We start from the raw sequence: 40,817 nt of genomic DNA, 5'->3' as shown, positions 1-40,817 counted from the left end.
GAACGAGTGAAACGTTATATTCTTCCAGAAAAAAGAAAACGGCCCAAAAGTAGGACCGTTCGAATTTCAAAAACTCGGTACACCATTAAGTCAAAACATGCTTAACTGAATGGTGTTAGCTAAATAGCGGCATTTTCGTTTTTAAGCTTTACTTAAAGGTAGCTAACAACGTGAGTATTTGCTGTAACTTAATAACGGTTGTTTTAAGTTTTTCTTCATCAAAACCATCGTTAGATAAGCTTTCAACATCAGCGGCTACATCAAGAACATAAGGCTTAAAACGTTTAGCTTCAAAGCTAAAACCGGCATCTTGTGCAAATAAGGCTTTAAATTTGCCATGGCCTTGTTGTTGTAATTCGTCTAATTTTTTATCGGCGTCAAGTGCCTGACGATAAACAATTTTTAAGTTAGTGTTGAGTTGTTCAATTATAGAATCCATGGTTTTCCTAAAGCTTTGTGCTGCATGGCCGACATAATACGTGGATTACATTTAAAAGTCAGGTTGATTAAGGCTTATAATTATGAATATATCAGGTGGAAATTTACCAGCTATGTCTGGTTCAGGCCAAGGCAGCGAGCTTTACACTGCTGCTTTGTCTAAAAAACAGCAATTAGCTGATGGCGCTGCAGCGCTTGCACTTATTGAAGGTGCAGCGCAATCGTCAAGTGCGCAAACGCCGGCTAAATCGGCGACTGCATCACTGGGTAATAACGTAAATATATATGTTTAAATGAGCTTAAGGTCGATAGGTGTTTTACTTTTTTGACCACCGATCTCTCTTACTAATTTAGGCACTAAAAATCCGGGCAGGGCTTTTAATAGCTCTGCCATTATTTTTATTGCTTGCTCCTCGTTAATATCAAAGTGGCTCGCCCCTTCAACTTTATCTAGCAAATACAAATAATACGGCAATACGTCTGCGTCAAATAACGCTTCGCTTAAGTTTATTTGCGCATCGAGCGTATCGTTCACATCTTTTAAAATTACAGCTTGGTTTAGAAGCGTTACGTTTGCTTGTTTAAGCTTTTGCATGGCAACTTTAAAGTCAGCGTCTATTTCGTTGGCATGGTTAATGTGATTAATAAAAATAATTTTTAATGGCGATTTTGCTAATCGTTCACATAACTCATCGGTAACTCGCGCCGGTATAACTACTGGCAAACGGCTATGAATTCGCATTCGTTTTATTTGTGGTAATTGTTCAAGCTCATCCAAAAACCAGCTTATTGCATCGTCTTTGGCCATCAGTGGATCGCCACCACTTAAAATCACTTCGTTTATATTACTATCTGATTTTATATAGCTCAGAGTTTCAAGCAGACTTTTTTTATTGAGTTGGTTTTCTTGATACGGAAAATGCCTTCTAAAGCAATAACGACAATTTACCGCACAGCCGGTTTTAAACATCACTAAAACACGCGATTTATACTTGTGTAACAGGCCTGGTTGGTCGTTATCTTGCTCGAGTAGGGGATCTTTATTAAAACCTGATTTAGTTAAAAATTCTTGATGGCGTGGCATAACTTGTAGCAGTAACGGATCGTTTGCGTCACCTTTACGAATTTTTTTTATAAAAGGGATAGGCACCCGTACCGGAAATAAACTGCGGGCTTTTAGGTCGTTTTCATGGACTTGGCTCGATAAACCGACCATTTTAAGCAAGGTTTTTGGGCAGGTAACTACATTTGCTAATTCTTTTTGCCAGTTTTTATGCAAATTTGCTTCATTTCTTTGTATCATTGGCATGTAGATTACTCGAAAAAATATAAATAGAGGAAACGATGGCGAATTATAGCACCAACGAGTTCAAGGGCGGCCTAAAAATTATGATGGACGGCGAGCCTTGCAGTATCTTAGAAAATGAAATGGTAAAACCTGGTAAAGGTCAGGCGTTTAACCGTGTTCGTATCCGTAAACTTATCTCTGGTAAGGTGCTTGAAAAAACCTTTAAATCGGGTGAATCAGTTGAAGGTGCTGATGTAATGGATACAGATTTAGCGTATCTATACACAGACGGCGAATTTTGGCATTTCATGAACAACGAAACATTTGAGCAAATTGCTGCTGACGAAAAAGCACTAGGCGATGCAGTTAAATGGTTAGTTGAAAATGACTTATGCACAATTACATTATGGAACGGCAGCCCTATTGCTGTTACACCACCTAACTTTGTTGAGCTTGAGATCACTGAAACAGATCCTGGCCTTAAAGGTGATACAGCCGGTACTGGTGGTAAACCAGCAACGCTTAGCACAGGTGCTGTGGTACGAGTTCCATTATTCGTACAAATTGGCGAAGTAATTAAAGTAGACACTCGTAATGGTGAATACGTAAGCCGCGTTAAGTAAGTTTTAACGTTGTTTAATAAAATCCTGGCTTTAATGCTGGGATTTTTTTTGGAGAAAATATGTCAGCAGATCTTTGGGCCCCAAGCGCAAGCATTGAAACACTAAAACAACGCGCAGCGATATTACGTAGCATCCGTGAATTTTTTTATGCACGTGATGTTTTAGAGGTAGAAACTCCAAGCTTAAGTGCTGCCAGTGTAACCGATGTGCACTTAGCCAGTTTTAATACCACATTTGTAGGCCCTGGCCATGCTGGTGGCCTTCCTCTGTTTTTACAAACATCTCCAGAGTTTGCTATGAAACGCTTGTTAGCAGCAGGCTCAGGCGCTATTTTTCAGCTTTGTAAAGCATTTAGAAATGAAGAAGCGGGTAGACATCACAATCCCGAATTTACAATACTGGAATGGTATCGCCCAGGCTTTGACGAATTTGCACTTATGGATGAAATGGATGAGCTAATGCAGCTTGTTTTAGATGTTGAACCTGCAACTAGATTTACCTATCAAAAAGCGTTTGAACAAGCACTCGGGCTTGACCCGCTAACAGCGAACATAGAGCAGTTAAAGCAACTTGCGTGTGAGCATGGGTTTGCTGATATAGCCCAAAATGAAACGCATAAAGATACCTTACTGCAATTATTATTTTGTATGAAAGTGGAGCCAACAATAGGACAAGATAAGCCATGCTTTGTGTATCACTTTCCAGCTTCTCAAGCGGCACTAGCGCAAATTTGTGAACACGATGAGCGAGTAGCAGGGCGTTTTGAGCTTTATTATAAAAATATGGAATTAGCGAATGGCTTTAACGAACTTACAAATGCCAGTGAGCAAGCTAAACGTTTTAATGAAGATAACACATACCGCGCCAACAACGGTTTAAAACAAGTACCAATGGATACGCGCTTAATTAAAGCGCTGGAGCATGGATTACCACAATGCGCAGGGGTTGCTTTGGGAATTGATAGGCTGGTAATGCTCGCAACAAACAAAGAGAAAATTAAAGACGTGATCGCGTTTGATGTGCAAAGGGCGTAATGCGTACCCTGTAGGCGTAGGTGGCAAACTTGTAGGTGCGAATTTATTTCGCGCTCGTGTAATTTAACTTTATAAAAAAGCGAGGCATAAAACCTCACCTACAATAAACATCAACCCCAACAACATACACTAAACCTGTAGGTGCGAATTTATTTCGCGCTCATGTAATTTAACTTTATAAATAAGCGAGGTATAAAACCTCACCTACAAATAAAAACACCGCGTTTAAATTAAACGCGGTGTTTTTTTATTGCTTGCTGTAGCTTTCATTTGAAAGCCAACGGCTGTGTTTTACAGATTAAGCGTAAACGTAACACCTGCTACACGAGGCTCGCCTAGCTGTGTGTATGTATGCGTTGCGTAACCATCTTGTGGATCGTTACCAAATTCAAAACCACGTGTTGGGACTGTTTCGTCAAACACGTTACGAGCCCATGCACGCACTGCCCACATGTCTGCTTCGTAGCCAAAACTTAAATTAACTAAGTTGCTGCTTGGCGCTTGTGAGTTATGGCTGTCTGAGAAGTAGTAATCGTCTTTCCCTTCAACACCCACCATACCGTAAAGCTCACTTGTAAAGTTATAGCGAGCAGTGAATGCATATTGATATTTAGGTGATTGTGCTTGTTCGCGGCCGTCTTGGTTTAAGCCTGACTGCGTTACAAAGTCGTCTATTTCTGTATTTAGGTAGCCAGCACTACCCGTTAAAAATAAATTATCAGTTAGTTGATAACTACCTTCAACTTCAAGTCCGTAGTTACTACCAGAGCTTGCGTTATCAACATAACCGGTAAATTGCTGACCTTCTACTTGCCATGCTTTTAACTGAATATCATCGCGGTGCATGTAAAATGCAGCTAAGCGAAGCGTAAATTTATCATCAAGTGATGAACCTTTAACACCAAACTCACCACTCCATAAATATTCTGGGTCGAAGCTCGTATGCTGCTGGAAAAAATCAGCGCTTAGGTTCAAGCCTTCATCTTTTGCTTTAGCCAGTGCTTCTGAGTTAATACCGCCGGCTTTATAACCACGAGTGATACTTGCATAGATCATTGTGCGATCAATGACTTGATACTCTAGCGCAACTTTACCGCCAACCATTACGTCGTCAGTATCTTGTATAAAGCCATTACTATCGGTGTAGTCACCTTGATATTGCTCTACACGTAAACCTGTAATGAGTGTTGTTTTAGGGCCAACAGGAGTCGCTAATTGTCCGTATACTGCAACATTACTTGTTTCGTAAGTTGAAGAAAATGGGCTTGCTAACCATGTGTATTGGCGTTCTAAATCAACATCACGGTTTTGATAATAAATACCTGCAACCCAGTTACCTGTTTTAGAATTAAACTGTAAATCTACAGATTGATCATCGCGATCGCGGCTATAGATATCGGTTGAGCTGTATCCATCTGGATGTAAGCCCGCAGCACATAGCTGTGGCTCGCTTGAGTCATTACAACCCCAGTCTTCATCAAAACTATAAAGCAGCTCGGTATCAATAGCCGATAGATTTAGGTTTACATCAAATAAATCAAAACCCGTATAAGTATTATTAATACCTATTGCGTAGCTTTCTTGAGTATCTTGGCCTGGTTCATCGGCTACACTATTGCGGCTGTTATCAAGCGTAAACGCATCGTAGCCGTTGTTTATATCAATATAGTGAAGATTTAACTCAGTATTTAAATGCTTTGTAAGCTGACTGTTTATTTTAAAGCGGGCTACTTGTTCGTCTTGATTTTGTGTTTCGTCATTTAAATACAGATTATCTACGTAACCATCTGACTTTCTGCGAAAGTAGCTAACGCGTGCGCTAGTGTCATCTGTTAAGCCTGTGCTTGCTGCAATGCCTGCTTCGCGGGTGTTGTATGTGCCAGCACCTACTTGTAATTTTAAACTTGGATCGCTCGTGGCTTTAGCTGAACCCATTTGGATCATACCGGCCATACCGTCTGCGCCAAAGCGTGTACCTTGTGGCCCACGGTAAATTTCTACTTGGTCTATATCAAATAATAATGAACTGCCACCAAGGCCAGAATAGTTAATACCATCAATTACTAAGCCTACAGATGGATTAATAGGATCTACAAATTGTGAGCGAAGCCCCACGCCACGAATTTGAATATAACGACCACGCGACGCACCAGATGCAAAGTTTACATTGGCGGTGCTGCCTAACATTTCGTCTAAGTAACTTGCCCCACGTTGATTAATTTCATCTTCGCTGAATAAGCTCGCACTCGCGCTTAAAGTCTGAATACTTTCGCGCTGAAAATCGCCGGTTACAACAATTCTTTCCAGATCGCTGTCATCAGCATGAGCTACAAGTGGTGCACCAATCAGCGGTAAAAGTGCGGCAGTAATTAAAGACAAACGTAAGTTCATTGGGTTACTTAACTCCATTTTAGGGACTCGTATGGTAGCAATTATTTAAACACATGTGCTATAAACGCGGCAATTATACGTTAAATAATCAGGATTACTAATATGGTATTTAAAGTTGACTTCAAAGTACGTGATTACGAGTGTGACTTACAAGGTATCGTAAACAACAGTGTTTATTTTAATTACTTAGAGCATGCACGCCATGAGTTTTTGTACGCACACGGTATTGATTTTGCTCAGTTAGCGAAAGATAAAATTAATCTTGTAGTGATGCGTAGCGAAATGGACTATAAACATTCACTATTACCAGGTGATGAATTTTATGTGGCTGTAGAGCCGCAGCGTATTAGTCGTTTAAAGTTTGCTTTTAAGCAAACGGTTATACGCAAAAGCGATGAAAAAGTGATGCTAAACGCACTGGTTATAGGTACCTCTGTTAATGAAAAAGGACGACCGTTTTTACCAGAGCAAATAGATAACCTATTCAAAACTACAACTTAGTGCTTAACAGAACAACTTTTAAACTATCATAGAACAAAAATTTACATTTAAAACATGCATTTTTAACGGATAAAGGGCATAAATATTGTTACAATTACATTAATTAGACAATTAGTTAGTAGTAGCATGAAATTAGCAGCAATACCGATGCTTGTAATCGGTTTATGTGTAGGTTGCGCATCAACAGGGACAGTTACCACTGAGCAGCTAAAATACACCCAATGGCAATTATCACGAGTTGATGGTTTAGCAATTCCTCCTTCTTTTAAGGCATCAATGAGCTTTATTGAAGCACTGCAAGTAAATGGTTTTGCTGGCTGTAACAAATTTTTTGGGGAAGGTTCGCTTGAAGATAGCAGCCTAACCGTAAGTAAATTAGGTATGACGCGTAAGTCGTGCGGCGAAGAACTCGATGAGTTTGAGCAGCAGTTATTACAAGCCTTAAAGCAAGGTGCCGAGCTTAAAATGCAAGACCAGCAATTAGTCATGCAAGGCGAGCAAACATTTGTGTTTATCCCTAAATAATTTTAAGTTTTTGAAAAACAGCCCCTTGCGGGCAGTTTTTAACTGACGTACACTCAGCGCAGATTTGTTGGGTAACACCTTCAAATTAACGAACAGAATTTATATATCAATACTTGTCGGAGTGCCAAAGCTAAGTAATTAGTTTGTGGCTGAGATCGCGAAAGCGGGATCCGTGAACCTGATCAGGTTAATACCTGCGTAGGGAACAAGCTGCCTAAATAAGGACGCTTGTGCGTCTTTTTTTATGCGCACAATAAAGTGATTTTGATTATTTTAGGCTGCAAAGTAGCATGTACGCTACTTTACGATCTTTCTCTATTCCTCGGAATATCTGACAAGACAACCCTTAAGCAATGAGGCAAGTCATGTCAAATACTACAAATAAAGCGTCGCGCCGCGAAACTCGTGCAGCCGCGTCTGAATATATTTATAACTTAACGGGTCAACCGTTCCCAAACTCTCACAAAGTATACGTTGAAGGTACTCAACCTGGTGTGCGCGTGGGTATGCGCGAAATAACGTTAAGTGATACGTTTATTGGTGGTACAGATGAAAACCCTGTGTATGAGTCAAACGACCCGCTACGTGTTTACGATACGTCGGGCCCGTATACCGATCCTAATTTTGAACTAGACGTGCGCAAAGGCTTACCAAAATTTCGTGAGCAATGGATTGAAAGCCGTGGCGACACCGAAGTTTTAGAATCTGTTACTTCGCAGTTTTCGCAGCAACGCATGGCAGATGAAGGGCTGGATCATATTCGCTTTGATCACCTTCCAAAAATTCGCCGTGGTAAAACAGGCAAAAACGTAACGCAAATGCACTACGCACGCCAAGGCATTATCACTCCTGAAATGGAATATGTAGCTGTTCGCGAAAATATGGGACGTGCAGAAATTCGTAAAGAACTACTTGCAGCACAACATAAAGGCGAGTCGTTTGGTGCGAGTATTCCTGAATTTATCACGCCAGAATTTGTACGGGATGAAATAGCCCGTGGCCGCGCTATTTTACCAAATAATATAAACCACCCAGAAACCGAACCTATGATTGTAGGTCGTAACTTTTTAGTAAAAGTTAACGCTAACATTGGTAACTCATCGGTAAGCTCATCTATTGAAGAAGAAGTAGAAAAAATGGTGTGGTCTACCCGCTGGGGTGCAGACACCGTAATGGACTTATCAACTGGCCGTTACATTCACGAAACCCGTGAATGGGTTGTACGTAACTCGCCGGTACCTATTGGCACCGTTCCTATTTATCAAGCACTTGAAAAAGTAAACGGTGTAGCTGAGGATTTAACGTGGGAAATTTTCCGCGATACGCTTATAGAGCAAGCCGAGCAGGGCGTTGATTACTTTACTATTCACGCCGGTGTATTACTTCGTTATGTACCAATGACGGCTAAACGTGTAACCGGTATTGTGTCGCGCGGTGGCTCAATTATGGCTAAGTGGTGTTTAGCGCACCATAAAGAAAACTTTTTATACACGCACTTTGAAGATATTTGTGAAATTTTAAAACAATACGATGTGTGTTTTTCACTCGGTGATGGACTGCGCCCTGGCTCTATTGCTGATGCCAATGATGAAGCGCAGTTTAGTGAGCTACGCACGTTAGGTGAACTGACTAAAATTGCGTGGAAACACGACGTACAAGTATTTATTGAAGGCCCGGGGCATGTGCCAATGCACATGATTAAAGCCAACATGGATGAGCAATTAAAGCACTGCGATGAAGCGCCATTTTATACTTTAGGCCCGTTAACAACCGATATTGCACCAGGGTACGACCATATAACCTCGGGTATTGGTGCGGCTCAAATAGCATGGTACGGCTGTGCAATGCTGTGTTATGTAACACCTAAAGAGCATTTAGGTCTGCCAAATAAAGAAGATGTTAAAGAAGGCTTAATTACTTACAAAATTGCAGCGCATGCCGCCGATTTAGCAAAAGGTCACCCTGGTGCGCAAGAGCGCGATAACGCGCTATCAAAAGCACGCTTTGAGTTTAGGTGGCACGACCAATTTAATATTGGTTTAGATCCAGACCGAGCTCGCGAATATCATGACGAAACCCTGCCGCAAGAATCAGGCAAAGTGGCTCACTTTTGCTCTATGTGTGGCCCTAAATTTTGCTCTATGAAAATTAGCCAAGAAGTACGTGATTATGCCAAAGATTTAGAAACACGTGGTATTGATCCTAATAACGCTGGGGACGCTATCGAGATCAAAATGATTGATGTAGAAGCCGAAATGAAAGCTAAATCTGCCCAGTTTAAGCAAACAGGCTCAGAGATTTACCATAAAGCGGTATAAAGTTGCTTTAAGTTATTAGTCGGGATTAGAGGCAATTGTAGGTGAGGTTTTATACCTCGCTTCTTTAAAAATTGAAGAAGTACGAAGTAAATTCGCACCTACTAATTAACTGCTTTGGAGGTTTTATGTTTTATAACATTGCGGTGGTCGGGTTTGGTTTAGCGGGCAGGTTAGCTGCGCTTGAGCTGAGTAAGCAGCATCATGTCACTATTTTTGAAGCAGACGACGAGCATACACAAAATAGTGCGGGCAAAGTGGCTGCAGCTATGCTTGCCCCACTTGCAGAGTCGGTATTGTGTGAGGCTGATTTAGCTTTAATGGGGCTTGATTCAATGAAGCGCTGGCCACAAATAGTAAGCGAACTTGAAGGTGATGTGTTTTTTCAGCAGCAAGGCTCATTGGTCGTTGCGCATCAGCAAGATAAAGGCGATTTACAAAGCTTTGCACAGCGTATAAAACCGCTAGCTGATCACACTGCTGAGCATGTGAATGCTCAGCAAATTACAATGCTTGAACCCGAACTTGCAGGGCGCTTTAATCAAGGCTTATTTTTACCCTGCGAAGGGCAAATAGATAACCAAGCATTTTATAAAGCCAGCTTTGCACAGCTTAATAAACGCAAAGTAAAATTTGTGTTTAACCAGCGCGTAACCATTAGCGACAACAAAATAAACAATCGACCCTTCGATTACATTATTGATTGTCGTGGGCTTGGCGCTAAAACAGCTCAAAGAGATAAACCGCTTAGGGGCGTGCGCGGCGAAGTAGCAAGGTTATACGCACCAGAGGTAAATTTAATCAGGCCCGTGCGCTTAATGCACCCGCGTTACCCAATTTATATAGCGCCTAAACCTAATCATGAATATGTAATTGGTGCGACCGAAATAGAATCGCAAGACAGCGGCGCCGCAACCGTACGCTCAACCCTTGAGTTACTTTCAGCAGCTTATACCGTACACAGCGGATTTGCCGAAGCACGGCTCCTTAATATTCAAACCGGATTACGCCCCGCATTTAGTGACAACCGCCCAGAAGTAACAAAAGTAGGTAACGTGATTAGCATTAACGGCTTATATCGACATGGTTATATGTTGGCGCCGGCATTAGTGGCGCAAGCAGTTTCGCAAATACAGTAAGAATAGAGTGAGAATAAAATGAACATTACAATTAATGGCGAGCTACTTAATGTTGATAGCAAAGCGCTCGTTGAGGTACTTCAAAGTTTTGGTGCAGCCGCGCCTTTTGCTGTGGCTATTAATAGCGAATTTATTCCACAAAGTCAGCACGGTAACTATGTACTTAATGAAGGCGACAGTGTTGAGTTGCTGTCACCCATTCAAGGCGGATAAAGCTCATGCAAACTAAAGACTGTTTAACTATTTATGGAGAGCAAATAAAGAGTCGTTTATTAATAGGCTCTGCACTTTATCCGTCGCCCGATATTATGACCCAATCACTAACCGCATCAGGCGCTGAAATTGTAACGGTGTCGCTTAGGCGCCAACAAAGTGCAGCAGCAGGCGATGATTTTTGGCAGTTAATAAAAAATACAGGCTTAAAAATACTGCCTAATACCGCAGGGTGCCACAGTGTCAAAGAGGCGATTACACTCGCAAAAATGTGCCGAGAGGTATTTGCCACCGATTGGATTAAGCTAGAGCTAATTGGCGATGATTACAATTTACAGCCTGACCCTTTTGCGCTACTTGAAGCCACAAAAATATTGATTGATGATGGTTTTAAAGTATTACCTTATTGCACCGATGACTTAGTACTTTGCCGGCGTTTAAATGAGCTAGGGTGTGAGGTGCTTATGCCGTGGGGCGCGCCAATAGGCACCGGTAAAGGCTTGTTAAATAGTTATAATTTAAAAACTATTCGAGAGCGCTTACCCAATACTACATTGATAGTAGATGCAGGTTTAGGTTTGCCATCGCATGCCTGCCAAGCACTCGAAATGGGGTATGATGCGGTATTATTAAATTCAGCCATTGCAGGGGCGGGTTGCCCAATTACTATGAGCCGCGCATTTAAAGCCGCAGTAGAAGCAGGGCGCTTTGCATACAAGGCAAAAGCGATGCCTGAAAAAGAAGTTGCAGCCCCATCAACCCCAACAATGGGTATGCCTTTTTGGCATCAGCAGTAAGGAAAGAATATGAATAACGTAGTATGGACAATTGCCGGATCTGACTCTGGCGGCGGTGCAGGTATTCAAGCAGATATAAAAGCAATGCAAAGTTTTGGTGTGCATGGGTGTACGGCTATTACGGCGCTTACTGCGCAAAATAGTTTAGGTGTAGAAGCAATTAATGCAGTCTCTACCGATATTATTGAATCACAGTTACTTGCACTTGAAAAAGACATGAAAGCCAAAGTGATAAAAATTGGCATGCTTGCCAATGTGCAGCAAATTCAGTTGATCAGCGAACATATAAGTCACTATAAAGCTAAGTGGCCTGTGCCTCCCGTTATTGTATATGACCCTGTTGCGATTGCCTCAAGCGGTGATTTACTAACAGAGGAAGACACAGTAAGCGCAATAAAAGAATGTTTACTGCCGCTGGTGGATGTAATAACTCCAAACACACACGAAACACAGTTATTAACGGGTGTGTATTTAATTGGTCCGGCTGCAATTAAAGAAGCGGCAAATAAGTTACTAAGTTGGGGCGCTAAAGCGGTTGTTATTAAAGGCGGACATTGGGATTATCCAAGTGGCTACTGCATTGATTATTGTATTGATAGTAATACGCAAAATGGCGAAGAATATTGGTTAGGCAATCAAAAAATACAAACACCGCATAACCACGGCACCGGATGTAGCATGGCGTCGGTAATTGCTGCGTGTTTAGCTAAAGACTACCCATTAAAAGATGCCTTTATTTTAGCTAAAGCGTATATAAACCAAGGGCTAAAACAGTCGGTACGCTATGGAGAAGGTATTGGTCCGGTTGCTCATACCTCGTTCCCTACTAATTTAGATGACTACCCACAAGTAATTGAGCCAGGTAGCTGGCTGGGCGATGAATTAGATTTTGATGTACCGTTTGATTTTAATATGGCGGCTGATTTTGCGCCTTGTGAAAGTAAATCGCTGGGTTTGTATGCGGTTGTAAATAGTACCGATTGGTTAGAAAAGTGCTTACAACAAGGCATTAAAACAGCGCAGTTACGCGTTAAAAATAAAACACAAGACGAGCTTGATGGGCTCATTAAGCAAGCTGTTGAGCTGGGCAAGCAATATAGCGCACAGGTATTTATAAACGACTACTGGCAGTTAGCTATTAAGCATGGTGCGTATGGCGTGCATTTAGGACAAGAGGATTTAGAGATTGCTAATTTAGTGGCAATTAAAGAGGCAGGCTTAAGGCTTGGGCTTTCTACTCATGGTTTTTATGAAATGCTGCGTGCGCATAATTATCGCCCTAGTTACATGGCATTTGGTGCTATTTACCCAACCACAACAAAAGATATGACAGGGCAAATACAAGGCCTTGAAAAGCTGATTAAATTTGTACCGCTTATGCAAAGCTATCCAACGGTAGCAATAGGCGGTATTGATTTAAGCCGTGCAAAGCAGGTAGCGAAAACCGGCGTAGGCAGTGTTGCCGTCGTGCGTGCGATTACCGAGGCTGATAATTATGTAGAGGCTATAAGCGCTCTGCAAGTAGCCATAAGCAGTGCAAATTAATACTAACAAGGGTAATACTAATAAGGCCGGTAAACGTGAATGAGCTAAGCGATAAAGAAACCCTGCGTTACAGTCGCCATTTATTGCTTGAAGAAGTTGGGCTTGAAGGGCAGTTAACGCTTAAATCTTCAACGGTTGCAGTAGTGGGGGCTGGTGGTTTAGGTAGCCCAGTACTTTTATATTTAGCCGCTGCGGGCGTTGGAATGCTTATTTTAATTGACGATGATGAAGTTGAGCTTTCAAACTTACAGCGCCAAGTGCTTTATAAGATAAATCACTTGGGGCAAAGCAAGGTTGCCGCCGCAGTTAAAGTATTAGCGAGCCTTAATAATCAAATAGACATAGTAACGCATTGCCAAAAGTTAGATGAGAATAATGCAGTTAACATGCTAAAAGGGGCTGACATCGTACTTGATTGCTCTGATAACTTTAGTACTCGCTATAGTGTTAATCGTTATTGTATTGCTAATAAAACACCGTTAATTTCAGGTGCAGCTTTGGCAACTAAAGGGCAGTTAATGGGCTTTGACTTTAGGCAAAGTGATAGCCCATGTTATGGCTGTGTTTTTCCACAGGGCGAAGCTACACCGGTTATTAATTGCAGTAACGCAGGGGTTATTAGCCCGCTACTTGGTGTAATTGGCTCCATGCAGGCGCAACTTACGCTTAACTTATTATTAGGTCACTTAAGTGGCAGTGTATTTATAACGTTTGATGCGCTTACTTTAAAACAACAACACTTCAAAGTGATTAAAGATTTAGAGTGTAAAGAGTGTGGCGTGAAGTAAGCGTTTTAGTTGATGGTTTATAACCGTTCGAAGTTAAGTAATTAGAAGCTTCGCTTCTCGCGGGAGCAAGCTCTCCGCCTACAGTAAATCTAAACTCTCACACCAAACTTGTAGATGCACAGCTTGCTGGCGTGACGAGCAAAGCTCGTAATTACTATATTTTATGTTTTCTCATTTACTCCACTTTTGCCTCTCTTTGTGCAATAAGATCTTAAGTGATTTATTCACAAAGAGGTTTAGAGGGCGCTGCGCTTTAGATAAACCGATGAGTAAGTAAGCTATTAGTTATAAATTAAAAACTGCATTTTTCGTGTAAGCGCCTACAAAAATTAAAAAACCGCGTTTAAATAAACGCGGTTTTTTGATTTCTAATTAACGATTGATTTTAGTCGTTAATTTTTGCAAACGCAGTACCTAAGCGAGTTACCACTTCTGGTAGTTGATCATCCAGTATTTCAGCTTTATTAGCACCCCATGCAAGTACCACAGTAGAGCCTAATTTAAAGCGACCCATTTCTTCACCCTTTTTAAGTGTGATGGCGTTATCGCCTGTGGTTGGGTATTTCCAACTGAATACATCGCTACCTGCTGGTGGTGTTACTGTACCAGCCCAAATAGTTTCGATACTTGCCACTATTGTTGCACCAACAAGTACCATAGCAAGCGGACCAATTTCAGTTTCAAAAATTGCAACTACGCGTTCGTTACGTGCAAATAAGTTAGGCACGTTTTGCGCTGTAAGTGGATTTACTGAAAATAAATCACCTGGCACGTAAATCATTTTACTTAAGGTGCCATCAATTGGCATATGAATACGGTGGTAATCTTTTGGCGCTAAATAAATAGTGGCAAACTTACCGCCTAAAAATGGTGTTGTATCATCTTGTGAGCCGCCTAGTAGCGCTTGCAAGCTGTAATCGTGTCCTTTAGCTTGTATTAGCTGTCCATCAACAATATCGCCTAGCTGGCTGATTGCGCCATCCACTGGATGAATAATAATGTCACTATCTTCTACCATTGGACGCACGCCGTCTTTTAAAGGACGGGTAAAAAATTCATTAAAGCTTTTGTAATGAGCAGGATCTGAATATTGTGCTTCGCTCATGTCTATTTTGTATTGTTTAATAAATAGTTTAATTAACGTGGTTGTTAAAGCGCCCGCTTTAGCAGCAGCTAATTTACCTACTACGCGCGAAATAAAATGTTTTGGCATTGCATACTGCATTGCGATTTTAAATTTGTCTAAACTCACAGTTTTTTCCTAAATTATACGCGAGGTGCGCGAGAACCGGCACGACCATCAGCCATTGTTTCTAAAATTCGGTGGTAGCTGTCAAAGCGCAATTGCGAAATTTTGCCATCAGCTACAGCTTCTTTAACTATACAACCCGGATCGTTTAGATGTTTACAGTCTCTAAAGCGACATCCGCCTATAAATTCTCTAAACTCTTTAAAACACCACGTTACACGATCAACATCTAAATGCCATAAACCAAATTCACGAATTCCTGGCGAGTCGATTAAGTTACCGCCGCTTGGTAAATGGTGAAGGCGTGAAACAGTTGTTGTGTGTTGGCCAAGGCCACTGTTTTCAGATACTTCTTTAGTTAATATTTCAGCATTTGGCAAAACAGTGTTAACGAGGGTTGATTTACCCACACCACTTTGGCCAACAAAAATATTATTTTTATCAACAAGTACTTCTTTTAACTCATCGATTCCATCACCCGATATATTACTAACAAGAAGTACTTTGTAGTCGAGTTTACGGTAGATATCGAGAACCTTTTGTATTTCACTAAGGCCCGCTTCATCAATTAAATCGGTTTTATTAAGCACTAAAATTGGCTCAATGCCCATATCTTCACAGGCAATTAAATAACGGTCGATAATGCTAGGGGTAAACTCAGGCAATACAGCCGATACCATCAGTATTTGGTCAATGTTGGCTGCAATAACTTTTACACCGTCGTAAAAGTCTGGGCGAGTAAGCTGCGAGCGGCGCTCTTGCGTAGCTTCAATTACACCCGCTAAATCACCTTCGCTTACTTTTGCACGGCGAAACAATACTTCATCGCCACACACTAAATTTGATACGGTGCGGCGTATATTACAGCGCAGTACATCGCCATTTTCAGTTTCGACATCGGCGTGTTGGCCAAAACGACTGATCACAATTGCGCTTTCGACCTGACCTAAGTTATCGGTTTGCCATTCTTGCGCCCCTTTTTTAGCAGGTCTTGAGTCTGCGCTATTAATGCGCTTTTGGTGATTGGCCTTGATCTGACGCGATTGGCCTTTACTTAATTTTTTTTGTTTTGCCACTGGAGGCCTATAACCTTAGTTAAATGTCGCTTTTCCTAAAAAAAGCTTTAGCTCGACGGTTGATACTAATATGATATATCGAAATGCGTTGGATCTAAAGGAAAGCACCGCTTAGGTAATTATGACTATTAATAAATCAAATTTAATTTGGCTCGATCTTGAAATGACCGGACTCGAACCAGAGACCGATAAAATACTCGAAATTGCGACGGTTGTCACTGACGCAGACTTGAATATATTAGCCGAAGGGCCAACTATAGCCATTCATCAAAGTAATGAGCTCCTTGATGGCATGGACGAGTGGTGTACCACTCAGCATGGCAAGTCGGGTTTAACAGCGCGCTGTAAAGCAAGTACCTTTGATGAAACTTATGCTGTAGAACAAACTATAGAGTTTTTAAAGCAGTGGGTTCCAGCTGGCGCTTCGCCAATGTGTGGTAATTCAATTGGGCAAGACCGCCGCTTTATGAATAAGTACATGCGCGAGCTTGAAGACTTCTTTCATTACCGAAATTTAGACGTGAGTACGATTAAAGAATTAGCACGTCGCTGGAAACCTGAAGTTCTTGCAAAAGTGAACAAAAAAGGCTCACACCTTGCTTTGGATGACATTAAAGATTCTATTATGGAATTAAAAGTCTATAGAGAAAATTTCTTTAATTTGTAAAAAACACTTGCAAACACTCCGTATTATTGTAGAATCCTGCCCCGCTCAAGACGATAACCCACGCGGNGTAAAAAACACTTGCAAACACTCCGTATTATTGTAGAATCCTGCCCCGCTCAAGACGATAACCCACGCGGGGTTAGTGTGTTTGAGTGATTGAATTACCATCAATTAATGCGGTACTAGCTCAGTTGGTAGAGCGCGACCTTGCCAAGGTCGAGGTCACGAGTTCGAGCCTCGTGTACCGCTCCAATTTCTAACCAAAAGAAATTGTAGTGAATAAAAGCTAGCTCAGTTGCTAGGATGTTGAACGCAATTTATTGCACATCAATAAAATAACTGAAAAATGCGGTACTAGCTCAGTTGGTAGAGCGCGACCTTGCCAAGGTCGAGGTCACGAGTTCGAGCCTCGTGTACCGCTCCAATTTCTGACCAAAAGAAATTGTAGTGATTAAAAGAAGTAAAAATGCGGTACTAGCTCAGTTGGTAGAGCGCGACCTTGCCAAGGTCGAGGTCACGAGTTCGAGCCTCGTGTACCGCTCCAATTTCTGACCAAAAGAAATTGTAGTGATTAAAAGAAGTAAAAATGCGGTACTAGCTCAGTTGGTAGAGCGCGACCTTGCCAAGGTCGAGGTCACGAGTTCGAGCCTCGTGTACCGCTCCAATCTTTTTATATCCTTTCAAAATTTTCTGTATTAAAAATCATAAACAAAATTATAATCTCAAATCTCTCTTATCTACTTTATTCTATGTGTAATATTCAGCATTGAAGTTTTAGATGTTAAAAGCTATCGCTTCGCGGACGTAAGATTTTTCGCCTACAAGAAAGGTTTTGTACTTTGAAGTTATGGATAAATAGCTGGAGTGAAGTAGGGGTTAATACTTTTAAGCATTAGAAACGTTTTCTAAAACAGCTCGCCCTGAATGGTTGCTATAATTCTTCTTGAGCCACCAGAGTCACGATGCTCACCCAAGTAAATACCTTGCCATGTACCTAGCGCTAAATAGCCATTTGAGATAGGAATACTTAACTCGCAGCCTAATGTGCTGGTTTTAATATGTGCCGGCATATCGTCGTCACCTTCATAATCGTGACGATAATAAGGCTGACGTTCAGGAACAAATTTATTGAAATGGCTTTCCATGTCCATACGAACAGTGGGATCTGCATTCTCGTTTATAGTAAGGCTCGCTGAAGTATGCTGAATAAAAAGATGCAGTAAACCCACCTTATAATTGGTAACTTCATGGAGCTGAGACAGTATTTCGTCGTCAATTAAATGAAAACCCCGAGTGCGGGGTTTTAATGTAATTTGTTTTTGCTGCCAACTCATAATTTATCGAAACTAACTTCAATATTTGCATTACCTGCATCACAGCTAAATGGCATGATGATTTTTTTACCTTGGCTTTTATGAGTAATTGTATGACCTTTACCTGATACAACAATAGGTGTAGCCATATCAAAATCAAACCCTTTTTCGCCTAGTAAGTTTTTAGCGCCGCCAGTGACCATGTTGGTAATTTCACCCACCATGTCAGTTACTTCTTCGTCTATAGTGTCGGGACGTTCGCCAAGCATACGTTCCATAATGGTTAACGCTAACTCTTCATCAAACGTAATTGAAAACGATCCACGAGTTTGCGGGCCAACCATACCAATCAGACCGGATACATCACCACAGGCTATTTCATCAGTTTTAATGCGTGGTTTACCTGGTTTTAATTGAGTTTGAGCCATAGTGCTTAAAACATTAATTAAAGACGATAAAAACGGATTGATGAACTCTACATTCATAGTGGGTACTCTTAAATTGGTGCTAAGAAATGGCTATATAGTGTGAGTATAGCCACTAAGGATAACTTCGGGGAATTATGATGCTCTGCAAGACTCACATTTACCATGTGCTTCTATTGTTTGCCCAGAAACAACAAAACCACCTTCAGCTGCTAAGTTATTTAGCTCATGAGAGATAACGGTCGAATGTAACTCTTTTACAAAACCACAGGTATCGCAAATTAATAATTGTACTGGGTGTATATGATCAAAGTGATGGCACAGCATAAATGCATTTGTGCTTTCAATTTTATGAATAAAACCTAGTTCAGCTAAAAAGTCTAATGCACGATAAATAGTTGCAGGTTTAGCACCTGTTTCAGTTACTTTTAATTGCTCAAGCAAATCGTATGCACCAACACCACCTTGTGCACTGGCTAGCAGGCGAAATACTTTCTCGCGGATTGGCGTAAAACGCGCACCACGGTTGTCACAAACTTGTTTTGCTTTACTTACGAGTGATTCTATATTCATCATTACTCTTATCCTTATGCTGCCGTGATATACTAACATACTGTGTTGTAGTTGCAGCGTTTTTATTAAACGCTTTTTACCTAGGAAACCCGGTAATGCATGAACTGTTAGCTATATTTATTTTCTTTTTTGCAGTTATTGATCCCATTGGCACTGTACCTGTATTTATTGCAGTTACGCGTGGTGAGGATGAAAAGTTTAAGCGCAAAGTTATATTTAAAGCGGTAGGTGTATCTGCATTAGTGCTCTTGTTTTTTGTTCTCGCAGGGGAGCAATTACTTAACGCAATTGAAATACCACTTTCTGCTTTTCAAATAGCTGGCGGTATCATATTACTTATTTTTGCGCTTTCAATGATATTTGGTGAAAGCAAGCCAGAGGCCGAAATTAACAGTGTACGCGACAGCATGGAGACTGCCATTTTTCCTCTGGCTATTCCGTCTATTGCGAGCCCGGGTGCCATGTTAGGTGCTGTGTTAATGACTCGTAATGAGGAATATACATGGGTGGAGCAATTATTAACGTCTTCTATGATGCTCGCTGTATTAGCAGTTGTGCTGGTTTTATTACTCCTTGCAACGCATGTACATAAATTAATTGGTGACAGTGGCGCAAGTATAATAAGTAGAATAATGGGGCTTATTTTAAGCTCTGTTGCAGTAACTAATATTTTAAATGGCATAGCCCATTATTTTGGCTTGCAGGTGTTCTCTTAACATTGATGCCCGTTAGGCTTTTGTGTAAAATGCAGCGCCTTTTAAGCTGTGCTTAATAACTTTAATACCCTGAGGTTTGCTTTGAATAAATGTACTTTGGATAGACGCTTTTCTGTGGCCCCAATGCTTGATTGGACCGATCGCCATTGTCGTACTTTTCATCGCAAAATGACTAAACATACTGTGCTTTATACTGAAATGATAACCACAGGGGCTATTTTATTTGGTCGAGGCGACTACTTACATTTTAATAAACACGAAGGCCCCGTTGCGCTACAACTTGGTGGCTCTGATCCTAAAGCGCTTGCGCAATGTGCAAAGCTCGCAGGTGAGCGTGGCTATGACGAAATAAATTTAAATGTAGGTTGCCCGTCAGACCGAGTTCAAAATGGCCGATTTGGCGCATGCTTAATGGCTGAACCTCAGTTAGTTGCTGACTGTGTTGCAGCAATGAAAAGCGAAGTAAGCATTCCGGTTACCGTTAAAACGCGCATTGGTATTGATGAGCAAGATTCGTATGAGTTTTTATGTGCACTTATTGAGGCGTCTCATAAGGTAGGGTGTGATGACTTTATTATTCATGCTCGTAAAGCATGGCTCAATGGCTTAAGCCCAAAAGAAAACCGTGAAGTTCCACCGCTTGATTACCCTCGTGTTTACCAACTTAAAAAAGACTATCCGCAACTCGATTTAAGCTTAAATGGCGGTGTTAAAACAATTGAGCAGAGCCTAGAACATTTACAGCATATCGATGGTGTAATGATTGGCCGTGAAGCTTACAGTAATCCATTTATGCTTAATGACGTTGATGAAAAAATTTATGGTGATGCTGCAAACACACAATCTCGCCATGATGTAGTACGCTCAATGTACAGCTACATTGAAGAAGAAATGCGCTTAGGTGCTAATTTTTGGCATATAGCTCGACACATGCTCGGTATTTTTCAGGGGCAACCTGGCGCACGTGGTTTTAGACGTCACCTTTCTGAAAGTGGCCATGGTAAGCAGGCCGATTTAACGGTAATGGATAAAGCATTGAGCTTTGTACCAGAATAAAGCTTAGGTTTAAAATGATCTAAATATGAGCCACTTTCGAGTGGCTTTTTTGATCCTAAAAATTAGTCAAAAGCATAATTTATTGGCCAATTACACTCTATTATGTTCAGCTGGAAGTCACTAAGTTCTTAAGTGTTTTTAATTCATCTCATTGATATAAAATAGTTTATTTTAGTTTTTATGGACTTGGCACAACTCTTGGAATCCTCTTGTTGTAATCAATTAAAAATTAACAGGAGAATACCATGGGAATATTTAACCGCGTAAATGATGTTATTCAATCAAACATTGTCGCCATGCTTGATAAAGCAGAAGACCCTGAAAAGCTTTTAAACCTAATGCTTACCGACATGCAAGATGCATTAAATAAGTGTCGTACTACAGCTGCCGCTTTATTGTGTGAAGAAAAAATAATTAATCGTCAAATTGATACTAAAAAAATAGAATTAGCAGCTTGGCAAACTAAAGCAGAGCATGCGATTAAAAAAGGCAATGATGACCTTGCTAAGTCTGCCTTACTTGAAAAGCAACGTGTTAGCGAAAGCATTGTAAATAGGCAAACGCAATTAGAAACTTTGCAAGAGTCTATCGCAAAAATTAAAGCTGATTGCGAGCGCTTACAGCAAAAAATGACTATGGCTAAAACTAAGCAAGCTCAATTGATGCAGCGTCATAATGTTGTTATTGCTAGAGGGCGAATCAGTACACAATTACAAAGCGATAAAGTAGCTCATGCACTATCTCGATTTGATCAGGTAGAGCAGCGTGTAGAAAGTATTGAAGCGCAAATAGAAGCATATGAGTTAACTGACTCTGCAAATACGACGGCTTCACAAATTGAAACTTTAGTTAAAAATGAAAAAATAGATGCTGAGTTAGCCCAGTTAAAAACAAGTTTAAAAACTGATTTAAAACAGACTGCTTAAGGGGAATATTATGAATAGCTTTAATCGTCAACGAGGTTGGTATAAAGATACTCTGAATAAAAAAATATCGGGTGTTTGTAGTGGTTTAGCTCATCGATTGGATTTTCCTGTATGGGCAACACGTGTAGTTACTATTTTATTATTTTTGAGTTTTCCGTTTGCTATTGCACTTGGTTATTTTATAGCGCATTGCTGTCTTGAAGACAAAGTATATTAAGGAGTATCACCATGAAAGCCTTAGCTGTCTGCGTAATTATCTATTTATTACTGTTTACTGATTTAATAACGTTTGTGCAGATTGATTCTTGGCAGTTGCCGTTATGGATTGCTGATATTAGCTGGGCAGGGCTCGAGCTTGTAGGTGCTTTGGCCGCAATTGTTGCTGTGGTTGCGGTAGTGGCTTTAATTACTATGGGATTAGTTGGAGCGGGTGTTGTGGCATTAGCAGGGACTGTTTTAGCGCTTTTATTCGGATCTATAATGATTGCATGGCCGTTACTATTTGTTGCAGTGTTGTGTTGGCTTGTTGCCGATAACAAAAAAGTAGCCTCTTAATCCTTAATTTGACTGACTATTATAGGTTAACTATGTTAAATTTAGCCTGTAATTTAAAGTTTTTATAAGGATAAGAATGATGACGAAACTATGTTTTTCGATGGCTTCTGCATTAATATTTAGTTTTTTTTCGTCATCGTTGGCGGCGCACTCAGGGCACGATCATGGTTCTGATGTGGCTGTGCTCGAAGTAACTAACGCGCAAATTAGAGAGTTTTTACCTGGCAGTACTTCAACTGTAGGTTATTTAACGCTAATAAATCACAGTGGAGCCGCAGCAACTTTAACTAAGGCAACTATTGATGGCTTAGGCCGTGTTGAAATACACGAGCATTCACATGTAGACGGCATGATGAAAATGCAACAAGTTGAATCAGTTGAAATTAAAGCGCACGAAAGTGTCAGTTTTCAACCTGGCGGTTATCATTTAATGGTATTTGAACCACAAGAGCCATTAAAAGTAGGGCAAGAACGCAAACTCACGCTATATTTTAGTGACGGTAATCGCTTGTTCACTAATGCTCAAGTCGTATCGCTTGAAGCGCAAGCTACGCAGTCAAAACCATCTACTCAACACGCTCATCACTAGGAGTACACATGTCGCAACACAAAGGAAAAATAGCAGGAATAGTTGTTTTACTGCTTATTATATTTTACGCAATTGCTGTTTATTGGAGCACAGAGCCTGCACGTTTCGATGTTGTTGCAAACGCGAAAGAGCAAGCGCAGCTTCATAATGAAAAAATAGTAACGGGTTATGTAACTACATCAACGCTTATTACAGTTGCTAGCACTTTGCTTGATAAACCAGGTGGCTACTTATCAAATGATGTGATACCGCCAAGTATTATTATGGATGATATGCCAGCGTGGGAATATGGCGCACTTGAAATGGTGCGTGATTTATCGCTTTCTATGCGTAAAGATTTTAGTCGTTCGCAATCACAATCAACTGAGCATGAAGCACTTAAAAAGGCACAGCCACAGTTTAATATAAGCTCTGAAGCATGGGCGTGGCCAAGCGCTGAAGGTGAGTACCAAAAAGGTATTGATTATTTAATGGTATATCGTGGACAAATTGCTAATGAACATGAACGCGATAGCCAGTTTTACGCACGAGCAGATAACTTACGTAGTTGGCTTAAAGAAGCTGAAAAACGTTTGGGTAGCTTAAGCCAGCGTTTAAGTGCCAGTGTAGGCCAAGAAAAAGTGAATACCGATTTAGCGGGTAACTCATCTAATAAACAAGCAACTCTTGCGCCGTTACAGCAGCAAGTAAGAACACCGTGGTTAGAAATTGACGATGTGTTTTACGAATCGCGCGGCGCTACTTGGGCGTTACTGCATTTTTTACAAGCGATAGAGTATGACTTTAATGATGTGCTTGAAAAGAAAAATGCACGTGTAAGTGTTCAGCAAATTATACGTGAGCTTGAGGCAACCCAAGAAACAGTGTGGAGCCCACTTATTTTAAACGGGAATGGTTTTGGCTATGTGGCTAACCATTCTTTAGTTATGGCAAATTATATTTCTAGAGCCAATGCGGCTTTAATCGAACTTAGCGAGCTATTAGCTCAAGGATAAAAAATGAAAAAGTATTGTTTAGCAGCAGCCCTTTCAATGGCATGTTTAGCACCCGCAGCGCAAGCTGACACTCTACTAGGTTTATACGTAGGTGTTGATGGGTGGAAGTCAGATAACGATGGTCAATTTTCTTATAAAGATAAATCATCTCAAGATTTTGATTTTGAGGATGAGACTTTTGTAAGTTACTACGCGGCACTTGAGCACCCAGTGCCACTAGTTCCAAACATTAAACTAAAGTATACAGAGCTTGAGCTAAATGGTTCTGCACAGCTTACAGATACATTTAGCTTTAATGGCTCTGATTATGTTGTGGGTTCTACTGTAAATACAGTTAGTGATTTAACGCATATTGATTACATCTTTTACTACGAGATTTTCGATAACGATTTAATCTCGATTGACTTAGGTTTAAACGTTAAACAATTTGATGGTGATATTGTTGTAAGTGGCACTACCCAAAATGGTGGCACTGACTTTACCGAAACCAAAGACTTCTCTGGTTTTGTTCCTCTTGCATATGGCCGTGCTGAAGCAGGCTTACCGTTTACTGGTTTAAGTGTATTTTTTGAAGGTAGCTTTTTGGCTATTGACGATAGCAAAGTACAAGATTATCAAGTCGGCGTAGCGTATGAACTTATTGATAATTTAGCGGTAGATGTTGCAATTAAAGCAGGTTACCGCTCTATGATATTAGAACTTGATGATGTAGATGATATTACTACTGATATTGATGCATCTGGCCCATTTGCGGGTATTCAGGTTCATTTTTAATTAGTTACCTCTAATTGAACAAAGCGTGGCATATTATTTTATAGCGTGCCACGCTAAATCAAACTCTCCTTCCAACGCATTATTAATCAGTTGCTTATAGACCTTATTTACTGGGAAGTTAATAAGTTTAGATAGCTCATCACCTGTTTGAGTAAATTTGTAATAGCTTAATACCAAATCGCTACTCTTTGCTTTTAACGTTACTTTTTGCGATAAAAATGAAAGCGTAAGTTCTTGCCCTGCTTTAAGCACTGCAGATTCAATCTCTTTTCTATACAGTAAATTAAGATCCATGAGCGTTAAAATATCAGGAAAGCTAATGCCTGTTTTTCCTAAATTTAGAGATACTTTATTGCCTTTTCGTAGTAAATCGAACAAAGATGGTTTTTTATAAAAGCCGAGTAAAATGAAGTGACTATCGTCTTTTTCGTTGTAACCTGAAAGCGAAACACACTTTTGTAAAGAGTCCGCTTCTCGCTGTGTCATGTGCTTTAACGTTTGCAGGCTTTTAATTGAAAACGTCCCCGGGTTAAGCGTTTCTCCCGTTAAAATTTTAGCCCATAAAGTTTGCATTGACTCATTTGAAGTATCTTCACACAGCGCTATAAAATGCTCTACCCAATCTACATCAGGTTGTTTACTACTTGCTACATCAGGGCAAAACCCCATAGCCATTGCTAAAATTGACTCTATATTTTGTTGCTGTTTTATTAGTAGCAAATCTTGGCGCTTTTGGGCGCGAGCTAAAACAGAGTTTTCACTGTTGATATGATAAAGCGGTTTAATTTGGCCTTTAATATCGTAACTTTGCTCGTTAGTAGGTAGCACGCCGTTACTTCCTACTTTAGTTATAGGATAGCCAAGTAAGGATTCAATGATGTTGGCAAGGTTAATTCTCGCTTGTGCTGTTTTGACTGTCATGACTTTGCATTATCCTTTGTGGATCACTAAGTTGTGCAACGGTTTGAAGGTTATTTAATCCCAGCGAAACTGTATTACGCAGCACATACTCGCTCAAAATTGCGGTGTAGCCAGATATCAAAGGAGCGGTTGTTTGCCCTTCAATATTACATATTAAAGTAACAATACCGTTTTGCTCACTAAAATTAAATGTTCCTCTGATAATATGTTCAGCATTTAAAAGTATGTTAAAGCTGACCTTATTTTGACTTATCGACGTTATGATCATTTCACCATAACCCCATTTCCCTTTCCAAGACTGATGAGCCCCTAAGCCAGAACTAGGTTCGCCTAGAGTAAAGCGTATGCTGGAGTCTACCTTTTCCCACGGAGACCATTTTTGCCATTGACTAAAGTCGGTGACAAGCGGCTTTACTACTTCTATATTTGCATTGATTTCAATTGTTTTATTCACACTATAACTTTGAGGGAGTATCAGTCCTATCAGTACGAGTACTAATAGTAATAACAGTACGCCTTTAATTAATATTTTTAATAGCTTAATAAGCACACCTTTATTCGTTTTTTGAGCTGAAATACAACAACTTTTATTAATGGACTATAGTATGAATTAGATTATAAACCAAAAATAATTTATTAATTGTTACTTAGTTGCATGAATACCGTTAGAGCTATATTTTTAATGAAGCTATAAAATAAATACACTTGTTGAAAGTTTTGATTCTACATTTCTTGGTTTTGTAAAATGAACCAATAAGATGTTGAAGCATAGAATCAGTAAAATTGCTTAAAGACTTGGGGAAGTGGAGAGTGTTTTATGTATGCATACTTATTTTAAAAATCGAACTTATAAATAAACGCTAAAAAAGATTAACTTATTATTATTTAAGATAATGAACGATTTAGAATTTAAGGCGCAATATGCTTTGACTACTTTGTATATATAAACAATTTAGTAGGGTATAATTCGCGCCTTTTGTTATTCTACGGCCACAATTATGAGCACTCTCAAAGCTAAGCGCGCCTTATTTTCATACCCTAAGTACTGGGCTGAATGTTATGGCACCGCGCCATTTTTACCAACTACACGTGAAGAAATGGATGCACTTGGCTGGGATAGCTGCGACATAATAATAATTAGTGGCGACGCGTACGTCGATCATCCTAGTTTTGGTATGGCTGTAATTGGCCGTGTACTTGAAGCGCAGGGTTTTAGAGTGGGTATTATTGCCCAGCCTGCATGGGATTCTAAAGACGCATTTATGGAACTCGGCAGGCCAAATTTATTTTTTGGTGTAACAGCCGGTAACATGGATTCGATGATCAATCGCTATACAGCTGAAAAGCGTATGCGCCACGATGATGCTTACACGCCAGATAACGTAGGCGGTAAACGCCCAGATCGCGCCGTAATGATCTACTCACAAAAATGCCGTGAAGCCTACAAAGGAATACCGATTGTTATTGGTGGTATTGAAGCTAGCCTTCGTCGTATTGCTCATTATGATTACTGGCAAGAAAAAGTACGTCGTAGTATTTTGTTTGATGCAAAAGCTGACATTTTAATTTACGGTAACGCAGAGCGCCCGTTAGTTGAAGTTGCACACCGCATTGCCGCAGGCGAAACAATGGATACTATTCAAGATATTCGCGGCACAGCTGTTATTCGAAAAGAGCCTTTACCGGGTTGGCGTGGTAGCGACTCTACCGCTATTGATAAAATTGGTAAAATTGATCCTATTCCAAATCCATACGGCGCTGATGATGTTGGCTGTAGTAAATCAGAGTTTAAACAAGCGGGTATTGATTTAAAAGCGGAAGCTGCAAAACCAATTATGGTTCAGCCTGCGCGTCCTAAGCCGTGGGAAAAAACCTATGTTAAGTTACCTGCTTATGAACAAGTAAGTGTTAACAAACCTTTATACGCCCATGCTTCACGTATTCTACATCAAGAAACAAACCCTGGTTGTGCAAGAGCGCTGTTTCAGCGACACGGCGATCGTTCTATTTGGGTAAACCCGCCAGCATACCCACTAGAAACACATGAGATGGATGCTGTGTTTGGTTTACCGTATCAGCGTATTCCTCACCCAAGTTACGGCGACTCTAAAATACCTGCTTATGACATGATAAAAACGTCGGTTAATATTATGCGCGGTTGTTTTGGTGGTTGTTCGTTTTGCTCAATTACGGAGCATGAAGGGCGTATTATTCAAAGCCGTTCGCAAGAATCAATTATTGAAGAAATTGAACAGATTAGAGATAAAGTACCGGGCTTTACTGGTGTTATTTCTGATTTAGGTGGTCCAACGGCTAACATGTATAAACTGCGTTGTACGAGCAAAAAGGCAGAGAGTACCTGTAGGCGTTTATCATGTGTGTATCCTGAAATTTGTAAGCACATGGATACAGACCATACACCAACAATAGACTTGTATAAAAAAGCACGTGAAGTTAAAGGTATTAAAAAGGTATTGATTGCTTCTGGTGTTCGTTACGACTTAGCTGTACGCGACCCGCGTTACGTTAAAGAATTAGTAACCCATCATGTGGGCGGCTACTTAAAAATAGCGCCAGAGCATACAGAGGACGGTCCATTATCAAAAATGATGAAACCAGGTATGGGCGCGTACGATCAATTTAAAGAATTATTTGATAAGTACTCTAAAGAAGCCGGTAAAAAGCAGTATTTGATCCCTTACTTTATCTCGGCTCATCCAGGGACAAAAGATGAAGACATGGTAAACATGGCTTTATGGCTTAAATCAAACGACTTTAAGCTGGATCAGGTGCAAAATTTTTACCCATCACCGATGGCTAATGCGACGACTATTTACCACACAGAAATGAACTCTTTACGTAATATTAAAAATAATACGGAAGTTGTTCCAGTACCTAAAGGTGCGCGCCAACGTAGATTACATAAAGCTATTTTACGCTACCACGATGCAGCTGGTTGGCCAATGATACGTGAAGCTCTACGTAAAATGGGTAAAGCTAATTTAATTGGTAAAGGGCCTAACTGTTTAGTGCCTGAGGAAGGGCGTGATGAAAAAGCAGGTAAAGGTGGCAGTAAAGGCGGACGTCCTGCACTAACGCGACATACTGGTTTTAGCCAATTTAAAAAGGCAAACACTAAACCAAAAGTAGGCGGTAATCGTCAAAGTACACGTTAGTGATTCAATCTAATAATAACTAGTAGATTAGTTTAATTACGCTAAGGTTTTTTAAACCCTTTTAATGCGTAAATTAAGTAAACCTTGCTCTTTATTATCTATATTATTGTAGGTGATAAAGAGCGAGCTTTTAGAAACCCCTCTTGAGATAGCACGTATTTAGTGCCTATATACTTACAGTTAGTTTTTTCTTAAAACGTTGATGATAACCACAAACGCAACTTAAGTGACCATAGCGGCTGAATGCCTGTTAGCCCTTGCGTCATTTTATTATTTTTTAAGATTATATAGGATGGCGTGACTTGTCCTTGCCAATCGGTAAATATCTCACCGTGTTGATCGTTGACAGTGGTGAAACTGTAGCCATGCTCATTTAAATAATTATGTAGTTCTTGAGCTGAATCTGACTTTATTGCGATGGTGACTACGGGATAATTATTTTCTGCGGAGAGTTCGTTTATGGCAGGGGAGGTAATACTACAAATAGGACACCAAGTTCCCCAAAAATAGACAAGTGTTGGTTTATCATGGCTCATTGCTGCTAAATCAATGTTTTGCCCTTTATAATCTGTTAATTGCAATTGCGGATTAGCTGGCATTACAGGTTGTCGCCACCAATTAACAGCAGTGTAAATAACGAAAAATATAGAGCCATATATCAACACACTTTTTAATATTGATAGGCCTTTTTGTTTTGGCGTTTTTTTAGGTGTGTCTTTTTTATTTTTGGTATCCGTTTTCATAGTTGCAGCTTTACCCTAAGTGTTTTTTACTTTAGTTATTTGCAAAAGTTTCTAATTTACACCAGCAACCAGGTAGCAGTACCTAAAAAGGCGAATATACCTACAATGTCTGTCACTGTAGTCAGTACTACACTACCTGCAAGCGCAGGATCTATATTCATTCTTTTAAGAATTATTGGAATACTTGCACCAGCAACTCCCGCTACAACTAAATTCATAAACATAGCGAAGGCGAGTACACCACCAAGCATAAAGTCCCATTGCCATAGGGCAATAACACCTGCAATTAACAGCGACCATAAAACGCCGTTTAGTGCGCCAATGGCAAGCTCTTTCATCATCAAGAAACGTTGGTTTGTTTGATTTATATGACCTACTGCAATACCACGGATAACAAGCGTTAACGATTGGCTACCAGCAACACCACCCATAGAAGGGACAATACCGTTAAGTACAGCCAAAATAGGGAGCACATCTAAAGTACCTTCAAAAAAGCTAGCTACAAAAGCAGCTGCAAGTGCAGTCAGCAAGTTAACACCTAACCAAACTGAGCGTTTTTTAGAGCTTTTTAGTACGGGAGCAAAAGTATCTTCTTCATCATCAAGACCGGCTAAGCCTAATAAACTATGCTCAGCATCTTCTCGAATTACGTCAACGATGTCATCGATAGTGACACGACCAAGGAGCTGATCGTTATCATCAACGACGGGGGCCGATATCCAATTATGACGCTCAAATAATTGAGCTACTTCACTTTCATCCATTGAGATTGGGATAGACTCACAATCTTCATCCATTAAATCGCGAACAATCTTTTCTGGTGGATTAGTTAATAATGTACTGAGTGATAAAGCGCCTATAAAGCAGTTATGCTTATCAACAACATATAAGTCATCGGTACCTTCTGGTAACTCGCCACGTAGCCTAATATATCGAAGTACAACATCAAGCGTAACGTCAGGGCGAATGGTCACCGTATCGGTGTTCATGAGCGCGCCAGCAGAACGCTCTTGATACGAAAGTGCTTGTGTTGCACGTTCACGGTCTTGAATGTCCATCGCGCTAACAACGTCTTTGTAAACGGTGTCAGGCAGGCTACGTAATACTTCACCTAAGTCATCATGGCCCATATCTTCGGTTGCGGCTGCAATGTGCTTAGGTTCCATTTGGGCAATAATGCCTAAACGTACATCTTCTGATAGTTCTTCAAGAACATCACCTTGTACATCGGGATCAACCAACTGCCAAAGTAGTCGGCGAATTTTATGCGGTGATGACTCTAATAGTAGTGCGGTATCACAAGGAGCTGTTTTTGCGAGCATGCGCCTAACTTGAACAAATTGACCACTATTAAGTGACTTAGTCACCTGCTTTAGTTGTTGTAGTGGGTAATCTTGTTCAAAAGCTTCAGGCATTGGCGTCCTTTATAAATTTTTATATTACTTTATGAGGGGAGGTGAGTTAACTGGCGTCACTAACCATATTTATTTTATATATCTGTTTTAGTTGAGGCATTAGTAATGCGAGTGTTGTTTTTATAAAACAGATTACTCTTGTTCATTAAAGCGTTGTGCTATCAATTCTCCAACAGCATGTAAAGCTTGCTCAGAATCAGGGCCTTTACATACAACTTTAACTTCTTTGCCTTGGCTACTTTCAAGTAACATGAGTGCAAGTACGCTATCGCCTGCGGCTTCTTTGTCATCTTGAAATAATGTAATTGTAGCATCAAACTGCACTGCCAATTGGGCAAGTACGGTGGCTGCTCTGGCGTGTAATCCTAATTTGTTTTTTATTAAAAAAGTGTCTTCACAATGCATAAGTTACTCTACCTAAGCTGAACAGGTGATTATTCAGCTATATTATTTTTCTTGTTCGCGATGGCGAATTTTTACATTGGGGTGTGTCATTGCAAAACTTTCACCAATAGTTTGCGCTAAATATACAGAGCGATGTTGACCGCCCGTACACCCAATGGCAATGGTCAAATAACTGCGGTTATTTCTCTCTAAGTGCGGCAACCACGTTTGTACAAATGTTTGAATTTGCCATGTGAACTTTTGCACAATACTATGACTAGCCAAATAATCTTTAACAGGTTGATCTAACCCATTTAAAGGCTTTAATTCAGGCTCCCAATGAGGGTTTGGTAAAAAGCGTGCATCAAATACATAGTCTGCTTCTTTTGGGATACCGTGTTTAAAACCAAACGATTCAAACGTGACAATAAGTTGCTTATCTTTTTTACCTAAAATCTTTTCACGAATAGATTCAGCGAGTTGATGAACGCTTAAGTCAGTCGTGTCTATCATAAAGTCGGCGCGGGTGATTAATACATCAAGTAATTCTTTTTCTTTTTTGATGGCTAAATCCAGAGGCAGTGAATCTATTGATAATGGGTGTAATCTGCGTGTTTCAGAAAAGCGTTTGATCAATGTTTGATCGTCGCTGTCTAAATAAAATAATGTAGGTTTTGCAAAATCAGGTAGGTATTCAAGAATATCGTTAAATTCTTCCTGCTCTTTAGGAATGTTTCGAACATCAATGCTGACAGCAATTCTATCGTAGCTATCAGATACACTGCGCACTAATGAAGGCAGTAGGTTTACTGGAATATTATCTACGCAATAATAACCTAAATCTTCTACAACGCGTAAAGCAACCGATTTCCCAGAACCAGAACGGCCACTTATGATAATTAACTCCATTTATCACCCTTTAATAAAACTACGATTGATCAACAATAACTTGGTAAAGTTCAGCATCTGATTTTGCACTACGTAACTGCTTACAAAAATCTTTGTTATTGAGTCTATCAGCAATGGTAGCTAGAGTCTTTAAGTGCTGCTGGTTATCTCCATCTGGTACGATGAGTGCGACGAAAATATCAACAGGGCGGTTATCTATAGCATCAAAATTTATTGGCGTTTCGCTAACGAGCACTAAAGCCAAAGGCTCTTCTGCACCGCTCATTCTTCCGTGAGGAATCGCAATGCCACGCCCTATACCTGTACTACCCAATTTCTCTCTACTCATTAAAGCAGTTAGAATGTCTTGTTGCGGTAGGTATGGAAGTTTAGCGTGAGCAAGTTCGCTAATGAACTCTAAAATCCTTTTTTTGCTATTAAAAAGGACCGCAGCTTTGCTGCAGTCCTGGCATATAAGTGAGCTTAATTTCATCATATTAGTGTCGAGCAAGCTTCTCTTTGTGTTTAATTACTTGGCGATCTAGCTTGTCGATCAACGAGTCAATGGCGGCATACATATCTTGATGTTCTGTAGAGGCAAAGAGTTCGGCGCCACTTACGTGTATTGTCGCTTCTGCTTTTTGATTTAGTTTTTCTACATCAAGAATGACATGAACATTATTAATATGATCAGAGTGTCTTTCTAGCTTCGCAAATTTAGTATTAATATAGTCTCTTAATGAATCGGTTAATTCTACGTGACGACCAGTTAAGTTTAGTTGCATAAGCATTACCCTCTTTGTTTAGCGTCTTAAATCAAGCTTTTACGTTGATTTGACGGTGGAATAGCCAGAGACTCGCGGTATTTTGCGATTGTACGTCTCGCTACTTTAATTCCTTGCTCAGCCAATATATCCGCTATTTTGCTATCACTCAATGGTTTTGCTGAGTTTTCTGCTGCGATTAATTTTCGGATAAGCGCACGTATTGCTGTAGATGAGCATTCACCTCCATTTTCGGTGCTTACATGGCTTGAGAAAAAGTATTTAAGCTCAAATATACCACGGGGTGTGTGCATATATTTTTGAGTTGTTACGCGCGAAATTGTTGATTCGTGCATTTCTACCATTTCAGCAACATCATTTAAGACCATTGGTTTCATGGCTTCAGGGCCGTGTTCAAAAAAGCCTTGTTGCTGCTTAACAATGCAATTAGTTACTTTTAATAGTGTGTCGTTTCTACTTTCTAAGCTTTTAATAAACCATTTAGCTTCTTGTAAATGTGAGCGAATAAACTGGCTGTCACCACTGGATTTTACAGTGCGAGACATTGCAGCGTATTGGCTATTAACACGAATTTTAGGCATGCTATCTGGGTTTAACTCAACAACCCAGCGGCCTTTAATTTTTTTAACTGACACATCAGGAATAACATACTCAGACTCTTCTCTTACAATAGTATCTGCAGGCTTAGGGCTAAGAGTATGTATTAATGTCATTACTTCTTTAAGCTCTTCTTCTTTGAGCTTAGTCTTCTTCATTAATGTACGATAGTCACGAGCTGCTAATAAATCAATATGCTCGGTTAAAATCATTTTCGTTTCATTAATGTAAGGTGTTTCTTTATCAAACTGGTTAAGTTGAATACATAAACACTCTTGTAAACTACGTGCAGCAATACCGACAGGATCAAACAGTTGGATGCGCTTTAATACTGCTTCAATTTCATCAAGTTCAACTTCGTTATCTTCTTCGTTTTCTTGATTAAAGCTTTCTAAAATTTCTTCGCAGCTTAGTGTTAAAATGCCTGAATCATCGACGGCTTCTACAATAGCAATAGCAATGGCTTCATCGGTAGGGCTAAATGGCGTTAGTTGTAATTGCCACATTAAATACTCATGAAGCGTTTCAGTAGAGGCGCCTTGGTATATTGATTCGTCTTCAGGCATTGGACCTGATGATGCTGCAGGGGCGGCACTCATGTACTCATCCCAACTAACATCCATAGCCATGTCGTCACTTAGCGTGTCTTTTGCAAGTGCTTCACCACTATCTTGTTCGTATTCGCTTGGAGCATCATCGGCAGATGCGCTAACAGTTATGTCATCTGTATCTGCTTTTTGCTCGTTTTTACCTGCAGCGTCTTCGGAATAGTCTGGTTCTTCAACCTCTAATAGCGGGTTGCTGTCGAGAGCTTCTTGTATTTCTTGCTGGAGATCCAATGTACTGAGTTGCAACAAACGAATAGCTTGTTGCAGCTGTGGAGTCATTGTAAGTTGCTGGCCCATGCGCAGCTGTAGTGATTGCCTCATGTATCTCTAACAATCCTTTTATGTTGTTATAATTAATACTAGCAGATGCTTAAAGACATGGCGTAAATGTTACAGCCTAAATTGCTCGCCTAAGTAAACATCGCGTACTGTTTTATCATTTAATACGTGTTCTGGAGTACCTGATGCAATCAGCTCCCCATGAGAAACAATGTAGGCTTTTTCACAAACATCAAGGGTTTCTCTTACGTTATGATCGGTAATCAATACACCAATCCCACGATTTTTGAGATGTTCTATTATTTTCTTTATATCTAATACCGAAATCGGGTCAACACCTGCAAATGGTTCATCCAATAATATAAATTTAGGATCGGCTGCCAGCGCACGTGCTATTTCCACGCGGCGACGTTCGCCACCCGATAATGCCATACCTTGGCTATCACGAATGTGTTGTATGCTAAATTCATCTAATAATTTATCGAGCGTGTCTTCTCGGGCTTGCTTATTTAACTCTTTGCGTGTTTCTAAAATTGCCATTAAGTTTTGATAAACAGTCAGTTTTCTAAAAATTGAAGACTCTTGTGGTAAGTAGCCAATGCCTAATCTAGCACGACTATGCATAGGTAAAAGAGTAATATCGTTATCATCGATAGAAATTTTACCTTTGTCGCTAGGTACAAGTCCCACAATCATATAAAACGTGGTGGTTTTACCTGCGCCGTTAGGGCCAAGTAAGCCAACAATACTGCCAGCTTTTACTTCAAGACCGACGTTTTTGACAACTTCACGGCCTTTATAGCTCTTTGCTAATAGTTCTGCTTTTAATGTACTCATGGTTGACCTTTATCGTCTTTTTTACTTTTTTTAGTTTCGATAGGCACTAAAATCGTGTGAACGCGGTCAGTTGAGTTTTCATCTTTTTCGGCACTGATTAACTGTTGTTCTATATCGTAGGTAATACTTTTAGCATTAATTTTTTGTCCTGCTTGCGATACTTGTGCATTACCAACAAGCGTTAAAAAACGTTTAGATACATCGTAACGAACTTCGTCTGCACTGGCGCTCATAGTTGTGCCATCTGATTGCTTCTCTTCAAAGCGAGCAGGGCTACCCGTGGCAATTAATAGTTGCTGGTTATCACCAAGTTCATCGCGCTTATGTACTTCGAGGCGGTCTGCTGTAATTCGGCGATTACCGTGAATAATCTCAACGTTTTTCTCAAAAATACCCACGTTAGCTTTTAATTGGCCTTCTTGCTTATCGGCGCTTATTGAAATTTGATTTGCAGCAGGTTGCGAGTTTTGTTCTGCAGCATTACTATTAAACGCTATTATAAGTGTAGGAATAATAAGTGATTTTAATATTTTATTGGTCATAGTATATGGTTCGCGTATGGTTAATTAGTTTTATCACTTCGGTTTTTAAGTCGGCTTCTAGGCCTTTACCGGTGATTTTTAAATTGGGTCCGGTGATGATAACGGGTTGCTCCGAACGCATTGTTAATAGCTTTATATCTACCTGAATATTATCAGCATTGATTTTGTCTATCATGGCGTTATCGGTTAAGTTTTTGGCAACCACATTACCTTCTAAAATTAATTGTTTGTCTTCGTATAATGTTGCTTCGTCTGCATTTATTTGCCACGTTTGCTTTTCGTTATATAAAGTAAAAATAGGTTTTTCAAAAAACGTAAAACCTAATTGTTGATATAGCTCCATTTTAGCCGCAGTTACTTTGTGGCTAATTTTACCTTGCTCGTCATAGGCTGTTTGTTTGAGTTCTATGGCTATGTAATCAGGCTTGGCAATAACTTCAGGCTCAGCCTGAGGTGCAACATTAGTTTGTGTAAAATAAGGGTACCAAAGCCAAACCATACAGCTAATGAATAAAACGCTTAATATTATGCGCGCTGCATTCATGAACTAGTGCCTTGTGTAGTCAATGCTTTACCATTTTCAAGCATGAGCAAGTCGGTAAGCTCTCTTACTGCGCCAAAGCCGCCAGGCATTTGCGTTACATAGTGTGATAAACGCTTTATAAGCGGATGAGCATCATTTACTGCAACAGCAAAGCCGACTAATTCCATAACGGGCATGTCAGGACCATCATCACCTATATAAGCAATTTGTTCATCGCTAAGGTTGAGTTTATCTTTTAGCTCTTGATAGGCAATGAGCTTATTTTCTTGGCCTTGATAAATATGCTGTACGGTTAAGCTGCTCATACGTTGTTGCACTATTTGTGAATGACGACCAGTAATTACAGCCACTTCAAAGCCACTGTTTATAAGCGCTTTAATGCCAAAACCATCTTTTGTATTAAATGCTTTTAGCTCTTCACCTTGATTGCCAAGATAAATACGGCCATCAGAAAATACACCATCAATATCGCATATAAGTAGCTTTACTTTTTTAGCGCGTGCTTTTGCATCATCGCTCAGCGGTTGATAGAGTTCTTCAAATTGCATTTATAACACTCCTGCCTTTAATAGGTCTTGCATATTTAATGCGCCAATAGGCTGATTTAGCTCATTGACAACGATTAAGCCATTTATACGTTTGTGTTCCATAATATTAAGCGCTTCAGCGGCTAAAATATCTTGCGTAGCCGTAGTACATGACTTAGTCATAACAACATCTATTTGTGTTGTATGAATATCAATTCTTTGCTCTAAAATACGACGCAAATCGCCATCGGTAAATAGGCCTACTAATTGCTGATTATCATCAACAATGGCTGTCATGCCTAAACCTTTAGCAGACATTTCAATAAGGGCGTCTTTAACTGTTTGTGAAACGCTAATAATAGGTGTATTTACGCCGCCGTGCATAACATCTTTTAAAGTGAGTAATAAGCGCTTGCCTAAACTACCACCAGGGTGAGATAACGCGAAGTCATCAGCAGTAAAGCCGCGAGCTTCTAATAATGCAACTGCCATGGCATCGCCCATCGCAAGTGTTGCAGTGGTACTTGATGTAGGAGCTAGACCCAATGAGCAGGCTTCTTTTTCTACTTTAATGCACACATGCACATTAGCAAGGGTCGCCATAGTTGATTGCGTATTGCCAGTCATCGATATCATTTTGGCACCAAGTCGTTTTAAAACGGGAATGATATTTAAAACTTCGCTGGTCTCACCTGAATTAGAAATAAGCATAACCACGTCATTTTTAGTGATCATACCTAAATCACCATGACTTGCTTCACCAGGGTGAACAAAAAATGCAGGACTGCCAGTACTTGCAAGGGTTGCTGCTATTTTATTGCCAATATGACCTGATTTACCCATACCAATGACAATAATACGGCCTTCACAGTCGTACATTAATTGGCATGCGTTATGAAAATTCTCATCTACATATTGTGCAATATCACTAAGTGCTTGGCGTTCAACATCTAAAACGCGAAGGCCTTGTTCAATAAAATTTAGCGTTGCCATTATTTACCCTACTTGACTAAAAATATACCCTTGGTAACCCAAAAACGCTATTAGCAATAAGCCGCCTTCTACTCTATTGATACGTTGGGTGCCTCTAAAGTTCAATGACATAATAATTAGGGCAAGTGTTGCACCAATCATAATTAATACATCTCGACTTACTAATGACGGGTCAATTGCAGAAGGGTTGATAATACCAGCCAGTGGTAATACAGCTAGAATATTAAATATGTTTGAGCCAACAATATTACCTAGTGCTAAATCGTCTTCATTTTTAAGTACACCCGCAATAGAAGCGGCAAGTTCTGGCAAGCTAGTACCAATGGCAATAATTGTTAAACCAATGACTAGGTCGCTTAAGCCAAAGTATTTAGCAATATCGACAGCTGAACCTATTAAAAAATGAGAACTAACAGGTAGGAGTATCATGCCGACTACTAACCAAAATACGGCCTTTTTTGTAGGTACATTGCTAGGTACGTCGTCGCAGGCTTCTGAGACAAATGGGTCATCTTGGTTTTTTGCACGCATAGATACAATAATTAACCCACCGATGAATACGATAAAGCCAACTAAAAGCGCAACACCTTCATTAAATGAAAAGTAGTTATCTGAAAACACATACCAAGTAACTAAAGATACGAGCATCACCAATGGCATTTCGCGTTTTAACGTACTAGATGAAACTGAAAGAGGGCGAAATAAAGCCGTGATACCTAACACAAGTAAAATATTTGTAATATTAGAGCCAACAGCATTACCAACGGCTGTGTCTGTTTTGTTAGCCAGTGCAGCAGATGCCGAAACCATCATTTCGGGTGCTGAAGAACCCATTGCTACAACGGTCAAACCAACAATAAGTGTAGGCACTCCAAAGTTTTTAGCAAGAGCCGCAGCGCCATAAACAAACCTGTCTGCACTCCAAACAAGAGCTGCAAAACCAAGAATTAAAATAACAAACGAGGTAACCATTGTGTTAAGCCAGTTATACAAAATACAGATGGCGCGAATAGTAACAAAAGCCAAGATGAAAGTATAAATAAAAGAGTAAGGTCAACTAGGTGGCAACATTGCTTTAAAACAGCTAATTTAAAAATTTAAGCCGGGGTTAAGCTGTTTTGAGCGAGTCTTATAATCCTTTTTATGGGTGTATTACAAAATCTTACGAATTGTTTTTTCCATCTTTGACAAAAAAGCTTTAAAATAGGTGCACTAGTGAACATTTTTATGGAGAGCGACTTGTCGCAATCAATAGTAGAAGTCAAGGATGTTAGCTTTTCGAGAGGCAATAGAACCATATATAAAAATATGAGTTTTAGCGTTCCTAAAGGTAAAATTACTGCGATCATGGGGCCAAGCGGAATTGGCAAAACCACTATGTTGCGTTTAATTGGTGGTCAGCTTAAACCAGATTCAGGTGATATTTTATTTGAAGGTGGCAGCATTCCTAAAATGTCTCGCAAAGAGCTATACGAAGCACGTACTAAAATGAGCATGCTTTTTCAAAGTGGTGCGTTGTTTACTGATATGTCGGTATTTGACAATATTGCGTTTCCTATAAGAGAGCACACAAAGCTAAGTGAAGACCTTATTCGATTAGTTGTATTAATGAAATTACAAGCGGTTGGACTACGTGGCGCTAAAGATTTAATGCCCTCTGAGTTATCGGGCGGTATGGCAAGACGTGCTGCACTTGCGCGCGCTATAGCACTTGATCCAGAGCTAATCATGTACGATGAACCATTTGCAGGGCAAGATCCTATTTCAATGGGCGTATTGGTTAAGCTAATTAAGTCGCTTAACGAAGTATTGGGTTTATCGTCTTTAATTGTGACACACGATGTGACAGAGGTAATGAGTATTGCCGATCACGTTATAATTATCGCCGATCAAGGGGTAATTGGTTGTGGTACTCCTGATGAAATGCGCAATCATGAATCTCCTTTAGTTCAACAGTTTTTAAAAGGCTTGTCGGATGGTCCAGTACCATTTCATTTTCCGGCTCAAGCTTATGCAGATGAACTGCTTGGAGAAAAAGCATAATGTTGGATTTATTTCAAAAGCTAGGGCATAAAACGCTAGGACGTTTTGCGGCTCTTGGCCGTTCGGCTTATATGCTGTTTAGTGCGCTTGCGCATGTTCCTAATTTCAAAAAAGGCACACCGTTACTTGTTCGCCAACTTTATATGGTCGGTTCGCAATCGTTGCTGATTATTATGGTGTCGGGTTTGTTTATCGGCATGGTGTTGGCTCTACAAGGTTACACCGTATTAGTTGGTTATGGCGCTGAGGATAGTTTAGGGCCGTTAGTGGCACTGAGTTTATTGCGAGAACTGGGCCCAGTTGTTACTGCATTACTATTTGCAGGGCGCGCAGGTAGCGCATTGACTGCTGAAATTGGCTTAATGAAAGCAACAGAGCAACTATCATCACTTGAGATGATGGCAATCGATCCGCTAAAACGTATTATTGCACCACGCTTTTGGGCAGGTTTTATAAGCATGCCATTGCTTGCCTTAATATTTTCAGCCGTAGCAATTATAGGCGCTCACTTAGTGGGTGTAGATTGGCTGGGAGTTGATACAGGTAGTTTTTGGTCAATCATGCAATCACAAGTGTCGTTTCAGCAAGACATACTAAACGGTATTATTAAGAGTTTTGTATTTGCCATAGTGGTGACCTGGATTGCGCTTTATAAAGGATACGACTGTGTGCCGACCTCTGAAGGGATCAGCAAAGCAACCACCGAAACGGTTGTTCATTCGTCACTAGCAGTTTTAGGTTTTGACTTTATTTTGACAGCGGTAATGTTTACCAGCTAATAGGGTATAGATAATGAATTCACGGAAATTAGAAATTTTAGTTGGTTTTTTTGTAGCACTTGGCATTTTAGCGTTTGCGATGCTTGCACTTAAAGTTGCCAATTCAGGTATTAGTGGCTCTGGCGAAACATATACGCTTAATGCCAAGTTTGAAAACATCGGCTCGTTAAAAGCACGTGCACCTGTAAAAGTAGGTGGTGTAGTTATTGGTCGTGTTGACTCTATTTATGTTCACCCACAAGAGT

General features: G+C 40.1%; 47 protein-coding genes, 4 tRNA genes and 1 riboswitch (1 of these 52 only partly in view). Of the genes, 28 read left to right on the top strand and 23 right to left on the bottom strand.

Annotated features, from left to right (window positions below; translation table 11 throughout):
* Positions 1–148 precede the first annotated feature (148 nt).
* On the bottom strand, positions 149–439 hold the full coding sequence (locus tag I6F49_RS07360) for a hypothetical protein (protein WP_002960798.1): 291 nt from the start codon (positions 437–439) through the stop codon (positions 149–151).
* A gap of 82 nt (positions 440–521) precedes the next feature.
* Between I6F49_RS07360 and I6F49_RS07355 the strand changes: the two genes are divergently transcribed.
* Complete coding sequence (locus I6F49_RS07355) at positions 522–731, top strand: hypothetical protein (RefSeq protein ID WP_024600329.1); 210 nt, start codon at positions 522–524, stop codon at positions 729–731.
* Here the strand turns inward: I6F49_RS07355 and epmB are convergent.
* A complete protein-coding gene (epmB, locus tag I6F49_RS07350) occupies positions 728–1,741 on the bottom strand; it encodes an EF-P beta-lysylation protein EpmB (RefSeq protein WP_197179480.1) in 1,014 nt (337 codons plus the stop codon). The two genes, I6F49_RS07355 and epmB, sit on opposite strands and share 4 nt — an antisense overlap.
* Before the next feature lie 41 nt (positions 1,742–1,782).
* Here epmB and efp point away from each other — a divergent pair, with 41 nt between their 5' ends.
* Complete coding sequence (gene efp, locus I6F49_RS07345) at positions 1,783–2,349, top strand: elongation factor P (RefSeq protein ID WP_024596699.1); 567 nt, start codon at positions 1,783–1,785, stop codon at positions 2,347–2,349.
* A gap of 59 nt (positions 2,350–2,408) precedes the next feature.
* On the top strand, positions 2,409–3,383 hold the full coding sequence (epmA, locus tag I6F49_RS07340) for an elongation factor P--(R)-beta-lysine ligase (RefSeq protein WP_166419397.1): 975 nt from the start codon (positions 2,409–2,411) through the stop codon (positions 3,381–3,383).
* Between the two features lie 291 nt (positions 3,384–3,674).
* Here epmA and I6F49_RS07335 read toward each other — a convergent pair whose 3' ends face one another.
* Complete coding sequence (locus I6F49_RS07335; protein ID WP_197179474.1) at positions 3,675–5,792, bottom strand: TonB-dependent receptor; 2,118 nt, start codon at positions 5,790–5,792, stop codon at positions 3,675–3,677.
* 84 nt (positions 5,793–5,876) lie between these two features.
* Here I6F49_RS07335 and I6F49_RS07330 point away from each other — a divergent pair, with 84 nt between their 5' ends.
* The 8 genes from I6F49_RS07330 (at position 5,877) to I6F49_RS07295 (ending at position 13,597) form a co-directional block, all read left to right on the top strand.
* A complete protein-coding gene (locus I6F49_RS07330; RefSeq protein WP_197179473.1) occupies positions 5,877–6,275 on the top strand; it encodes an acyl-CoA thioesterase in 399 nt (132 codons plus the stop codon).
* A gap of 126 nt (positions 6,276–6,401) precedes the next feature.
* On the top strand, positions 6,402–6,800 hold the full coding sequence (locus I6F49_RS07325; RefSeq protein ID WP_331461447.1) for an META domain-containing protein: 399 nt from the start codon (positions 6,402–6,404) through the stop codon (positions 6,798–6,800).
* A 107-nt stretch (positions 6,801–6,907) separates the two neighbouring features.
* Positions 6,908–7,022, top strand: a riboswitch (TPP riboswitch).
* Between the two features lie 143 nt (positions 7,023–7,165).
* Entirely contained in the window at positions 7,166–9,118 is a 1,953-nt protein-coding gene (gene thiC, locus I6F49_RS07320; RefSeq protein WP_231615052.1) for a phosphomethylpyrimidine synthase ThiC, read from the top strand.
* Positions 9,119–9,243: 125 nt separating this feature from the next.
* A complete protein-coding gene (locus tag I6F49_RS07315) occupies positions 9,244–10,254 on the top strand; it encodes an FAD-dependent oxidoreductase (protein WP_197179471.1) in 1,011 nt (336 codons plus the stop codon).
* Between the two features lie 18 nt (positions 10,255–10,272).
* Complete coding sequence (gene thiS / locus I6F49_RS07310) at positions 10,273–10,467, top strand: sulfur carrier protein ThiS (protein ID WP_197179469.1); 195 nt, start codon at positions 10,273–10,275, stop codon at positions 10,465–10,467.
* A 5-nt stretch (positions 10,468–10,472) separates the two neighbouring features.
* Positions 10,473–11,264: a thiazole synthase gene (locus I6F49_RS07305; RefSeq protein WP_166419392.1), complete on the top strand. Its 792-nt coding sequence runs from the start codon at positions 10,473–10,475 to the stop codon at positions 11,262–11,264.
* A gap of 9 nt (positions 11,265–11,273) precedes the next feature.
* Positions 11,274–12,809 carry a thiamine phosphate synthase gene (gene thiE / locus I6F49_RS07300; RefSeq protein WP_166419391.1) on the top strand — a complete coding sequence of 512 codons (1,536 nt, stop codon included), beginning with the start codon at positions 11,274–11,276 and terminating at the stop codon, positions 12,807–12,809.
* Positions 12,810–12,844: 35 nt separating this feature from the next.
* On the top strand, positions 12,845–13,597 hold the full coding sequence (locus I6F49_RS07295; RefSeq protein ID WP_166419390.1) for a HesA/MoeB/ThiF family protein: 753 nt from the start codon (positions 12,845–12,847) through the stop codon (positions 13,595–13,597).
* A gap of 385 nt (positions 13,598–13,982) precedes the next feature.
* Here I6F49_RS07295 and asd read toward each other — a convergent pair whose 3' ends face one another.
* Positions 13,983–14,849, bottom strand: a complete 867-nt coding sequence (gene asd, locus I6F49_RS07290; protein ID WP_197179467.1) for an archaetidylserine decarboxylase — start codon at positions 14,847–14,849, stop codon at positions 13,983–13,985.
* A gap of 14 nt (positions 14,850–14,863) precedes the next feature.
* On the bottom strand, positions 14,864–15,922 hold the full coding sequence (rsgA, locus tag I6F49_RS07285) for a small ribosomal subunit biogenesis GTPase RsgA (protein WP_166419389.1): 1,059 nt from the start codon (positions 15,920–15,922) through the stop codon (positions 14,864–14,866).
* 121 nt (positions 15,923–16,043) lie between these two features.
* On the opposite strand from rsgA, the gene orn reads away from it, so the two are divergent.
* The 5 genes from orn (at position 16,044) to I6F49_RS07260 (ending at position 17,253) form a co-directional block, all read left to right on the top strand.
* The gene (gene orn, locus I6F49_RS07280) at positions 16,044–16,589 is read left to right on the top strand and encodes an oligoribonuclease (protein WP_166419388.1); all 546 of its coding nucleotides are present in this window, start codon (positions 16,044–16,046) and stop codon (positions 16,587–16,589) included.
* Between the two features lie 176 nt (positions 16,590–16,765).
* Positions 16,766–16,841, top strand: a tRNA-Gly gene (locus I6F49_RS07275).
* 96 nt (positions 16,842–16,937) lie between these two features.
* Positions 16,938–17,013: transfer RNA gene (locus I6F49_RS07270), tRNA-Gly, on the top strand.
* A gap of 44 nt (positions 17,014–17,057) precedes the next feature.
* Positions 17,058–17,133: transfer RNA gene (locus tag I6F49_RS07265), tRNA-Gly, on the top strand.
* A 44-nt stretch (positions 17,134–17,177) separates the two neighbouring features.
* A tRNA-Gly gene (locus I6F49_RS07260) sits at positions 17,178–17,253 on the top strand.
* Positions 17,254–17,494: 241 nt separating this feature from the next.
* On the opposite strand, the gene I6F49_RS07255 is transcribed toward I6F49_RS07260, so the two are convergent.
* From I6F49_RS07255 to I6F49_RS07245, 3 genes are all read right to left on the bottom strand, one after another.
* Positions 17,495–17,923, bottom strand: coding sequence for a secondary thiamine-phosphate synthase enzyme YjbQ (locus tag I6F49_RS07255; protein WP_166419387.1), 429 nt, complete (start codon positions 17,921–17,923; stop codon positions 17,495–17,497).
* Positions 17,920–18,387: a chemotaxis protein CheX gene (locus I6F49_RS07250; protein WP_166419386.1), complete on the bottom strand. Its 468-nt coding sequence runs from the start codon at positions 18,385–18,387 to the stop codon at positions 17,920–17,922. Before I6F49_RS07250 ends, I6F49_RS07255 begins: the two co-directional genes overlap by 4 nt.
* 75 nt (positions 18,388–18,462) lie before the next feature.
* Positions 18,463–18,900, bottom strand: a complete 438-nt coding sequence (locus tag I6F49_RS07245) for a transcriptional repressor (RefSeq protein ID WP_024599240.1) — start codon at positions 18,898–18,900, stop codon at positions 18,463–18,465.
* Between the two features lie 95 nt (positions 18,901–18,995).
* On the opposite strand from I6F49_RS07245, the gene I6F49_RS07240 reads away from it, so the two are divergent.
* From I6F49_RS07240 to I6F49_RS07205, 8 genes are all read left to right on the top strand, one after another.
* The gene (locus tag I6F49_RS07240) at positions 18,996–19,616 is read left to right on the top strand and encodes a MarC family protein (RefSeq protein WP_166419385.1); all 621 of its coding nucleotides are present in this window, start codon (positions 18,996–18,998) and stop codon (positions 19,614–19,616) included.
* 123 nt (positions 19,617–19,739) lie between these two features.
* Positions 19,740–20,672, top strand: a complete 933-nt coding sequence (gene dusA, locus I6F49_RS07235; protein WP_231615058.1) for a tRNA dihydrouridine(20/20a) synthase DusA — start codon at positions 19,740–19,742, stop codon at positions 20,670–20,672.
* A 245-nt stretch (positions 20,673–20,917) separates the two neighbouring features.
* Positions 20,918–21,598, top strand: coding sequence for a PspA/IM30 family protein (locus I6F49_RS07230; RefSeq protein WP_166419383.1), 681 nt, complete (start codon positions 20,918–20,920; stop codon positions 21,596–21,598).
* A gap of 10 nt (positions 21,599–21,608) precedes the next feature.
* Positions 21,609–21,815 (top strand): PspC domain-containing protein, encoded by a 207-nt coding sequence (locus tag I6F49_RS07225; protein WP_166419382.1) that lies wholly within the window; start codon positions 21,609–21,611, stop codon positions 21,813–21,815.
* Between the two features lie 11 nt (positions 21,816–21,826).
* Positions 21,827–22,153, top strand: a complete 327-nt coding sequence (locus I6F49_RS07220) for a hypothetical protein (RefSeq protein ID WP_010554260.1) — start codon at positions 21,827–21,829, stop codon at positions 22,151–22,153.
* A 79-nt stretch (positions 22,154–22,232) separates the two neighbouring features.
* Entirely contained in the window at positions 22,233–22,742 is a 510-nt protein-coding gene (locus tag I6F49_RS07215) for a copper chaperone PCu(A)C (protein WP_024590184.1), read from the top strand.
* Positions 22,743–22,750: 8 nt separating this feature from the next.
* Positions 22,751–23,737 (top strand): DUF2333 family protein, encoded by a 987-nt coding sequence (locus I6F49_RS07210; protein WP_166419381.1) that lies wholly within the window; start codon positions 22,751–22,753, stop codon positions 23,735–23,737.
* Positions 23,738–23,740: 3 nt separating this feature from the next.
* Positions 23,741–24,511, top strand: a complete 771-nt coding sequence (locus I6F49_RS07205; protein WP_166419380.1) for a TIGR04219 family outer membrane beta-barrel protein — start codon at positions 23,741–23,743, stop codon at positions 24,509–24,511.
* Between the two features lie 33 nt (positions 24,512–24,544).
* Here the strand turns inward: I6F49_RS07205 and I6F49_RS07200 are convergent, their stop codons facing one another.
* The gene (locus I6F49_RS07200) at positions 24,545–25,432 is read right to left on the bottom strand and encodes a TIGR03899 family protein (protein ID WP_166419379.1); all 888 of its coding nucleotides are present in this window, start codon (positions 25,430–25,432) and stop codon (positions 24,545–24,547) included.
* A complete protein-coding gene (locus I6F49_RS07195) occupies positions 25,401–25,982 on the bottom strand; it encodes an SRPBCC family protein (RefSeq protein WP_166419378.1) in 582 nt (193 codons plus the stop codon). The genes I6F49_RS07200 and I6F49_RS07195 overlap by 32 nt, the downstream gene beginning before the upstream one ends.
* A gap of 448 nt (positions 25,983–26,430) precedes the next feature.
* Here I6F49_RS07195 and I6F49_RS07190 point away from each other — a divergent pair, with 448 nt between their 5' ends.
* Complete coding sequence (locus I6F49_RS07190; protein ID WP_007580292.1) at positions 26,431–28,608, top strand: YgiQ family radical SAM protein; 2,178 nt, start codon at positions 26,431–26,433, stop codon at positions 28,606–28,608.
* A gap of 191 nt (positions 28,609–28,799) precedes the next feature.
* Here I6F49_RS07190 and I6F49_RS07185 read toward each other — a convergent pair whose 3' ends face one another.
* The 13 genes from I6F49_RS07185 to I6F49_RS07125 form a co-directional block, all read right to left on the bottom strand.
* Positions 28,800–29,351 (bottom strand): protein disulfide oxidoreductase, encoded by a 552-nt coding sequence (locus tag I6F49_RS07185; RefSeq protein ID WP_166419377.1) that lies wholly within the window; start codon positions 29,349–29,351, stop codon positions 28,800–28,802.
* A gap of 56 nt (positions 29,352–29,407) precedes the next feature.
* On the bottom strand, positions 29,408–30,766 hold the full coding sequence (gene mgtE / locus I6F49_RS07180; RefSeq protein WP_010554268.1) for a magnesium transporter: 1,359 nt from the start codon (positions 30,764–30,766) through the stop codon (positions 29,408–29,410).
* A 132-nt stretch (positions 30,767–30,898) separates the two neighbouring features.
* Positions 30,899–31,171, bottom strand: coding sequence for an HPr family phosphocarrier protein (locus I6F49_RS07175; protein ID WP_002957937.1), 273 nt, complete (start codon positions 31,169–31,171; stop codon positions 30,899–30,901).
* A gap of 42 nt (positions 31,172–31,213) precedes the next feature.
* The gene (rapZ, locus tag I6F49_RS07170; protein WP_166419375.1) at positions 31,214–32,059 is read right to left on the bottom strand and encodes an RNase adapter RapZ; all 846 of its coding nucleotides are present in this window, start codon (positions 32,057–32,059) and stop codon (positions 31,214–31,216) included.
* A 19-nt stretch (positions 32,060–32,078) separates the two neighbouring features.
* Positions 32,079–32,531, bottom strand: a complete 453-nt coding sequence (gene ptsN / locus I6F49_RS07165) for a PTS IIA-like nitrogen regulatory protein PtsN (RefSeq protein ID WP_165740002.1) — start codon at positions 32,529–32,531, stop codon at positions 32,079–32,081.
* A 4-nt stretch (positions 32,532–32,535) separates the two neighbouring features.
* Complete coding sequence (gene hpf, locus I6F49_RS07160; protein ID WP_007580301.1) at positions 32,536–32,823, bottom strand: ribosome hibernation promoting factor; 288 nt, start codon at positions 32,821–32,823, stop codon at positions 32,536–32,538.
* Between the two features lie 26 nt (positions 32,824–32,849).
* Positions 32,850–34,349 (bottom strand): RNA polymerase factor sigma-54, encoded by a 1,500-nt coding sequence (locus I6F49_RS07155; protein WP_165739998.1) that lies wholly within the window; start codon positions 34,347–34,349, stop codon positions 32,850–32,852.
* A 69-nt stretch (positions 34,350–34,418) separates the two neighbouring features.
* Positions 34,419–35,144 (bottom strand): LPS export ABC transporter ATP-binding protein, encoded by a 726-nt coding sequence (lptB, locus tag I6F49_RS07150; RefSeq protein WP_007580304.1) that lies wholly within the window; start codon positions 35,142–35,144, stop codon positions 34,419–34,421.
* The gene (lptA, locus tag I6F49_RS07145; protein ID WP_197179465.1) at positions 35,141–35,686 is read right to left on the bottom strand and encodes a lipopolysaccharide transport periplasmic protein LptA; all 546 of its coding nucleotides are present in this window, start codon (positions 35,684–35,686) and stop codon (positions 35,141–35,143) included. The genes lptB and lptA overlap by 4 nt, the downstream gene beginning before the upstream one ends.
* A complete protein-coding gene (lptC, locus tag I6F49_RS07140; protein ID WP_149593485.1) occupies positions 35,676–36,230 on the bottom strand; it encodes an LPS export ABC transporter periplasmic protein LptC in 555 nt (184 codons plus the stop codon). Before lptC ends, lptA begins: the two co-directional genes overlap by 11 nt.
* Positions 36,227–36,778 carry a 3-deoxy-manno-octulosonate-8-phosphatase KdsC gene (gene kdsC, locus I6F49_RS07135; protein WP_007580311.1) on the bottom strand — a complete coding sequence of 184 codons (552 nt, stop codon included), beginning with the start codon at positions 36,776–36,778 and terminating at the stop codon, positions 36,227–36,229. Before kdsC ends, lptC begins: the two co-directional genes overlap by 4 nt.
* Positions 36,779–37,750, bottom strand: a complete 972-nt coding sequence (locus I6F49_RS07130) for a KpsF/GutQ family sugar-phosphate isomerase (protein WP_166377045.1) — start codon at positions 37,748–37,750, stop codon at positions 36,779–36,781. It lies immediately after the preceding gene.
* A gap of 3 nt (positions 37,751–37,753) precedes the next feature.
* A complete protein-coding gene (locus I6F49_RS07125) occupies positions 37,754–38,722 on the bottom strand; it encodes a calcium/sodium antiporter (protein WP_166419373.1) in 969 nt (322 codons plus the stop codon).
* 255 nt (positions 38,723–38,977) lie between these two features.
* Between I6F49_RS07125 and I6F49_RS07120 the strand changes: the two genes are divergently transcribed.
* The 3 genes in view from I6F49_RS07120 to mlaD are tightly spaced (at most 13 nt apart) and all read left to right on the top strand, a layout consistent with a single transcriptional unit that may run on beyond the window.
* Complete coding sequence (locus I6F49_RS07120; protein WP_076915496.1) at positions 38,978–39,793, top strand: ATP-binding cassette domain-containing protein; 816 nt, start codon at positions 38,978–38,980, stop codon at positions 39,791–39,793.
* Positions 39,793–40,572 carry a lipid asymmetry maintenance ABC transporter permease subunit MlaE gene (mlaE, locus tag I6F49_RS07115; RefSeq protein WP_002957949.1) on the top strand — a complete coding sequence of 260 codons (780 nt, stop codon included), beginning with the start codon at positions 39,793–39,795 and terminating at the stop codon, positions 40,570–40,572. The genes I6F49_RS07120 and mlaE overlap by 1 nt, the downstream gene beginning before the upstream one ends.
* 13 nt (positions 40,573–40,585) lie before the next feature.
* Positions 40,586–40,817 carry the start of an outer membrane lipid asymmetry maintenance protein MlaD gene (mlaD, locus tag I6F49_RS07110; protein ID WP_197179463.1) on the top strand. It continues 317 nt past the right edge of the window, so the window shows 232 of its 549 coding nt (coding positions 1–232); the start codon lies at positions 40,586–40,588; its stop codon lies off the right edge, out of view.

The organism is Pseudoalteromonas sp. SWN166 (assembly GCF_015864485.1).
GTDB lineage: Bacteria > Pseudomonadota > Gammaproteobacteria > Enterobacterales > Alteromonadaceae > Pseudoalteromonas.
This window is presented reverse-complemented; position numbering and strand designations above follow the sequence as displayed.

Excerpts from the sequence above, each read along its gene's own strand:
- I6F49_RS07230 (WP_166419383.1), top strand. The coding sequence starts at position 20,918 with ATGGGAATATTTAACCGCGTAAATGATGTTATTCAATCAAACATTGTC.
- hpf (WP_007580301.1), bottom strand. The coding sequence starts at position 32,823 with ATGCAACTAAACTTAACTGGTCGTCACGTAGAATTAACCGATTCATTA.
- I6F49_RS07125 (WP_166419373.1), bottom strand. The coding sequence starts at position 38,722 with ATGGTTACCTCGTTTGTTATTTTAATTCTTGGTTTTGCAGCTCTTGTT.
- epmB (WP_197179480.1), bottom strand. The coding sequence starts at position 1,741 with ATGATACAAAGAAATGAAGCAAATTTGCATAAAAACTGGCAAAAAGAA.
- kdsC (WP_007580311.1), bottom strand. The coding sequence starts at position 36,778 with ATGCAATTTGAAGAACTCTATCAACCGCTGAGCGATGATGCAAAAGCA.
- I6F49_RS07335 (WP_197179474.1), bottom strand. The coding sequence starts at position 5,792 with ATGGAGTTAAGTAACCCAATGAACTTACGTTTGTCTTTAATTACTGCC.
- lptC (WP_149593485.1), bottom strand. The coding sequence starts at position 36,230 with ATGAATGCAGCGCGCATAATATTAAGCGTTTTATTCATTAGCTGTATG.
- lptB (WP_007580304.1), bottom strand. The coding sequence starts at position 35,144 with ATGAGTACATTAAAAGCAGAACTATTAGCAAAGAGCTATAAAGGCCGT.
- I6F49_RS07120 (WP_076915496.1), top strand. The coding sequence starts at position 38,978 with ATGGAGAGCGACTTGTCGCAATCAATAGTAGAAGTCAAGGATGTTAGC.
- mlaE (WP_002957949.1), top strand. The coding sequence starts at position 39,793 with ATGTTGGATTTATTTCAAAAGCTAGGGCATAAAACGCTAGGACGTTTT.
- dusA (WP_231615058.1), top strand. The coding sequence starts at position 19,740 with ATGCTTGATTGGACCGATCGCCATTGTCGTACTTTTCATCGCAAAATG.
- I6F49_RS07225 (WP_166419382.1), top strand. The coding sequence starts at position 21,609 with ATGAATAGCTTTAATCGTCAACGAGGTTGGTATAAAGATACTCTGAAT.
- I6F49_RS07175 (WP_002957937.1), bottom strand. The coding sequence starts at position 31,171 with ATGCATTGTGAAGACACTTTTTTAATAAAAAACAAATTAGGATTACAC.
- I6F49_RS07240 (WP_166419385.1), top strand. The coding sequence starts at position 18,996 with ATGCATGAACTGTTAGCTATATTTATTTTCTTTTTTGCAGTTATTGAT.
- I6F49_RS07250 (WP_166419386.1), bottom strand. The coding sequence starts at position 18,387 with ATGAATGTAGAGTTCATCAATCCGTTTTTATCGTCTTTAATTAATGTT.
- I6F49_RS07355 (WP_024600329.1), top strand. The coding sequence starts at position 522 with ATGAATATATCAGGTGGAAATTTACCAGCTATGTCTGGTTCAGGCCAA.
- rapZ (WP_166419375.1), bottom strand. The coding sequence starts at position 32,059 with ATGGAGTTAATTATCATAAGTGGCCGTTCTGGTTCTGGGAAATCGGTT.
- I6F49_RS07360 (WP_002960798.1), bottom strand. The coding sequence starts at position 439 with ATGGATTCTATAATTGAACAACTCAACACTAACTTAAAAATTGTTTAT.
- mgtE (WP_010554268.1), bottom strand. The coding sequence starts at position 30,766 with ATGCCTGAAGCTTTTGAACAAGATTACCCACTACAACAACTAAAGCAG.
- I6F49_RS07155 (WP_165739998.1), bottom strand. The coding sequence starts at position 34,349 with ATGAGGCAATCACTACAGCTGCGCATGGGCCAGCAACTTACAATGACT.
- I6F49_RS07325 (WP_331461447.1), top strand. The coding sequence starts at position 6,402 with ATGAAATTAGCAGCAATACCGATGCTTGTAATCGGTTTATGTGTAGGT.
- efp (WP_024596699.1), top strand. The coding sequence starts at position 1,783 with ATGGCGAATTATAGCACCAACGAGTTCAAGGGCGGCCTAAAAATTATG.
- lptA (WP_197179465.1), bottom strand. The coding sequence starts at position 35,686 with ATGACCAATAAAATATTAAAATCACTTATTATTCCTACACTTATAATA.
- I6F49_RS07215 (WP_024590184.1), top strand. The coding sequence starts at position 22,233 with ATGACGAAACTATGTTTTTCGATGGCTTCTGCATTAATATTTAGTTTT.
- I6F49_RS07305 (WP_166419392.1), top strand. The coding sequence starts at position 10,473 with ATGCAAACTAAAGACTGTTTAACTATTTATGGAGAGCAAATAAAGAGT.
- I6F49_RS07190 (WP_007580292.1), top strand. The coding sequence starts at position 26,431 with ATGAGCACTCTCAAAGCTAAGCGCGCCTTATTTTCATACCCTAAGTAC.
- I6F49_RS07205 (WP_166419380.1), top strand. The coding sequence starts at position 23,741 with ATGAAAAAGTATTGTTTAGCAGCAGCCCTTTCAATGGCATGTTTAGCA.
- I6F49_RS07315 (WP_197179471.1), top strand. The coding sequence starts at position 9,244 with ATGTTTTATAACATTGCGGTGGTCGGGTTTGGTTTAGCGGGCAGGTTA.
- I6F49_RS07130 (WP_166377045.1), bottom strand. The coding sequence starts at position 37,750 with ATGGCAACGCTAAATTTTATTGAACAAGGCCTTCGCGTTTTAGATGTT.
- I6F49_RS07245 (WP_024599240.1), bottom strand. The coding sequence starts at position 18,900 with ATGAATATAGAATCACTCGTAAGTAAAGCAAAACAAGTTTGTGACAAC.
- orn (WP_166419388.1), top strand. The coding sequence starts at position 16,044 with ATGACTATTAATAAATCAAATTTAATTTGGCTCGATCTTGAAATGACC.
- thiC (WP_231615052.1), top strand. The coding sequence starts at position 7,166 with ATGTCAAATACTACAAATAAAGCGTCGCGCCGCGAAACTCGTGCAGCC.
- I6F49_RS07220 (WP_010554260.1), top strand. The coding sequence starts at position 21,827 with ATGAAAGCCTTAGCTGTCTGCGTAATTATCTATTTATTACTGTTTACT.
- I6F49_RS07330 (WP_197179473.1), top strand. The coding sequence starts at position 5,877 with ATGGTATTTAAAGTTGACTTCAAAGTACGTGATTACGAGTGTGACTTA.
- I6F49_RS07200 (WP_166419379.1), bottom strand. The coding sequence starts at position 25,432 with ATGACAGTCAAAACAGCACAAGCGAGAATTAACCTTGCCAACATCATT.
- epmA (WP_166419397.1), top strand. The coding sequence starts at position 2,409 with ATGTCAGCAGATCTTTGGGCCCCAAGCGCAAGCATTGAAACACTAAAA.
- I6F49_RS07185 (WP_166419377.1), bottom strand. The coding sequence starts at position 29,351 with ATGAAAACGGATACCAAAAATAAAAAAGACACACCTAAAAAAACGCCA.
- thiE (WP_166419391.1), top strand. The coding sequence starts at position 11,274 with ATGAATAACGTAGTATGGACAATTGCCGGATCTGACTCTGGCGGCGGT.
- thiS (WP_197179469.1), top strand. The coding sequence starts at position 10,273 with ATGAACATTACAATTAATGGCGAGCTACTTAATGTTGATAGCAAAGCG.
- I6F49_RS07255 (WP_166419387.1), bottom strand. The coding sequence starts at position 17,923 with ATGAGTTGGCAGCAAAAACAAATTACATTAAAACCCCGCACTCGGGGT.
- I6F49_RS07210 (WP_166419381.1), top strand. The coding sequence starts at position 22,751 with ATGTCGCAACACAAAGGAAAAATAGCAGGAATAGTTGTTTTACTGCTT.
- ptsN (WP_165740002.1), bottom strand. The coding sequence starts at position 32,531 with ATGAAATTAAGCTCACTTATATGCCAGGACTGCAGCAAAGCTGCGGTC.